Consider the following 57,220-nt stretch of genomic DNA (forward strand, 5'->3'; position numbering starts at 1 on the left):
TCGAATCTACAACAATACGGGGGCCAAGCTCATCCGCAGGGGTTCGGAGTTCATCCAGGAGGAACAGGTGGCCCATGCAGATTCAACGCTGTTTGATTTGTTTACCCTCCCGGTAATAGCCGGACAGGGGTCCCATGCCCTGAATGCGCCGAACACCGTGGTGATCTCCGAATCTGCCGCCAGTCGGTATTTCGGGAGTCCCCAGGCAGCCGTGGGCCAGGTGCTGGAAACCAATGACCCGGGCGATGGAAATTACCAGGTTACGGCCGTATTCGAGGATATTCCTGAACAATCTCATTTCCATTTTGACTTTTTCTTTTCCATGCAGAACGTCTCCTACAATTGGGGGAATTACGGGAGCCACAATTTTCATACTTACCTGCTGCTGGCCGAAGGGGCCGACCCGGCAGACTTTCCGGAGAAATTTGAACAAATCATTGTGGAATACCTCTCCCCGCTTCTAAGGGACTTTATGGATACGGACCTGGAATCTTTCCGCCAAAGCGGGAACCGGATTGAGTATTCCCTGATGCCGCTTACGGACATCCATCTGCAATCTGACCGGAGTTTCGAATTGGAGCCGAATGGCAACATCCAGAACGTCTATATCTTTGGCTTGGCTGCCCTGTTTGTGCTGGTCATCGCCTGCGTAAATTTTATGAACCTCTCCACGGCGCGATCTGCAGGTCGGGCCCGGGAAGTCGGAATCCGCAAAACACTCGGCTCCCGCAAACCCGCCCTGGTGGGCCAGTTCCTCACGGAATCCACGCTGCTGGCCGCCCTCGCGCTGGCACTGGCCCTGGGCCTCTGCGCCCTGGCAATGCCCTGGTTCAACGACCTGTCCGGTAAATCCCTGGTAATTTCCGACCTGTGGCGCCCCGGATACCTGCTTTTCTTGCTCCTTTTGCCATTTGTGGTGGGTATCCTGGCCGGGCTGTATCCTGCATTTTTCCTGGCGGCTTTCAACCCGGTGCGCGTATTAAAAGGCGGTGGGGCAACCGGAAACGCAGAATCCCGGTTCCGGAATGCCCTGGTAGTCTTCCAGTTTGCGGTTTCCATCATCCTGATAATCGGAACATTGGTAATCTATAACCAGCTGGAATTTATCCGAAATATGCGAATCGGCTTTGACAAAGAACAGGTGGTGGTCGTGGAAACGGACGGGATTCCCGGATCCAGCCGGGAGACTTTCAAAAACGAGGCGGCTGAACTCGCCGGGGTGCATGCTGCCACTTTCGGGGGATACCTGCCTGTGGCCAATTCTTCCCGGGGGGACACCACCTTCTCCATGGATCCGGTGATGACGGAGGACAACGTTTTCAATATGCAGATTTGGCGGTCGGATTTTGACTACATCCCCACCCTGGGGATGGAGCTGCTCCAGGGCCGGAATTTCTCGCGTGAATTCGGGACGGATTCCACGGCGCTGATCATCAACGAGCGGGCAGCTAAAATCCTTGGTGTGGATAACCCGGTGGGGGAACAACTCTATACACAATCCCCGGATATGTCGGAGCCTTTGATATTTACAATAATCGGCGTAGTCCGGGATTTCAATTTCGAATCGCTGCGGCAGAATGTCGGCCCCCTGGCTATCCGCCTTGGCAGGAACGATTGGGTAACTGCCTTCCGTGTCGATCCGCAGGGCCTGGAATCAACCCTGGCGCAAATCGAAGCGAGGTACCGGGAAGTGGCCCCCGGCATGCCGTTCACCTACACCTTCCTTGACGAATCTTTTGACCAGATGTACCGACAGGAGCAGCGAATGGGACAGGTAGCCCTGAGCTTTGCCGTACTGGCCATCCTGATTGCATGCCTGGGCCTGTTTGGGCTGGTCACTTACGTGGCGGAGCAGCGGACCCGGGAAATCGGTATCCGCAAAGTGCTGGGCGCATCCCTCGGGAATATCCTGGGGTTGCTCTCCCGCGATTTCCTCAAACTCGTACTGATCGCATTTGTTATCGGCAGCCCGGTTGCCTGGTGGGCAATGCATTCCTGGCTGGAAGACTTTGCGTATCGCGTCCCCATTGGGGCCTGGATCTTTCTCGCAACCGGCGGGGCGGCCCTGGGGATTGCCCTGCTCACCGTGGCATTCAAAGCCGTCCGTGCGGCCCTGGCAAATCCCGTAAAAAGTTTGCGCACTGAATAAAAAATGCCCTGAAGCGAAGCGTCAGGCCCTAAGTATACACTCCAACATGTTGCTACAACTCGAAAATATCTATAAGTGGGTCCAGCAGGCGGGAAACCGGATCTACTTGCTCAAACACCTGAACCTGGAAGTAGCTGAAGGGGAATTCCTTTCGGTTATGGGGCCATCCGGCTCGGGGAAATCCACCCTGCTCAATGTCATCGGGTTGCTCGACAATTTCGATGAGGGTGCCTATTACTTCCAGGGCCAGGCAGTACACGAGATGCGGGACAAGCAGCGGGCCCGCTTGCAGAAGGACCACATAAGTTTTGTCTTCCAGGCCTACCACCTGATCGACGAGCTGACGGTTTACGAGAACATCGAGACCCCGCTTCTGTATCAAAAGGTACCGTCCCCTGAGCGGAAAGCGCTGGTTGGCGACATCCTCGACCGCTTCAACATAGTGGGTAAAAAAGACCTGTTCCCCAGCCAGCTCAGCGGGGGCCAGCAGCAGCTCGTCGGTGTGGCCAGGGCCCTGATCTCAAAACCGAAACTGTTGCTCGCGGACGAACCGACCGGCAACCTGAATTCCCGCCAGAGCAAGGAAATCATGGACCTGTTCCGGGAACTCAACCAGGACGGTACCACCATCCTCCAGGCCACCCATTCCGAATTCAACGCCTCCTACGGCAGCCGCATCCTGCACCTGCTCGATGGAAGCTGGACCGATAATCCCGAATTATGATACATGTACGCTTAAGCATTCTGCCTGTTATTTTCTTGCTTATTGCCGAATCCCGGGTTTCTGCCCAGGAGTCTGCGGTGATTACCCTGGAAGACTGCATCGCCATGGCGCTAGAGAACAACCCCGGCCTGGAGGGCAGCCGTTTGGATGCAGAAACCGCCCGCGTCAACTTCCGCCTGGCAGCCGGGGATATGATGCCCGGGATCAACAGCAGTTTCGACCTCGGGATTAACGAGGGGCGAAGCATCGACCCGTTTACAAACGACTATATCAATGAGAAGCTGACCTTTTCGAACATTGGCCTGAACCTGAACGCCCTGGTGTTCAATGGATTTAGCCAGTACAACGCGATGCGCCGGCAACGGTTGAACCTGAAAGCGGCCGACCTGGAATACGAGGCGGCCCGGCAGGCGCTCTCCCTGGATGTTACCCTGGCGTTTCTCCAGGCCGTGAATGCCCGGGAACTCGTCCGCCTAACCGAAGGCCGTATTGGCTCTACCCAGGTACAGGTAGACCGGTTGAAAACCCTCTTTGACCAGGAAACAGGGAACCCGGCTGCCTTCCGCGACCTGCAGGGTCAGTATGCCTCTGACCGGGCCACCCTGGCCCAGGCCCGCAACGCCCTTACGGCTGCTGTGCTGGAGCTGGAACGACTGATCAACGCACCTTCCCCCATCGACCCGGCCCGGCTCGGCATCCTGATGGATTTTGAGCCCTATGCGCTGTCGGCCGAGGAGGTGTACGGCCAGGCCCTGGCGAAACTGGATGCCATCGAGGCACGCCGCCTGCGCCTGGAGGCAGCACGGAAAGGGGTTGCCTCCGCCCGGGGGCAGTTCACGCCGGAAATTTCGTTTTTTGCAGGGCTGCGGTCCAATTATTCCAGCCTTGCCAATATGTTTACCCAAACCGGGACCGAGGTTGTCGATACGGGCGATTTTGTTACGGTTGGCGGACAAAACTATCCTGTACAAAGCGAAAATTCGATTTTCCAGGCAGATCGGATCGAGTTTCAGGACCAGTTAGACAACAACCTGAACACCTTTTACGGGGTAAGCGCGCGCATCCCGCTATTTAATGGCTTGCAGGCGCATAACAACCTCAAACAACAGAAGATTGAACGCAGCCGGGCGGAGGTCGAACTCTCGCAGGCAGAACTGCGATTCCGGCAGGCCATCCGGGGAGCCCATGCGGATATGGAAACCGCATTGGAACGGGTTCGGGTGCTCGAGGAGCAGGTGACTGCCTATGAGGAGTCCTTCCGCATCAACGAAATCCGCTTTAACAACGGGGTTTCGAACAGTACGGAATACATCGTGAGTAAAAACAACCTGGACAATGCACGCGTGGCCCTTGCCAATGCGCAATACGAATACCTGCTCAGGGTGCGGGTACTGGAATATTACCGGGGGGAGGCGCTCTAACCGAATTGCTTAGGGATGCTGCCCCATACGCAGGAACCGGTAGCGGCCGTTCCAGGTCATCTCCAGGGTATCGCCAACTACTGAAAACCGGACGTTTTCCCCTTTTTCCACATCGACGAATTTCAGGGAATCCATGGGGCTCAACAGGTTCTCCTCCCCGTTATTGGGGTCTTTAACGAATAAGTTTCCGTCCCGGGGCTCCACGAAAATCCGGTATTCCCCAATTCCGGGAACCGGAAAATCCAGGACATAATTCCCCGCTAATACGGCCAGGGAATCTGCCGCCATCTCGATGAGTTGGACCGTTCTCGGTTTGCTGAAGCCCCAGCCGTAATAGTCGGATACCGCGCGGATGGCCTCCCCCATCAGGTTGCCCCCCTGGTCCGCATTGGTCATCACAATTACCGCCCGGCCCTGATGGGCAGTTGCCAGCATATTATTCGTAAAGCCCGCATTTTTACCCCCGTGGCCAAAGAGCAGGGAATCTCCCTCCTTCTGCAGGGCCGGCCCGAGTCCCCAGTCCCCGAGGTGTTTGGTAAGCATTGCCTGCGCCGTTTGCTGCGAAATGGGGCCATTTCGTTCACCCGAAAGGATCTCCTGGATGGCAATACAATAGGCCGCCAGGTCGGACGGGGTGGTCCAGAGGCCTGCGGCTGCCTGTTCCGGGTAGTTGTTCCAAAGCCCATCGATAAGTTCGCCATCACGGTCATAGGCGGCACTCGCATTGTCGGTGAACGGGGAGCCCAAGGGTTGTTGGTAGGTGCTATGATGCATCCCGAGTTGCGGGAGGATGTTTTTATCCATATACGTTTCCAAAGGCATCCCGCTTACGTCTTCAACGACCTTTTCCATGACGGTATACCCGCCGCCCGAGTATCTCCAGAGGCTGCCGGGCACCGTATCCACAACTATCGGGTCCGTGTTGCCGCGTCCCTCCAGCACTGTCACGATATCCGGAAAACGGTCTGTTTGTTTGTAGCCGGGGAACCCATGGACGGTCATCCCGGCTGAGTGGGTGAGCAGGAGCCTCAGGGTGACCCGGGCACTGTCCGTGTAGGCAGACTGCGGTACTTTCCAATCCTTGAGATAGGTGTTGACATCCGCATCGAGGTCCACCTTGCCTTCCTCCCAGAGTTGCAGGGCGGCCAGGGCAGCTATGGGCTTGCTGATCGACCCTGCCTGAAATAAGGTTGCCGTATCCACGGGCTGCCCCGTCTGGGTATTGGCCACACCATAGGCCCGGGCCCAGCGGAGTTTTCCATCTGATACCACGGCAATACCTGCCCCGGGGACGTTGTATTTTTCCATCCGTTCTTCCATAGAATAACGGGGGATGGATTCCCCTTCCACGAGGATCCCGGGGAGCAGACCGTTTTCGACCGTATGGATTTCAGCTGCCCGATCGTCCCCGGTTTCCGAGGCACAGGAAATAAAGAAAAACAGGATGGTCAGGACGTACAAATAGCGCATGGGATCGGGAATTTTCAGTTGATACTAAGATAATCGTTCTCCCGGATAGGACTGGCTGGCAGGGTAAAAGGTTACGGTTATTTTCTCCTGAACCTAGGGGCTATGCGCATATCAGATCCGGTTGGCGACGAGCCGCAAACCGGGCTCTTCCACCGTGAGGCTGCCCACGGATTCGCCCTCCAGCTGGAAGGTTACAGTTACCGAAGGGGTGCCATTGTAGACGAAAGCGTGGTTCCCGCGGTAGTACAAGCCCCCGCCAAACGCACCCAAACGCCCCAGTGAAAGCATTTTACGCATGTTCAGGCGGACGCTGAAACCGTCGGCCTCCCCGGGGCCGTATTTGTAGTCCCCCAGGTATTTCTCCTTTTCTGCTTCGCCCATAGGCGCATCCGGCCAGCCGGGGTCGGCATCCCCCAATGCTTCCAGGTAGTCGATTAAGCGCTGTTGCCGGGTAGTATCCACCGGTACGCCTTCAACCTCCCGCATGCCTGCTTTGGCATGGGAAAGCAGGGAGATGCCGTGGGGGCCATAAACCCTCTGAATCCCCGGGGTTGCTTCGATCATTGCGCGCACCGCTTCCAGAGCCCCGAGCATAGCGTAGGTGAAGATATTGGGGCGGGCACCCTTCCCCATCAGGTAGGCGGCGATATCCCGGCGGCCCACGTGGGAAGCAGCTCCCAGGGCAGTTTCAAAATCTCCGAAAGCCCAGTCCCAGCAGGCCCTGGCCAATTCGGGCCGAGGTTCCACCAATTCCCGGACGCGATCCAGGTTCGAATGGCTGGCGCCTACTACAGAGCGAACCGACTCGTCAGGCAGGGAAGGAAAGTTCTCCGGGATGTCTGGCGTCGGAAGGCCTGTAGGCTGCCGGTAAATTGCGGCGTTCGCATATTGAATGTTCGGGAGGCTAACGGCCAGCAGGCCAAAAACGGAGGAATTCAGGAAGGTGCGGCGGGAAGGCGTGAATGGCATGCTGTTGGGAATTGATTCAATCTTCAAGGTACTGATTATCAGTATTCCTATTTGTGAAATCCATGTTAATTGGGATTTTTCCTGATACGGTTCCCATCCTCGTGGTAGCGGTCCACCACCTGCTTAAGAAGTGCGGCTTTCGGGGAGGGCACCGGCCCGTTAAAATCCAGGTCGGCAGCTTTTTCCCCCGTCAATAGGAAATAGAACTCACAAGCGTTCAAAAAGGAGCCTGCCGGGCTCGGGTGGAAGGCGTCGTCGAATAATCCAACCTCCGCATGCAGGTTGCGCATTTCCAGGAACAGGTCCCCGTGATTGGACTTTTCAACGCCATTGTCTGCAGCCAGTTTGGCGTATCCCGAATTGATGGCCCCGGTATGCCGCGCCAGGTTGTCCAGGGTCTCCGAACAATACGGCCTGCTGCGCAGGGACGGGTGGATTATGGCGCCCGGTTGACAAAATTGCAAGGGATAGGTGGTATCGGAAGCCCATGTATTGAACAGGATGATGCGCGCGGGGCCTCCCAGGTAGGATTTCGTCCTGGCGATGGCCGGGGAAACCGAGAGGTTGCGCGATTCAGGAATCAGCGCCTCCACGGTACCGGTTTGCAGGATGACGACGTTCCAGTTGCGCTCCAGCAATTTGTTTTCCGTGCCCGTTAGTTCTCCGGCCATTTTCCCGCGGGTAAAGGCCGTCGAATCCGTCAGTGCGGTAATCATTTGGGTAAAATGCCCCCTGAGCGACATGCCCGGCACCGTGCTCTGATGGATGCGCACCGGGTGTCCTTTTTCCGAAAGCATGGCCTGGAGCATCCCGGGCATATCGTGGTAATAGGTCAGGCTGTTGCCCACGAACAATACATGCGTGGTGTCCTGCTGGCCATTAAGACCGAATGAAATCAAGAAAAAGCACAGAAGGAGATGTCTCAACGAAATCGGGGTTGCGGGCCGTTACCCGGGTTTCATTAAAGGTAGTGAAAAGCCCGGTACCCGGTGCCGGTTCCGTATACCCGCATCCTGCAGGATACCCGTCCGCCCGCGGGTAATTCCCCCCAGGAATACTTGCATCTAGCGCCTGCGGCCCCGGTTTTGGCGCCCCTGTCCTCCGCCGCCCCTCTTCCGGGAGGCGAAATACTCCTGCTTGCGACGCTGCTTCTCCTTTTCGAATTCCTGCTTCTCGGCAGCCGTCATCGGGCGCTCCGTCTGCGGGAATGGGTGGTCCTCCACCCGTTCGATTTTCAGGTCGATCAGTTTTTCAATATCGCGGATATAGGCGTTTTCCTCCGGTTCGCAGAGGGAGATGGAGACCCCTTCCTCCCCGGCGCGCCCGGAGCGCCCAATTCGGTGGACGTAGGTCTCTGCCACATTCGGGATGTCGAAATTCACCACATAGCGCAGCTGGTCGATGTCGATGCCCCGGGCGGCAATATCCGTAGCCACCAATACGCGGACCTTCCCGTCCTTGAACTGGCCAAGCGCTTTCTGGCGCTGGTTCTGGGATTTGTTCCCGTGGATGGCCGCGGCTGAAATTTTCTTCTTGCCCAGGTTTTTTACGATGCGGTCCGCCCCGTGCTTGGTCCGGGCGAATAGCAGTACCTGGTCCATGTCCGGGTCCTTTAGGATATGCAGCAGCAAATCGTTCTTGTCGGATTTATTGGTATAGTAGAGGTATTGGCGGATGGTTTCCGCCGTTGAGGAAACCGGGCTAACGGCTACCTTCACCGGGTCGCTCAGGATTTTCCGGGAAAGGGAAACGATGTCATCCGGCATGGTTGCGGAAAAAAACAGGGATTGCCGTTCCGCGGGCAGTCGGGCGATGATCTTCCGGATATCGTGGATAAAGCCCATGTCCAGCATGCGGTCCGCTTCGTCCAGCACAAAGTACTCCACCTTGCTCAGGGAAATGATCCCCTGGTCCATCAGGTCCAGCAGACGTCCCGGGGTAGCCACCAGTATATCGACCCCCCTGCGGAGGGCTTCTACCTGTTTGCCCTGTTTCACCCCGCCAAAGATGACGGTGTTGCGAATGCCGGTATAATGGCCGTAAGCCGTAAGGCTTTCCCCGATCTGGATGGCGAGTTCCCGGGTGGGCGTGACGATCAGCGCATTGACTACGCCGCGTTTACCGCCGTAACGTCGGTCGCGTTCCAGATGCTGCAGGATGGGGATGGCAAAGGCCGCCGTTTTTCCGGTCCCGGTCTGGGCGCTTCCCATTACGTCACGCCGGTTGAGGACGTGGGGGATTGCCTGGGCCTGGATATCGGTGGGGCGGGAATAATTTTCTTTTTTCAGGGCCCGGAGAATGGGCTCTGCTAGTTCGAGTTGTTCAAATGTCATAGGGATGTATCGGTGAGATCCCCTGAGTTTTCAAACACCGGAACCTCGGATTAAGGGCGCGAAGGTACTGTTATATTCCGGTATTTTTCACGGAATTGGGAAATAATTGGGGAAGGGCAGCCCAGGCAGCCTGTTTTGATAAGGTGCCCAAATCCCTTACATTACGGAGAGGCATACTGCCTTATCAGGATACCAACCCCGGGGCTTATGAAGAAAGATAAAATCAGATTTTTTGCGGGCCTGTTGCTCGTATTCTTTGTCATCCTGGCCACCTACCGCATCGACCAGGCGAATTTTGACAAGGTGGAAGATTCCATCATCACTATCTATGAAGACCGGTTGGTGGTGAAGGACCTGATTTTCAAAATCGCAGACCTCCTGGACGAAAAACGCATGGCCCTGGCCACCTCGGATACCGCCTTCTTCCAGCGGCGCAACGCGGTGGTCGATGCCCAGATCGGGCAGTTGTTGCGGTTGTTCCGGGAAACCCGGTTAACCGAGAACGAAGAGCGGACGCTAACCGACTTCGGGGAACAAATCGAGCAGCTGCAGGCTGCGGAGGCCGAAATGGCGAACCCCGCAACGCATCCGGACCGGGACGAACTGTCCACGAGGCTGGAAGTTCTGAAGGGGCAGGCCCGGACGCTTTCGGACATCCAGCTCAGCGAGGGGAAACGCCAACTCCTGATCGGTTCCCGGGCCATCCGGTCCAGCAAGCTCCTGATGCAGGTAGAATTGATTGTCCTGATTGTGCTTGCCCTGGGCATCCAGTTCCTGGTTTTGCAGAAGCCCCGGAGAAAAACAAAAGAGCCGAAAGAGCCGGAAGAAAAAACCTTCAAGGGGAAGATTACCTGAGTCCTTTTACGACTGAGTCCTTTTACGACGCTTAATCGGGGAATCGTTGTTTAACCAGTGCAATCTGCCCCATGTGTGCTGACGCGTGTTCGAGGACATGAAACCATACCCAATGGTTGTTGACTCCTTCCTCAATTTCAGACGCCAGCCAGGCATCGTCCCGGGATTTGAGGCCTCCCAGGGTTTTCTCCCGTACGGTATCCCAGATATCCAGGTAATGGGCAATCGGTTTGCCGGTGAAGGTTTCCCGCGACGCCTCCCCAAGGTCCGAGGCTGCCCCCCAAAAGGCCATGTCTTCTGCAGACCAGGCATTCCCTTCCAGGGTCTCGATCTGGTAATAGGCCTCGGTAGCCGCCAGGTGCATAATCAGGGCGCCGATGCTGTTGGCCCGATCATCGAACCTAAAATCAGTTTCAGCCAGGCTCAGGTCCCGGACATCGGCTTCAATCCGGTCTTTGATTTCCTCCAACATGTCCACCACTATCCCGATTTGGGGCGTAAATCCTTCAACCGGTTCAACTGCGTATTGGGCTTTTGCAGGGGCATTTAACCCGACGATACCCATTAAGAGCACGAGCCTGATAATATTCTTCATTGAGTTCAGATATAAAATAGCGAATCGGTAGGGAAACGAGTTAAATATAAGGCAGATCCCTATGGAGGCTGTTTCTAGCGGGCCTTCTTAACACACCTTTAAGAAATCCCCGGACCCCTTTTCGTATTTTTAGGCCGCTAACTAATTCCCTTATGAAAAAACGACTTCTCGCAGCCCTGCTGCTGGCGGCAGCCCCCCTGTTTTCCCAACAATTCAACATGCAACTCGCAGGCGACCTGAAACCCCGGAATATCGGCCCGGGCGGAATGAGCGGCCGGGTAACGGCGATCGACGTGGTAACGGAGGATCCCGAGGTGATGTACGTCGGGACAGCTTCCGGCGGCCTGTGGAAAAGCACCTCCGGGGGAATCAAATGGGAACCGGTCTTCGACGACCAGGTTACCGCGAGTATTGGGGCGGTGGCCATCCAGCAGAGCAACCCCTCGGTGATCTGGGTGGGGACCGGCGAAGGCAACCCCAGGAACAGCCTCAATGGCGGATACGGGGTATTCCGCTCCCTGGATGCCGGGAAATCCTGGCAGCGGATGGGGCTGGAACAAACACGCCATATCCACCGGATTATCATCGACCCCACCGACCCCGAAACGGTGTATGTCGGGGCCATTGGCTCCCCCTGGGGGGAACACCCGGAACGGGGGGTATTCAAGACCACCGACGGGGGCGAAACCTGGGAGAAAATCCTGTTTGTCAACAACAAAACCGGCGTGGGGGACATGGTCATGGACCCCTCCAACCCGAACAAACTGATCGTGGGGATGTGGGAGCACCGTCGCTGGCCGTGGTTCTTTGAATCCGGAGGGCCAGGAAGCAGGCTGTACATGACCCACGACGGGGGTAAGTCCTGGAAACAACTCACCGATGCGGACGGCCTGCCCAAGGGGAACCTGGGGCGGATTGGCCTGGCCATAGCCACGAATAAGCCCAACCGGGTCTACGCCCTGGTGGAATCCAAAAAGAATGCGCTCTACCGCAGCGATGACGGTGGGTTTTCCTGGAAAAAAATCAATGACGGGGACGATATCGGGAACCGTCCGTTCTATTACTCGGACCTGTATGTGGACCCGGAAAACGAAAACCGCGTGTATTCGGTATTTACCTATGTGAATGTCTCCGAGGACGGCGGCAAGTCCTTTACGGAACTCATGCCGGCATACGGTGTGGACAATGGCGTCCACCCGGACCACCACGCCTGGTGGATCCACCCGGAAAACGGGCAGTTTATGATGGACGGGAACGACGGGGGCCTGAACCTGACCATGGACGGGGGCAAGTCCTGGCGCTTTGTCGGTAACCTGCCGGTGGCCCAGTTCTACCATATTTCCGTGGACAACGAGTTTCCCTACAACGTATACGGGGGGATGCAGGACAACGGCTCCTGGCGGGGGCCGGCCTATGTCTGGAAAGCCCAGGGCATAAGGAATTCCTACTGGCAGGAAATCGCCTTCGGGGACGGCTTTGACGTAGTCCCGGACCCGGATGATTCCCGTTATGGATATGCGATGAGCCAGCAGGGATACGTGGGGCGCTACGATTATGTTACCGGGAATGATTACCTGGTCCGGCCCACGCCCCCCGATGACACCACGCGCCTCCGGTTTAACTGGAATGCCGCTATTGCGCAGGATCCGTACGACAACAGCACGGTGTATTTCGGCAGCCAGTTTGTGCACAAAAGCACGGACAAAGGACTCACCTGGTCGGTGATTTCGCCCGACCTGACCACCAACGACCCGGAAAAACAAAAGCAAAGCGAAAGCGGGGGGCTCACCCTGGATGCCACCGGGGCGGAAAACCACTGTACGATCCTGGTTATCGAACCCTCCCCGGCCGAGCGCAACCTGCTTTGGGTGGGTACGGACGACGGGCGCTTGCACATTACCCGTGACGGGGGCGGCACCTGGACCGAGGTGGGCACCAACATCAAAGGGCTGCCCAAAGGGAGCTGGATCCCGCAGATCAAGGCCTCTCCGGACAACCCGGGAGAAGCCCTGCTGGTAGCCAACGACTACCGGCGGTTCAACTATACGCCATACGCCTACCGGACCCGGGATTTCGGGCGGAGTTGGGAACGGATTGTGGACGCTGACGACGTGGCCTCCTATACGCTGTCGATCATCCAGGACCCTGAAAATCCAAACCTGCTTTTCCTGGGTACGGACGATGGGTTGTACTACAGTATGGACGGGGCATCCAGTTGGTCCAAATGGGACCACGGCTACCCGACAGTTTCCACTAAAGACCTGGCCATACATCCGCGGGAGCAGGACCTGGTCATCGGCACCTTCGGACGGGCGGCCTGGGTCCTGGACGATATCCGTCCCCTGAGGGCCATTGCCGGGAACCCGGCGGTCCTCGAGAAGGATATTGCCCTCTTCCCCACCCCCACTGCCTACCAGGCGGCCTACCAGCAACCCACCGGCAGCCGGTTTGGGGGGGACGCCATTTTCAACGGAGAGAATCGTCGGCGCGGGGCGATGATTACCTATTACCTGAAGTCCGGCAAAAAGGAAATGGATGCAGAAAAGAAAGGAGCCGGCAACAGCGGGGCAAATGAGAAGGAGTCGGCCCCGGGGGAAGACAACGAGGGGGAAGACAACGAGAAAATGACCCGGGACTCCGTTGTTTTCAAATTTTACGACGGGGAACGCCTGATCCGCACCCTCAAATACAAAACCCCCGATTCGGCGGGCCTGCACCGGATTTACTGGGGGCTGGATGAGGCGGGTGCAGACCGGCCTTCCCGATCCATCCGCAAACGCAACCGGGAACCCGGCGGCCCGGACGTGCTACCCGGCACCTATAAGGTGGTTGCCCATTTTGGCGAGTCCGCAGACAGCACAACCGTGAAGGTTGCAAGCGACCCGCGCCTGGACATCCCGCAGAAGGCTCTTACCGATGCCTACGAGACCTCCCGGAAATTGGAAGGGTGGCAGCAAACGGCTGCCGATGCCGTGCGGCAGCTCATCGAAAGCAAGAACATCGCGGAGGAATACCGGAAGGAACTCAAGAAAAAGGACGAGGAGGCCTTTAAGGACCCGATTGCCGCTTCCGGGGAGATCGTTAAGCAGATCGATTCCCTGGTGGCCCTGTACATCGGGAAGGAAGACAAACGCCAGGGCATCGTGCGCAACCCGGAAATGACCGTGATGCAGCGCCTGAGCAATGCATACGGCTATTCCAGCAGCCGCCCCGGCGGCCTCACCGCTACGGAGCGACAATTGATCCGGTTTGCCGAGGCAGACCTGCAGGCCGCCCTGGAAAAAACAAATGCATTTTTTACGGACCGTTGGGAAGCCTACCGGGACGAGATGGAAGCGCTGGAGGTAACTCCTTTTGAGGAAACTGAAACCTTCCGGCTGGAATAGGCGTCCTATTCCGGGAGACGACGAACCCACTTAAAAAACAAAGCCATGAAACGATTACTTTTTTTATCGCTCCTGGCCGTGGCTTTTGGCTGCAAGGAGGAGGCAGAACTGGAGAGTGAAACCCAATAAACGATCAGAGATTTTATGCGATTGATTAAAGACATCCAACAAGCGGGCCGGAGATCCGGCCTGCTATTGCTTTTAATACTGGGCGCAAATACCCTGCAAGCTCAGGTGAACGGGGAGGAAAAACTGGGGGCCTGGTACATGTACTTCGGGATGAACCAGGTGGCCGAACGCTGGAGCATCCACACCGAAGCGCAGTTCCGCTTCTATGAAACCACTGACAGCTTCAACCAGATGCTTTTGCGCACCGGGGCAAACTACCACATTTCCGATGAGGCCATCGCCACTTTCGGGTATGCGTACATCGATACGGACCCGACATTTGAAGGGGATGAGGCCCTGTTGAATAAAATCACCGAACACCGTATCTTCCAACAGTTTATCCTGAAAAACACCGTAAGCCGTTTCGCTTTTGAACACCGCTACCGGTTGGAGCAGCGGTTCCTGAATTTCGACGGCCCGACGGAAACCCAGCACCGGGCGCGATACAGGTTGCAGGTAACCTATCCGCTCGGGGACACGTTTTTCTTGAACTGGTACGACGAGGTCTTCCTGAACCTTCAGGGCAACATTTTTGGCCAGAACCGGCTCTACCTGGCACTCGGGGCCAAACTGAGCCCGACCCTGAGCGTTCAGGCGGGATACCTGAAAAACCATTTCTCAACCGCCCATTACGACCGGTTGCAACTCGGGGTTTTCTTTAATCCGGACCTGAGGCGGAAACAGGCAACCCCCTAACCCTCCAGGCGGTGGGAAGCACGTGCTGAACCGTTAAAACATTTGCCATGAAATCTGAAAGCATCCGATTTACCGGCGCCGGGAACCTGCAATTGGCGGGCAAGCTCGAATTGCCGGCCGATAGGAAACCCGCCGCTTTTGCACTGTTCGCCCACTGCTTTACCTGTTCCAAGGATTTGCGGGCGGTACGCGAAGTAGCCAGGTCGTTGACTATGAGCGGTTTTGGCGTTTTGCGCTTTGATTTTACCGGCCTGGGCGGCAGCGATGGCGAATTCGCATCCACGGATTTTTCGAGGAATATCGGGGATCTGGTGGCCGCTTCGGATTTCCTGAAATCCCATTTTGAGGCCCCGCAACTGCTCGTAGGCCATTCCCTGGGGGGTACCGCCTGTCTGGCTGCGGCTTTTGAGCTTCCCGATGTACGGGCGGTGGCAACCATCGGCAGCCCGGCCAACCCAAAGCATGTAACCGGCTTGTTGGGGGAATCCCTTGAAACCATCGAGACAACGGGCAGCGCCGAGGTCCGAATCGGCGGCCGGCCTTTCAGGATCCGGAAAGAATTCCTGGACGACCTGGAGGATCATCCCCTGGAAGAACGCCTGGGCTCCCTGGGGAAAGCCCTGTTGCTGTTGCATTCCCCCCAGGATACCATCGTGGGCATCGACCAGGCCGAACGGCTTTACAGGGCGGCCCGGCACCCCAAGAGTTTCATCACCCTGGACGGGGCCGACCACCTGCTCAGCCTGCCGTCCGATGCCCGGTACGCCGGTTCGGTGATTGCTTCCTGGGCAGCCCGGTATACGGTGCAACCAGACCAACCGCCCCTGAAAACGGAGCAGCAGGTGGTAGCCAGCCTGGAAGCGGACGCCGGGTTTACCACAAAAATGCTCGTGGGCAACCACCGCATGCTGGCGGACGAACCGGAGAGTTTCGGCGGCCGGGACCTGGGCCCGTCCCCTTACGAACTGGTGGCAGCAGGCCTTTCGGCCTGTACGGCCATGACGCTTCAGATGTACGCCAAACGAAAAAAATGGGACTTGCAGCACGTGGAAGTCCACACCTCCCACGGCAAAGAACACGCCCTTGATTGCGACCAGTGCGAATCCGGGGAGGCACGGATCGATACCTTTCGAAGGGAAATCCGCATAACCGGAGACCTGGATGAAAAGCAGGTGCAAAAACTGCTCGAAATCGCCGATAAGTGCCCGGTCCACAGAACCCTGCACGGACCCGTCCAAATCCTGACGCGCCTTTCGCCATGATCCGGAGCCCAGAGTTTGAAACCACCCTGCAGGATACCCATGCCCTGGCCCTACCGGATGCGGTAGTCCGTCCGTTCGTTGAAAAAGACATGCGCCGGGTGGTGGTTTGCGCCAGATTCGAAGGAAAATCCGTCCGTTATCACGCTGCACTCCAGAAGCGCCATGGGGCCTTTTATATAATGTTCAACCGGAAAAACCAGAAATCCCTGGGCGTCTTCCCCAATGATTATTTTACCGTGCGTCTCGAAGAAGACCAGACGGAGTTCGGGGTGGACTTGCCGCCCGAGCTCGAGGAAGTCTTCCGCCAGGACACAGATGCCCTTGAAATGTTTCGCCAATTAACCCCGGGGGCCTGCCGCTCTGTGATCTATTGGGTCCGGGGGGTGGCCTCCCCCCAAAGGCGTATCGAACGCTCCCTGACGGTCAGCCGCCGGCTGCACCAGGGGGCGAAAACAGCTAGTGATCTGGTTAAAGGAAAGCCGGATTGAGGTTGCCATCCATTGGAATATTCCCTATTTTTAGCCGAATCCAAAAACAGTAAAATGAAAAAGACCACCATAAGCGTAATCGCACTTCTTTTTGCAATCAGCTTCAGCTGCAAAGAAACCAAGAAAGAGGCCGACGCCGCCGCGGATGAAATGGAAGAAAATATGGAAACTGTCACTGAGGAAGTCAGTGAGGAAATCGTCAAGTTCACCATGGAGCCCAAGAGCGACAGCGGGGTGCAGGGAGACGTCAGTTTTACCGAGAAAGATGGAACAGTGATGATGGAGGCATCCTTCACAGGCCTCAGCGCAGGGGAACACGCCATCCACATCCACCAAAACGCCGATTGCTCGGCAGCTGACGGGACTTCTGCAGGCGGGCACTGGAACCCGACCGGGGAGCCCCATGGACAGTGGGGGGACGAAGCCGGATACCACAAAGGCGATATCGGGAATTTCACGGCCGCCGAAGATGGCACCGCCACTGTGGAATTCGAGACCGACCAATGGTGCCTGGGCTGTGAAGACCCGAACAAGAATATTATCGGCAAGGCCGTTATCGTACACCAGGGCGCGGACGACTTTACTTCCCAGCCCAGCGGGGCGGCCGGCGCGCGCGTAAGCTGCACCGGTATAATCCAATAATCCGCACAGGTTCCGATACCGAGCAAAACCCAGACCCTACCCTATTGGAACAGGACCTCCTGATTGAACAATTTAAGGCCGGCCGTTTAGCCGCCTTTAAAGAATTGCATACCCGGTATGCCCCGAATATCTGTGGGGTGATCCACACGATTTTAAGAAACCGGGAACGGGCCGAGGAGCTCACCCAGGACGTCTTTGTTAAAATCTGGGACTACCGGGCCAGTTACGACGCCTCCAAAGGCCGCTTCTTTACCTGGGTCCTGAATATTGCCCGCAATGCGGCAATCGACGAATTGCGCTCTAAATCGCACAAAGAGCAGCAATTGAACCTTCATACGACCTTTTTCGTAGATATGGCAGAAGAGCAGGAGGAGCAAACCTTCGGCGTGGACATGAATCGCGTCAAGGGGTTGATCCGCGGCCTTGGGAAAAAATGCCACCAGATCATCGAATTGCTGTATTTTAAAGGCCTGACGCAGAAAGAGTCTTCGGACTATTTGGACATCCCCCTGGGGACTGTTAAAACGCGGGTCCGCAACTGCATCTCCCGTCTTCGTAAAAATTTAGTCGACTGATGGATGTTCAAGCCTACATAGAATCCGGGATCCTCGAGCTGTACGTAGCCGGGGCACTTGGCGAAGACGAAAGCCGCGAGGTGACCCGCCTGGCTTCCGAACACCCGGAAATCCTGGCAGAAATACAGGCGATTGAATCGGCCTTTAACCGGTTGGGCAGCAGTCTGGCCCCGTCGGGTGCCCGGTTCGATTTTGAGTCAGTCCGGCAGCGGATCCAGGCGGATCCTTCGGAAGGACGGGCCGGGACCCCCGGCGTCAGGACCCTGGAACCCCGGAGGAAACCCTGGGCAACCTGGGCCGGCTGGGCGGCAGCCCTGGTACTCGGGGCCGGGCTTATATGGATGGCGAGCGAACGGCAGCGCCTGCAGGCCGATGTCCAGGTACTCCAGCAGGACAACCAGTTCCTGGAGCAACAGGTGGAGGCGACCCGGGAGGCCCTTGCCGACACCGATTCTATAATGCGGGAACTCCGGGACAAGAATATTTCCGTCGTGCCGCTCGACGGCCAACAGGTGGCCCCTGAGGCCTACGCCCGCGTGTACTGGAACCGGGATTCCGGGCAGTTGCTGATCGATGCGATCGGCCTGCCGGAGCCACCCCCGGGAATGGTCTATCAGGTATGGTCCCTGAAGCTGGATCCGCTGACCCCCACAAGTCTGGGCCTCCTGGAGGATTTTGCCTCCGAGGATGACCGGATCTTTGCCTTACCCAACCCGAATGAATCCGAGGCCTTTGGAATTACCCTGGAACCGGCAGGTGGAAGCGAGACACCCACCCTGGAGCAACTCTACACCCTCGGGGAGGTAAAAAAAGCTACTTAGTATCTTAGAATCACAAGCAGAACCGGATGCGATCCTATGGATTGGGGCGGAATAATTTCCCGTAGAGACGCTTGAGGGTGTCCGGTTTGCATCCGCAGTAAAAGAGTATCAAAAGGAAAAGGTTACTGAGGTTTACCCGCAGATAGGAATTCCGCTTATACTTCCGGGCGGAAACCACCATGTCATTATGGACGATTCGATAGGGGGTGCGGGCCCGTTTCATCCGACGAAAAAACTCAAAGTCTTCCATCAGGACCTGATCCGGGTCAAATCCGCCCAGGGCTTCAAACGTTTGTTTTTCAATAAACAGGCATTGATCCCCGCCTCCCGTAAAAAGCCCGTCCTTCCGGGTAAAATACCCATTGATCCGGAGCAGGAGCGTCGGGTTGTCGAAGCGATAGGAAAAAAAGCCCGCCTGGTAGTCTTCGGATAAGGTCCGGGAGATATCCCGGAAGAATTCGTCCGGCGGCCACACATCGGCATGTAAAAAGACGAGGGTTGTACCCCGGGCGCGCCTTGCACCTGCATTCATCTGGCTGGCCCGGCTTGTAGCCTCACATCTAACGGGTTCCAACCCCAGTTCCCTCAGGACCTCCGCAGAACCATCCCGGGTGGCACCGGACAGGACCGGCAGCAATTCCACGGGATGATCGCCCCGAATGCGCTGCAGGTGGGGGATTAACCGGCTCAGGTTGTTCCGTTCGTTATGGATGGGGATGACCACACTGATCATGGGCGGGAACTCGTAATTTGAAAAAATAAGGATGTTTTCGGAAATACGAGGTGACCCTCCGGGAGAAAAGTCCAGAAATTCCGGTTGGAGCCGCCAATAAGGTTCCTGGAGCGTATCAGTGCTTCATACGCAGCTGTCGTTCGGCTTTCTTGGTTTTTTGCAGGGAATGATGGGCCTGGTATACCATCACGGCAGAAAGTGCCATTGCGGTAATACCAAGGGAAAATAACAGGATTTCCATAACATATAGGTTTTAAGTTCCGGGCCTTTCGAAGGGGCGTCCGGCAGGCAGTTTGGGTTCTGGACTGGGCAATATATAGATTCGCGTCCATAATGAACAATAAAAATTCACAGTTTTCGATGAAAAGCCCTGATTCCCAAAAGGATCAGGGCTTATGTGTAGCAAAATCAATTTGAATCCTAAAAACCTCCGTTTCGAAAATGCTACATCTTCAATGTCCGCAACCGGGACAGGGATTCCGGTCCAAGCTCGTATACGGCCTCCTCGAGTTCGGCAGCCAGTTGGGCGGCCCGGCCCTGCATTCCTGAAGCCTTGTAGATCTCAGCCGCGTACAGGAGCGTTTGGGGTTCAAAGGTCTTGCCGTCCACTTGTTCGCGGATGAGCTCGAGGGCCCTGGAGGTATCGCCGTTTCGAAAGTAGGCATAGGCCAGCAGGCCATGGGTTTCCGGGGTTGGCCGATTGTTGACCTCGCGCCGTGCCAGGTCCAGGGCCTTGCCAACCTGCCCGGTCGATTCCAGGTAAAGCGAGGCGGCATGGGCGTTATACATATCTCCGTATCCCGGATCACTGAGCAGGCTGGCAAAGCGGTCCAGATAGACCGACTGGGCCTGCAAATTTCCCTGGGAGGCGGCAATATCCGCCTGTAACAATGCGATATCGGGGCTCTGGTAATAAGTAGACACGGTATCCAGAATACGCAGTGCCTCTCCAGGTTGTTTTTCGTGCGAATAGACGATCCAGGCGATGCCCTTTTTGGCATAGGCATTGGAGGGATCCAGCTGCAAGGCTTTCAGGTAGTGCTTATAGGATTTTTTAATTTCCCCTGCGTGGCCGTAGTAATCGGCCAGGTTCGTGTAGCACCATTGCAACAAAACGGGGTTCTTGCTTCGCCCGGCTGTTTCGGTTGCCAGTTCCAGTGTAGATATGGCCTTCGGGAGGTTCCCCCGGTGGTCGCTCCACTTGGCCAGGCGAATCAGGTAATCCATCCGGACCATGTCGGCAATTGCTTTCAGGTGCGTCTCGGCTTCTTCATATTCGCCCAACTCCATCAGGATATCGAATTGCAGGGCGTGGTTGGCCCGCATCCCGCTACCCATTGCCATGGCAGAGTCCGCCAGGGCGGCCGCTTCCCGGAATCGGTGTTGTGAAATGTAGTTTCGCGCCAGGGCCCGGTAAAAATCGGCTTTGCCGATGGCGGCAATTTCCACCCCGCGCTGCAGGGCCTGTTCCGCTTTTTTCAGGTAGTCGATGTTCCCGGTATTGTCAAACGCCCGGGCGTATTCGCCTGCGACAATTCCAAAACTCGTCAGCTGCAGGCTGTCCGGCCGTATCTTGTCGTTCCAGATCCGGAAATACTTGGATTCCGGGCCGGAAGGGGTCGCGGCTAGATAGGCGTCGTAGTCATTCGGATTCGTTATGCGTTCTTCGGCCTGATGCTGGCAACTGCTGAGCAGGACAACCGGCAACAGGAATAGATACAAAGTATATTTCATGATTGAGGATTTCTGAGGTTCAACATGTGATGGGTGTGCCACCGCGAATAAAGAAGGGGAGGGCCGTCCGGGGACGGGGTCCCTCCCCTGCTCTTTTTCACAGCAATTGCTTCTTATTCAGGCGCTCCCACATAGGGGAAGTCGGCGCTGAGGGTAGCGGTGAGGGCTACGCCGTCCGAGGTGAGCCTGGGCAGGTCCTGCATCCCGTCGCCATCCACATCCTGACCGCTGAAGCGGTCGCCTTCCATCCCGCCGAAGAGCAGGATCAGGCTGATATCGATTACGTCGTCCTGCAGGGTCCGCCCGGTCAGGCCGATTTCATCTCCGTCCGGCACCAGGATCCGACCGTCATTGTCGTTATCCGTACCCGGGTCGAAGTAGGTGGTGCGGGCATCCGGCGCCACTTCAAGCACGTCCGCCGCCAGGTAAGTGGTCAGCGTGGTGGCATCCAGCCCCAGGATATTCGTTTCGTAATCCACATCGGCCGGGTCCAGGCCAAGCAGGTTGGCATATACGTCGTGATACGCTTCAAGGCGCGCCTCGAATCCCGCCTGGAATGCCGCGGTCATCTCTGAGGGTATCGTGACGTTGTGGGCGTCTTTAACGCTCGCTTCGCCTTCCATGTCCGCGCTGAGGACCGTGTTGATCCCGGGCCGGCCCATGTGGTCCTGTTGCACGTAGGTACCGCTGAAGTCGGGTTCCATCCCTTCCATACAGGGGGTGCAGCTGCCGCCGCAGTCAATTCCGGTTTCATCGCCGTTCATGACGCCATCCGTACAGGTGGGGTTCATAACCATTTCCATTTCCTGCGGGTCGTCGTCGCTGCAGGACAGGGTGAGGCTCAACATTCCGATGAGGCCCAGGCCTGCTAAATATCTATATACTTTCATCATTGTAAATTTTTAGGGGTTTATGATTTGCGGTTGGTGGTTACCCAGGTTTTGTACACAGGTACGCCCAGGGCGTTTTGTCCGGTAGGGGTACCCAACATGCTGTTGGGGATTTCAATCACAATTGACATGGTGTTGGCACCGTCAAAGGTATCGGTGGCCTCTTCCGGGGGAAGGAAGCCCTCGGGCGCCATACCGCCTATTACCGCATTGAACTGGAAGAAATCAAAATAGAACGGATCCTGTCGGGGACCGGCAAATAAACGGACGCCGTCTGAGGTCGTTTCTACCGTGGCGGATGGCCCGGAAATCGCTACGCTTCCAATCGGGTTGTCCGTGTAGATTCCGCTGCTCGTCCCGGTGGTCGGTGTATCGCTCATGAAAAAATACATCATCCCGCTCCTCGGGATTGCCTGGATCACCCGGTCTTCCACCAGGTCGCCGTCCAGGTCGATGTTGATTTCCGTCACGACATCTTCGTCAAAACTGCCGTACGCCAGGTCCGGCAACACATTGGATTGCAGGTCTACCACGAATACCGTGTTGTCCGACCCCTCGTTGGGCTCAAATGCAAAAAAATCTGCGATATCCGCTGTCGTACCAGCCGCGGAAGGGGCGTCGATGTGGTCGGCAGCCACAATCAGTGCGGCCAGGCCAACCAGGCCAAGCACGCCGCCGTAAATGTTACTCTTTCTCATCTTTTAGTTTTTAGAGGTGATTCGCCAACACTTACGGAGGAAAGCTGCCGGGGTTCGGTTTAAAATGTTAAAATAACGTTAAAGCTATCTGCCGGGCACTTTAAATCAGCGGTCGCATACACCGGACATGGAAATAAAAATTAATTTGGCCCTTTAAATCTGACGGGTCGTGAATCCCTCTTCCTCGGGCTGGATTGAAAAATTCGGGCATCTGGCGTCCAGGCACGCCGAACCTTTTGACGATTTCGGGCAGCTATACCAGGCGCTCCGCAAATTGGGATTCTCCTATGGAATGAATATCGGCATCCCCTCCTTTATAGATCCCGCCCACAAGCTGACCCAGGACGAATACGCCAAGCTCAACCTTTTATACGGACTGTACGCCACCTATCAACTGCGCAACCGCACGGTGCGCTTCAACTATTTCCTGGAATCCGTTTTTAATTTTTACAAGGATCTGGAAGTAGGGCGCATCAACTTCCTTCAAAAAATCCTCAGCGGGAAGAAAACGTCCAGTCAACTGGAAAAACTCCTGGATTCCCGGATCTACCTGGAAGCCAATATGCTTTCCAAGACCTTCAACAGCATTATTACCAATTCGCTGTTGTTCGTGGATGTCCTTACCTACAAACACTACCTGGACGGACACCAGCAATTGCGGCTGTACGCAAGGAACCTGGAATTTGTGACCATCAACATCACCTCCCAGGCGCTTGGGAGCAAGAAAAAGAACCCCACGGACGAGCGGCTCAGGGAGTTGTTCCGGTCATCCATCACCTATATGGAAGATCAGGAGGCCGAACCGGACCTGAGTTACCGCGCCATGCTCGAGGACTACCGGGGTACGGGGGCCGCCCGGTATTTCCTGGATGTGGCCTGTCTGACGGTTTGGGAAGACGGGAACCTGGAGTTCCGCGAATCCGATTTTGTCTTTCTCCTGGGGGAAGAACTCGGGCTGGACCGCGAATATGTCCGCCAGGCATTGGAAGATGTAACCCGGTTTTTCGGAAGCCACGCCGGGGAAATTTCGGTCCTCAACGACGGGCGGTTCTACGACGGCATGAGCCAGGTGGTCAACAAGCTGATCCGGCGGAACAGCAAACGGCTGCAAAACGAATTGTCCCAAAGCAGGGAACTCATGTACCTGCTCTCAAAATCCACTGTCCGGGAACTCACCGAGGAGGAGAAAAGAAAGGTACAGGAACAGCTCGTGGATATCTTTAAGAGCATCCCGTCGCTCGCTATTTTCCTGTTGCCAGGCGGGGCCGTTTTACTTCCGATGTTCATCAGTCTGATTCCCCGACTACTTCCCTCTTCGTTCGACGAAAACCGGGTGGATCCGGAGGAGGAATTGGAGAAATAAGCGGTATAAGAATATTCTATAGTGGATATTTAATAGTTGTTATTCAGGTTTTTGAACCTATTTACTCCAACCATAACTTAAAGTCCTTTACCCGTTCCCGGCTTACGATGATTTCGCGCTCATCATAACGGTTCAATTTGATTTTAAGGCGGGAATTCGCATACGCGATGATGTCTTTTATGTGGTCGACATTCACAAAGAATTTCCGGCTTACCCGGAAAAATTTCGACGGTTCCAGTTCGTCTTCCAATTGCTCAAGGGTCGTGTCGAGCAGGTAGGTACGCCCCTCTTTTGTGGCTGCGTAGGTACCCTTGTTTTCCGAGAGAAAACATTCAATTTCGTCCGCATGGAGAATTTTAAGGTGCTGCCCCACCCGTGCCGTAAACCGCTTTTTGTAATCCCGCTCCAGCGGGTTGACCAGGAGCTTTCGGATGTCCTCAAAATCGACTTGCAAGGGCGCATTGGCCGCTGTTCGTTCCCGGAACTTTTTCAGGGACGCTGCCAACTCGTCCTCGTCGATAGGCTTGAGCAGGTAGTCAATACTGTTTAGCTTGAAGGCCTGCAGGGCGTATTCGTCGTAGGCGGTGGTGAAGATGATGGGGGAGCGCACCTCCACAGCATCGAAAATCTCAAAGGAAAGACCGTCCGAAAGCTGGATGTCCAGGAATATCAGGTCCGGGTTGTCGTGCTTCCGGAACCATTCGATGGCCTCCTCTACCGAATGGAGCAGGACCGCGGCAGTAACCCCGTGCTTTTCCAGCATACGGGAAAGGCGCCGTGCCGCAGGCTTCTCGTCTTCAATAATAATGGCGTTCAAAAGCGGTTGGTTTTATTGATGGAATATTGCGATTTCCTGAATATCAGGTTACTTGAATTTTTCGGATTCCCTCCGGTCCTTCTCCATATACTTCCGGATTTGCTCGTCTTCCCATTTTTTGCCGAAGAATGGGAGCCAGCCAAATACCTTGGCCCCGTGGAAAGCCAATCCGATTCCCCAAAACAACGGGGTGTACAGGCTATACCATTGGAAGAGCGCCTGCCCGTCGTAGAAGATCCGGATGTTCTGCACAATCAGGAGCATTAAATTTATAAAAATAAATACGCTCAGGTGGATGTAGAACCCCTTGATCTCCTCCACGCGTTTTTTTGCCCTTTTAAGCTTTTCTTCTGGTGTTTCCATAACTACTTCTATCAATCGGCCGCTGTATGCAGCCGGGCCGGACCCTTAACGGGTCTATTCCCACCGTTTCGGATTGCGCTCCTCTTCTTCCATCAATTCCCGGATCTTGCGCTCTTCCCAGTCCCGTGAGAAAAACGGGTTCAGGTTAAAGGTATGGAGGGCGTGGAAAAAAAGCCCGATCCCCCATCCCAGGGCTGCCCAAAGGAACCATTTGTAGTCCCAGTACGTCAGGTAATTTATAATTCCCAACAGGGTAATGACGAAGATATAGGATGCGACATTCCCGTAGAACTTCTTGAGTTCCTCCACGCGCTCCCTGGCGCGGATGTATTTGCTTTCCTTTTTGAAATCTTCCATGGCGATTCGTTTTTTGGTTTTCAGGTTAAAATTCCTCCCGCGACATGTATTCGCGGATTTTGCGATCCTCCCATCCCCGGCCCAGGACCAGGTCGTAGCCAAATACCTTCAGGCCGTGCATCAACAGTCCGAACCCCCAGCCAATTGCGGGAAATAAAGCCCAGGGGAAACTGGTCGTCCGCCAGTTCAGCCAGATGAGGAAAGGGATAACAATCAGGTAGGTGATCAGGTTGCCGTAGAATCCGCGTATATCCTCGACGCGTTTCTTGGCGCGCAGGTAGCGGTCTGCATGTGAAAAGTCTTCCATTGTAGTTGTTTTTAGTTTCTGCATCAAATATGCAACGCAGGGCCCGCTAACTGAATTTATTCCGACCGAATTGTCGAAACCCGCTACCGAACCGCGGTGTACCTAAAAATCGTCCTTCTCCATCAATTCCCGGATCTTCCGCTCCTCCCAGCCCTTGCCCCAAAGCGGGTTGTATCCAAAGGCCTCCAACCCGTGCATCACCACCCCAAACCCCCAGCCGACGGCCGGGAATATGGCCCAGGGGAAGTCCGTACTCCGCAAATTCAACCAGGCCAGGAAAGGGATCACGATGCAGTATGCGGTCAGGTTCCCGTAAAAGTTCTTGATGGCTTCCACCCGTTCTTTCGCCTTTAAGTAGCGCTTATCTTCCAGGTACTCCTCCTGACGGCTCACACGTCTAACCTGTCGGGTCAACAGCGGCAGGGACACGCGGAACGTTTTGTCGTCCCGGGCAATTTCCACCTGTCGGTCCGTCAACAGGGCATAGCGCTGGCGGATGTTCCGAAGCCCCACCCCGCTCGATTTTTTTACCACGGCCTTCTCCTGCAGGTTGTTGGAGACCACTACCCTGCCGTCCAGTTCCCTGACGTGTATATGCAGGGGGCGGGAAGGGGTTACCACATTGTGTTTTACCGCGTTCTCCAGGAGCAATTGCAGCGAAAGCGGGACAATCCGGGCTTCCGGGTTGCTGCTGGCTTCGGGGATCTCGAAAACGATACTGTCTTCAAACCGCATCTTCAGGAGGCGGACGTAGGTGTGGGCAAAGGCGAATTCCTCGTCCACGGTGACAAGCTCCTTGTTTTTCTGCTCGAGGACGTATCGGTACACCTTGGAGAGGGAGGTTGTAAATCGCTGGGCCTGTTCGGGGTCTTCGTCAATCAGGCTCGTGAGTACATTCAGGCTGTTGAACAGGAAATGCGGGTCCAGCTGGTTCTTCAGGGCGTCGAATTGCGCAGCGGCCGTACCTGCTATAATTTTCTGTTGCTTTACGCGGGTTTCCTGCCGGTACTTGTTGTAATAAAAAAGGTAAAAGATCCCAGAGACCACCAGGGCAATCAGCAGGGAAATCGCATAATAGTCTGGGGTCTGCCGTTTCAGGAAGGACCCCACCGGTTCCCCCATCATCAGAACATAAACCGTAAAATTGGCCAGGGCAATGGCCAATAGGGAAACCAGGGCATTGCCCGCCAGGGAAAGGGCCAGGTTTTTCCATTTGAAAATCCGGTTCCCCCAGCGCCTGAGGGCAAAGAAGATAACATAGGCGTTGGCCAGGTAGATAAACAGCGTAAAGACCATGTGTTGTAAAAAATCCAGCAACTGGTCCATACTCCAGGTGAACTCCCGGCCCAGGAAATAATAGATTCCCAGGAAAACGATGTAAATGGCCACTCCCACGACGCTCGCGCGGCCCAATTCAATAAAAAATCGTTTCCAACCCATAGTGCGCTTTAAATGTAGCAAATGTTCGGGGAGCAACAGCCACCCCCTGCGAATGCCGGACAATTGCGACCCGGAGGCCGCGCATACGAAACCCGGAGGCATTCCCCACAGGTTCCAAAGAACCGGTATGCGCTCCGGGCCTGAAAATTTAACCCTCCGAATTGTCGGATCCGGCGGCTGAACTGTCTATTGGCTTACTTTTTCAGGAACCCTGCCAGCATTTCGTTGAGTTCCCTTGCATGGGTCAGGTGGAGTCCGTGCGGGGCTCCTTCCAGTACTTTGAGGGTAGCATCCGGGATGCCGCTGGCCGCCTGCCGGGCCGAAGTTTCTATGGGGACCGTCTGGTCGCCATCCCCGTGTACCACAAGGGCGGGCACCCGGACGTTGGCGAGTTCCGGCCTGAAATCCGTATGCATCCAGGCAAGGGCAGTCTGGATGGTGGCCCTGGGGGATGCGTGGGAGGCCACGATGAAGTCGTAATCGAGCTGTGCCTGGCTGATGCGGTCCTTTGCCGCGTTCTCGTCAAAATTGTAAAACCCTTTTGAAAATTCCTTCAGGAAGCCTACCCGGTCTTTCTGCAGTGCCTCCTTGATGGAGTCCAGTGTTTCCACTGGGACACCCCCGGGATTGTCATCGTGTTGCTTGACCAGGGGGATGATGGAGCTGACCAGGGCAATTTTGTCGATGCGGTTGTCTCCAAAATCCGTCAGGTAGCGGATAACTTCGCCCCCGCCCATCGAAAACCCAACCAGTACGCAATTGTCGAGTTTGAGTTGTTCGATGATCTCGTTCAAATCACCTGCCAGGTCGGAGTACCCGTAGCCGTCCCAGGGGGCAGAGCTGATCCCGAACCCCCGCCGGTCATAGGAAATGCACCGGTAGCCGGATTCGACGAGCTTCCAGACTTGCTGTTCCCACATCTTATTGCTCAGGGGCCACCCGTGAATCAGGATAACGGGCTGTCCTTTCCCATAGTCTTCATAATAAATACTGTGTTCTTCCTCTTTGCTGTGTGTAATAAATGGCATATTCTCTTTTATATTTAAACTACGGGGTTTCCCTGGAATCCCTTGCCGGAATGCCATGGAATCCGTGCTGTATGCAAAGTTTGGAGTGCGGTTGAATTTACCGGACATGCATGCCGGAATTGCACCATCCGGAATTGCACCATCCGGAATTGCGCCATCCGGAAACGGCCAAATTGCTACCTTTGGAATTCTGTCAGGCTTTTGCCGCAGGATAAAAAATATCAAGTGATACCACTCCATGTATATCCCGGATAAATACCGGATAGAAGATCCGCGGGTGATCCGGGAATTCCTGGAAGCACATTCCTTTGGCCTGCTTGTCTGCAACGGGCCGGCAACACCGATGGCCACCCATTTACCCCTTGAGCTCATACCCGGCAAGTACCCCCTGGAGCTATGCGGCCACGTTGCCCGGGCCAATCCGCAGTGGAAACATATCCGGGACGGACAGGAAGTCCTTTGTATTTTCCAGGGGCCCCACAGCTACGTATCCTCCTCATGGTACCGGGAGGAAGAGGTGCCCACCTGGAACTATATGGCGGCACACGTCCGGGGGGTCTACAACGTTCAGGATGCCGATCAGCTGCGGGCCTCCCTGGATCGACTGGTAGACAAATACGAAAGCGATTCCGTGGAGCCGGTATCCATGGAGGGGTTTTCGCCGGCCACACTCCGTCAAATCCGGGGCATTATCGGGTTTACGGTCCGCGTAACAGCCGTGGACGTTGCCTTTAAGCTATCGCAGGGCCGCGGGGAGGACCTCAACCGGATAATCGGCGAACTCAGCCAAAGAGGCGGGTTATCCGCAGCAGTGGCTGACGCGATGAAAAAGCATCTACTGTCTTGATTCTGAACGGTGAAATCGATACCTTGTAGGAAATTCAACCCACCATGTTACACAACAAATTCTGGCAGGGCTTCTTTGCCCTTGCACCGGTTGCGGGGCTCGTGTTGCTCTTTGCCGGCTATGCCGTATTCATGTTTACCCTCTTTGGAAATATCGAGCGGTTCGAAGGCCAGGAGGCCCCGCCGGCCAGCTTTTTTGGCGGGTTGGGCGTGTTTATTGCCATGATCCTGCTATTGGTCCTCGTCAGCCTGGGGAGCCTGGTGTTTTATATTGTTCACGCCGTTAAAAATCCGAACCTCCAGCACAACAACCTGCTGCTGGTGTGGATCCTGCTATTCATTTTTGCCAACGGTATCGGGCAGGTAATTTACTGGGTAGTCGAAATCCTGGGGAACCGTAAGTCGGCCCCCCTTCAGGATGGCTGACACATTTCCCGAGGCCCCGGATAGCATGCACCCGGGAAACGATGTGCGAATCGTGCCCTATACCCCCGCGTACCGGGAGGCCTTTTTTAGGCTGAACCAGGCGTGGATTGAACGATATTTCGAGATGGAACCCAGGGACTATCAGGTGTTAGGCAACCCGCAGGAAACGATCCTGGATCCCGGGGGCCATATTCTGGTTGCCCTTGCCGGGGGGCAGCCGGTTGGGGTCTGCGCCCTGCTCGCCTCCGCACGGCCGGGATACGATTTTGAACTGGCCAAAATGGGGGTGGACCCTGCCTCCCAGGGGCGTGGGATCGGGCGTGCACTGGCCCGGGCCATCCTGGAAGTAGCCCGGAATTCCGGAGCCCGGAAAATCTTCCTGGAAAGCAGCACCCGCCTGCCGGCAGCCCTGTCGCTCTATCGGAAACTGGGCTTCCGGGAAATTGCCGGGGGCCCCTCCCCCTACAAACGCTCGGATATCCGGATGGGCCTTTCCCTTTGATTACCCCTAAATTACCTGAGTAACTTGCCCCGAGTAATCTCTCAGGCCGGCACCTCTCACGGTTCGGGGGCCGAAATCCCCAATTCAGCAAGTTTGTTTTTTATGCCGCAAATGGGTTTTGCAGATTTGGGCCAGGTTCAACACAAAAAACGCAACCCATGAAAACACGCATCTTATTTACACTGGCATTACTTCTTTCCCTCGGCCTCGGCGCCCAGGATTTTAAAGGGGCTACCGTTACCGTTACCCTGGAAAACGTCCTGAATGATCAGGGCGATATCCTGGCCGCCCTGCACACGGACCAGACGTTTATGAAAGGGGCCGGGATCAAAAACTTTAAGGCCGGCGCATCTCCGGGGTCCCTGACATTCACCTTTGAAAACGTCACCCCCGGCACATACGCCGTTTCCGTCCTGCACGACCTGAATAGCAACGAGCGGATGGATTTTGAGAGCAACGGCATGCCCTCCGAACCTTATGGGATGAGCGGCAACGACATGGCGATGGGGCCGCCCACTTTTGGCGGGGCCGCCTTTGAGGTGGGCTGGGACGACGTGGAATTGCATATCCGCTTCTGACCCTGGACCCTATTCATCCTGCCGGGACCTTACCCCGGAACAACGCATAAACAAAGCCATCCCGCGGGATGGCTTTTGCCTTGCAATCTGTGGGGTTATTAAACTTGTTCCGCCAACCAGGCCCTTATCATAAAGACAATTATCCACCGTCGCTAATTCAAGAGCGATTTAAAGGTGTCGGAGACTAAGTTATCTGAAAGTTTTATAATAATAGTAGGGTTAAATACGTTCTGGTTGTTATTGGATACCAAATCTTTAAAATTCAAAAATTATGAAATCGTTAAAATTTGCCTTTTTACTTTCCGCCTTGGTACTGTTTATATCCTGTAGTAAGGATGATGACTCTTTTGCAAGGGTAAGTGTTAACGGCACCCAACTTACCGCCAGCCCTTCGGATTTTACCGTGGGCGACACCTCGGATTTCAACGGGGATGTGGATGCGAGCTTCACCGGGAATGGCGGGACTACTATCCGAATGTTCAGCTGGAACAACAACCTGAGTACCGCTGATTATAACGCGGATGTAACGCTTGCGGTTGAAGGAAGTTTCCGAATCATCGTAGAAGATGCCGATGGGATGCCCGTATTGGACCGGACCATCCAGGGCGGATCCGAGCCAGATTCCATCAGCGGGGTAACCGATTCAGGGGCTTCGGGCATCTGGACTGTGACCATTGAGGTCAAGAACTTCAATGGAGACGGCAGCTTTTCTCTGAGCGAAGGCAACTAAAATACATTCTCTTATATCGTTAAGCCCTGCGGAGTTCCCGCAGGGCTTTTTTAATTCCGACTATCCTTCGGGTTCTCTCATTGGTTTCAATTCCCATTTCAGTCAGTTTTCAGTCCGGAGTATTGAATCTCCCTATGATAATTCGCTATTACTATCCTTACATTTTATACTTTTAAATCGCCAAACAGACTCAAATGACTATTACACAACTGCAATATGTCCTCGCCGTGGCGGAACACCGGAATTTTACCGTTGCAGCCGAGAAATGTTTTGTCACCCAGCCTACCCTGAGCATGCAGGTACAGAAACTGGAAGACGAACTCGACCTCCTGATATTCGACCGGAGCAAAAAACCCATCAGCATCACGGAAGCAGGTCAGAAGATCGTAGACCAGGCCCGGAATATCGTCAATGAGGCAGCGCGAATCCGGGACATTGTAGATCAGGAAAAGGGTTTTATAGGCGGCACGTTCACCCTCGGGATAATCCCCACAATCATGCCCACGCTGCTGCCCATGTTCCTCAAGCCCTTTATCAACCGGTATCCGAAGGTTCGGCTCATCATCAAGGAGCTGAGCACGGAAAGGCTGATTGCCAATCTTTTGGAGGGCCACCTGGATGCGGGGATTGCAGCGACCCCGCTCCGGAATGAGCAACTCACCGAGCGGCCGCTTTATTACGAGCCTTTTGTGGGTTATGTCCCGGACGGGCACAGGCTGGCGGGGCTTGGAAAGATCCGACCCGAGGACCTGGACCTGGAAGACATCCTCTTACTTCAGGACGGTCATTGCTTCCGGGACGGGGTGGTCAACCTTTGCAAGGGCGGGTTCCGCCTGGACTCGGACCGTTTCCAACTGGAAAGCGGCAGTTTTGAAACCCTGGTAAAACTAGCGGATGAAGGGCTTGGCATGACCCTCCTCCCCTACCTGCACACGCTGGACCTGGGGAATGGCAACCGGGATAACCTGCGGTTTTTCCAGGAACCTCCGCCGGCGCGGGAGGTGAGCCTGATCTACCACAAGAAGGAACTGAAATTCCAGATAACGGAATCCCTCAAGGAGGTTATCGCCTCCGTAGTTCGCGGCGCAATTGCATTTCAGGATGTTAAAATTATCAGCCCGACACTGCAGGGGAACCGCAAACAACCCAGATAAAAAAACCCCGCTATTGCGGGGGGTGTATCAGACGGGCAGGTATTGCAGCGTTTTTTGCAATTCCGGTTTGTCGGTGGTGAAGAGCAGCAACCAGTTGCGCAACTCTTCCAGTTCATTCGGTAGTAGTCTTTTGATCGCTTTTTGGAGTTCCCTGCTGAATAATCGCGCATCGAAACTCACCTTCTGGAGCACGGTTTTTGTGTACTCCAACATCGAACCAGCCATTTTTTGAGTTTGTTTAGTTAGACGTGTCTCATCAAAAGTAACCAAAAATTGTTGCGGATTATTGCTCCCAAGTCGTTAAAAATTTGATATTTTCATCAACAAATAGTTAAAATAGTCCGATGCCCGGATACCTGTTGAGATTCGCCATTCCATATTCTGTTTTGGGAGCCCTGGCAATCCTGGTATTCCTCTCGGGTTGTTCGCCGGTTCGAAAAGTAAACCGGCATCTGAACAATCAATTCCAAAACGAAGCGCACTCCAACCAGTTCACCGGCATCCTCCTGGTGGATGCGACCAGCCGGGACACCCTCTTCTCCCTGAATGCCGAAAAGTATTTTACACCCGCCAGCAACGTGAAGCTATTTACGCTTTACGCCGCCCTGAAAACCCTGCCAGACAGGGTACCCGCCCTCAAATACGCCCGGCACCGCGACAGCGTCTACGTTGTGGGGACGGGCGATCCGTCGGCGCTCCACCCGGATCTGATGGACAGTACAGCCCTGAAGTTTATCCGGGGCTTCCCCCATGTTACGATGGTCAATTCCAACCTCACGGATCCCGCCTGGGGACCGGGTTGGTCCTGGGACGATTTCGACGCGTATTACATGCCGGGCCGGAGCGCCTTCCCGGTTCACGGCAATATCCTGCGCCTGATTGGTTATCCGGACAGTTTGCACGTCTCCCCGTCCATCTTCAGGGACAGTCTTTCCCCCCGCAGAGGCGGACGGGCACGCTCGCAACTGCGGAATGTGTTCCTTCGAACCCCTTCTCCCGGGGATACCCTGGATATCCCGTTGCGGATTTCCGGACAATTGGAGCGGGATCTTTGGGCCGCTTTTTCGGGCCGGGTGATTGTGCGCGGAGATACCCTGCCTCCGACCCCCCTGGAAACCCTTCCCGGCATGGCCTCGGACAGTCTGTACGCCAAAATGATGAAGGAGAGCGACAATTTTATCGCGGAACAACTGATGCTCCTGGTGTCCGGCACACAATCGGATACACTGAGTTTTGAGGCTGCCCGCGACCGGGTACTGGAAGAGTTCCTGCCCGGGATGCCGCAGGTCCCCCGATGGGTGGATGGCTCGGGCCTCAGCCGGTATAATCTCTTTACCCCGGAATCCGTGGTCTTCCTGCTGGACAAACTATACCGGGAGTTCCCGGAACCCCGCTTATTTGCCTTGCTGGCACAGGGCGGACAGGATGGGACCCTGGCGGAATGGTACCGGGACAGCGCGTCGCCGTACGTATTTGGAAAAACGGGGAGCCTGAGCAACAACCACAACCTCAGCGGGTACCTGGTTACCCTCTCAGGCAAACGGGTCTGCTTTTCGATGATGAACAACCACTTTACACAGCCCTCGGATGTCATAAAGGAAAACATGCAGGAACTCCTGCAATGGGTGCGTGAAAATTACTGAATTTCCCGGGCTACTGGACGCAACGGGCCAAAAAGCGCAGCGTACTGGATCAGGATGAGCGTTTTGGCATCCCGGATCTCCCCGTTTCGTACCTTCTCCAGGATTTCTTCGAACCCGAACTCCAGCAATTCGATGTCCTCGGTTTCCTCGGGAACGCCACCGCCTTCCGCCTCCTTTTGCCCGGGGTGGTAAGCGGCCAGATAATAGTGCAGGATTTCGGTAACGGCGCCCGGGGAACTATACGCCTCCAGGATTTTTTCCAGTTGCTCCACCCGGTACCCCGTTTCCTCCAGGATCTCCTTCCGGATAGCAGCCTCAGGGTCCGCCCCGTCGAGCAGGCCGGCACAAACCTCGGTGAGCAGGCCGTCCGGGTTGTGGTTTACAAAAGTAGGCATCCGGAATTGCCGTGTCAGGAGTACTTTCCGCCGGGATGCATCGTACAGTAAAACGGCTGCGCCGTTGCCCCTATCGTACACTTCCCGCTGCCGGGACTCCCATCTGCCATCCGAACGCCGGTACTCAAAATCGTATCGGTACAGGGTATACCAGGCACTTGAGAGCGTCTCTTTCCGGATATTTCTCAGTCTGTCGTTTTCGGGCATCTTGTCAGGGTTTAAACTCAAAGGTAGGGCTTCTGCAGCTCATCCCCACCCACGCACCACAGCCCCCCGGGAACGGCTGGCCTATAAAATTTAATTGATACTTTTAATGCGCGGGCGGCAACTAGCTGCCTGCTGCCAAACCTCTTTAAAATCCTTACACAGATCCGTTGCCCATGAATCCAACTCGTTACACCCTGTTTTTACTGCTTATTACATTACTGGCCTCCTGCGGCCAAAACAACCGCTCCGGGAATGAGCCGGGAACCGACCTGCCCCGGATTGCCATTGCAGGACTCGGCATTGAATCGAGCACTTTTTCGCCGGCGCGGACCGAAGAAGCCGCCTTCCACCCCCGCACAGGCGATTCCGTTTTTACCCGATACCCCTTCCTCCATACGGATTCCGTTAACCGGAAACGCGCCGAATGGGTCCCCACCCTGGTGGGGAAGGCCCTTCCCGGCGGGACGGTTACCCGCAAGGCCTACGAATCGCTGGTTGGGCAAACCCTCAAACGACTCGAGGCCCAAAAACCCTTTGACGGGCTTTTCTTTGACATCCACGGTGCCATGAGCGTCGAAGGGATGGATGATCCCGAAGGCGACTTGATATACCGCATCCGGGAGGTGGTGGGCCCTGAAGTCCTGATATCCACCTCGATGGACCTGCACGGAAACGTCTCCCGACGGCTCGCCAGGCATACGGACCTGATTACCTGTTACCGCATGGCGCCGCACGAAGACGCCCTGGAGTCCAAGAAACGCGCTGTGGAAAACTTGCTGGACCGGTTGGAAAGCGGCAAGGGGAAACCCGCTTACAAGGCCTGGGTTCCCGTGCCCATCCTGCTACCCGGGGAGAAGACCAGCACCCGGGTGGAACCCGGAAAGAGCCTGTATGCCAGGGTACCCGGCGTAGCGGCCCGCGACGGGGTGGTGGATGCCGCCATCTGGATCGGCTATGCGTGGGCAGACGAACCCCGGAACCACGCGGTGGTTATGGTAACCGGGGATGACCGGGAACAAGTGGTTTCCGGGGCGGAGTACCTGGCCGGGGAGTTCTGGAAGGTACGTGACGAATTTGAATTTGTGGCCCCCACTACGGACTTTGAAAGCGCATTACAACTGGCCCTTTCCAGCGAAGAACAGCCATTTATTATTAGCGATATGGGAGATAACCCAACCGCCGGGGGCGCCGGGGATGTCACCTGGACGCTTACCGAATTGCTGAAACGCCGGGAATTTACCACTCCGGGAGGGCCGACCCTTATCTACGCTTCCATCCCCGGCCCCGAACTGATTCGGGAAGCCGTTCGCACCGGGGTGGGCGGTACCGTCAGTGCCCTGGTAGGGGCAGCCGTCGATGACCGGTATGCACCTCCCCTCTTGCTGGAGGGAACCGTCACCGCCCTGCGCAAGGGCGACCAGCACGCCGGGACCGAGGCGGTGGTAAAAACCGGGAATGCCCATGTTATCGTTACTGAGAAGCGCAAACCCTACCACCGGGAAGAAGACTTTACCCGACTGGGGCTCAACCCCCGGGAAACGGATATCGTTGTCGTGAAAATTGGTTATCTCGTGCCGGAATTATACGACATGCGAGGCGGCTGGGTAATGGCACTCACGCCTGGTGGGGTGGATCAGGACCTGGCCCGGCTGGGTCATCAACGGATCATCCGGCCCATGTTCCCCCTGGACGCGGATATGGCCGACCCGGATCTGAGCGCCCGGATGATCCCCGCTTCGGACAATGCGGTTCCCGAATAGGCAGGGGTATTCCAGCCAAATTGCCGGCAGCCGGCTGTCCCGACCTGGTGCAGGAAGGATCGGGGCCTGGTGCATCGGGGCCTGGTGCATCGGGGCCAACCGGCATCAGAACCGGTTGTCGCCGTCGAGCAGGTCGCCGAGACCGCCGAGGATGCTGCCCTCCCCTTTGTCCTTACCGCCGCCTTTGGGGGCTGCTGCCAGGACCCGTCCGGCCAGGCGGCTGAATGGCAGGGATTGGATATAGACAGTGCCCGGCCCCCTCAGGGTGGCAAAGAAAAGGCCTTCGCCCCCGAACAGCGTATTTTTGATCCCGCCCACAAATTCGATATCGTAGTCAACGGTTTGGGAAAAGCCTACGATACAACCGGTGTCGACGCGTAGTACCTCCCCTGCCTGGAGGGTGCGGCGCGCCAGGGTTCCTCCTGCATGAACGAAAGCCATGCCGTCCCCTTCGAGTTTTTGCATGATAAAACCCTCGCCCCCAAACAATCCCCGACCCAACCTGCGGGAGAATTCGATACCCACGGAAACGCCCTTGGCGGCGCAGAGGAATGCATCTTTCTGGCAGATAAACCTGCCGCCTTTTTCCTTCAGGTCTATGGGGACGATCTTTCCCGGGTAGGGAGAGGCAAAACTCACTTTCTTTTTGCCCTGCCCGCCATTGTAGAAGGCCGTCATAAACAGGCCCTCACCGGTAAGTACGCGTTTGCCGGCGGAAAATATCTTGCCCAGTACGCCCGTATCTTTCTTACTGCCGTCGCCAAAAATGGTTTCCATTCGGATGTCCGGGTCCATCATCATAAAACTGCCGGCTTCGGCAATGACCCCTTCGTTCGGGTCCAGTTCCACCGACACATACTGCATCTCCTCCCCGAATATTTCATAATCTACTACGTGGTTTCCGGTATTCATAGGTTGCATTCCTTTGAGTTACTATTCAGACTATCTGTTGGTAGCAGGCCAACTTAAAATGTTACAAATATCCTGAGGATTTCGCCTTGGACCCATTGGCCGGCAACGGGGGGGACTTATTGGGATCTATCCGAGCAGCCATTTTTTGGCCGGTCTTTTTTTCAGAAATAATTTCATCTCGTAACCCAGGTTGTTCAGGGCCGTTTCCGTAAATAGCTGTTCACTGAACCGGTCGGGGTCCGGGATAACCACCGCCAGTTTGAGGTTTGGGGTCCAACCGATGGAAGAAGCCCCTTTGGCGAGTTTGAATTTGGTCTCCATCCCGTAACTCCCGTTAAAAGACATGACAACAAGCACTTTATCCCGATTGTTTTCCCGGCATATCCGTGCAATCGCCTCCCACCGCTCCATGGCTTCCTTCAGCTCCTGCCCCGGGGCGATTTTGACGGATAGTTCTGCTGTTACATAATCGGGTCGGACCTGAAAACTGAGATCATAAGGCATATTATTGTTAATTGGCAATGGTTGATTGATGATATGCAGTAGAGAAAAAAGATACTAAAAAAATAAACTACTCAGGATTTAACCTTCAGCGTCCATTCAAAATTAAAGGTGCTCACCGTGACCCCGTCGGCGTTCACTCCCACCGATTGCATCCAGACTGTTTGCCCCTTCCCGGTCGTAACGGCCTGGTCGATGGCATGGCGGACCTTATCGCCGTCCGGGCATTCGAACCGGATGCGGCCCGTTGCCTTTTTGGAAAAGTTTGCCCGGTTGTTGAGTACCAGCATGGAAATCGGAAGCCCGCTTTTCCGGATGTGATACATAACCAGGGCCCCTGTAGACAATTCGGCAGCCATTCCCTGTACCGCCCAGAACATGGAGCGGAATGGGTTCTGGTTGATCCACCGGTGGGTAACGGCAGCTTCCCCCCGATTCCCATCCAGTGCCGTTAGCCGGACGCCGCACCACCAGGCCGCGGGTAATTTGAAGAACATGAATCTGTTGAAACTGCGAACCGATAAGGCCATCTGATGGGATTTACACCTATAAATGTATCAAAAATATCCCCGTTTACATTTGTTAAATATATGTTAATTTATAGTACTATGTTTTGCATAATACCTTTCTTCGTATATATATTTGCATAAGAAACAACTAGGCCATGACAGAATCACTATCAAAACACGAGCGCAACCTGTCTGCGTTAATCCACGGATCCACCCTGTCCCGGTTCTTTATTCCCTTCGGACAGTTCCTGGTTCCCCTGGTGCTCTGGCTCTCCAATCGCAACCAGCACGAATTTGTCGATTACAACGGCAAACAGGCATTGAATTTCCAGATCAGTATGTTCCTCTATTCCTTCCTGGTAGGGGCTATCAGCATCCCGTTCTTTGTGGCCTCAATTCCGGGGCTGTTTGAACACGGCATCCTCTCCTGGGACGACCATCACAATTTTGAATCCTTCCACTTTGACTTCGGGACCGGATTTTTTGACTTCCCGTTTTTCTGGTGGCCTGTCGGCATCGGCGGCTTGCTGGCCATGGGCCTGTTTGTCGTCAATATCGTTTATACGATCCTGGCTACGATCCGCACCAATGAAGGACAGTATTTCAGGTATCCCCTGACCATTAAATTCATTCGCTAATGAAAACGCAGACCATCTACCGCACCCTCCCTGCCCTGAAAACCCGGCACATCCTTTTGATCCTGGCCATTTTGGTCGGGGCGCTGGCGGATGCCTTCGGACAGGTCCCCGAAGATTCCGACCTGTACCGGACCATCCTGGACCTGGACCAGGCGTATTTCACCGCCTATAACGAATGCGATATGGCTACCCAGGAGAAACTCCTCAGCGACAGCCTCGAATTCTATCACGACCAGGGCGGGCTGAGCACATCCAAGTCCGGGATCCTGGAGAGTATTGAAGACAATATCTGTGGGCAAGTGTCCCGCAGCCTGGTGCCCGGAAGCGTTGAAGTACATGAAATTAAGGGCTTTGGGGCGGTTGAGATCGGATTACATAAATTTTACAACAACCGGGAACCGAACGCCATATCAAAACCCAGTCGTTTTGTGACCGTGTGGAAACAGGAAAACGACGGCTGGAAAATGCACCGGATCATCAGCCTGCATTAGACCACAAGGAGTTTATTCATCAATCAAACCATCATGAGAACAAGAAACGAACAGTTAACACCGACCCAACAGGGGGCACCTTGTGAAATGTCGGATTAAGACCCGAAATTATGAATGTAGAAAATACAAAAGCACAAATGCGGAAAGGGGTCCTGGAGTATTGTATCCTCTCCATCCTTAGCGGGGAGGACAAATACGCCTCCGAAATTCTGGATACCCTGAAAGACGCAAAGATGCTGGTGGTGGAAGGGACCATTTACCCCCTGCTCACCCGACTGAAAAATGCGGGGTTGCTTTCCTACCGTTGGGAGGAATCCACCTCGGGCCCGCCCCGGAAATACTACGGTCTCACGGAGACCGGCACCATTTTCCTCAAGGAGCTGAACACCACCTGGGACGAGCTCCGAACCGCCGTCAATGTGGTCACCAACGCAAAAAACAAGTAAGATGAACAAGACTGTAAATATCAATCTGGCCAATATGCTTTTTCATATAGATGAAAACGCATATCAAAAGCTCCTCCGGTACCTGGAAGCTGTCAAGCGTTCCTTTGCCGGCACGGCGGGAAGCGACGAGATCATCGCCGACATCGAGGCGCGGATCGCCGAGCTTTTTTACGAAAAAATGGAAAATGAACGGCAGGTGATCACCCAAAAGGAAGTGGACGCCGTCATCGCCATCATGGGACAACCCGAAGACTACCAGGTGGATGAGGATATTTTTGAGGATGTCCCGCCGGGTACGGGATCCGCCAAAAGCCGCACTACCCGTTCCGCCAAGAAACTCTACCGGGATATCGACCACAAATACATCGGCGGCGTCTGCGCCGGGCTCGAGCACTACCTGGGCCTGGACGCCCTGTGGATCCGCCTGATCTTTATCATCCTGGCCGTCTTTACCGGCTTTGGCTTCATCGCCTATATCCTGCTCTGGATCCTGGTGCCCGAAGCTGCAACTACCGCGCAGAAACTGGATATGACCGGGGAACCCGTGAATATCAGCAATATCGAGCGGAAGGTAAAGGAGGGCTTCGATGACGTTGCAGAACGGGTCCGCAGCGTGGATTACGAAAAAGTGGGTTCCAGGGTGAAAAGCAGTGGAAAGACCTTTTTCGACACGCTGGGCGACGTCATCATGTTTTTCTTTAAGGTAATCGGCAAATTTATCGGGATCCTGCTGATCATTATCGGGGCTGCCACCCTGATCGGGCTGTTTATCGCCCTTTTCACCGTTGGGGTGGTGGATGCGGTCCAGATTCCGGGCGTCGACCTGATCGGGTTGCTCAACTCCACGGAAACGCCCGTGTGGATTGTCTCCCTCCTGGTATTCCTGACAGTGGGAATTCCCTTCTTTTTCCTGTTGTACCTCGGCTTGAAAATCCTGGTGAACAATCTGAAATCCATTGGGAACATCGCCAAGTTTTCCCTGTTGGGCCTCTGGCTGATCGCCGTTATCAGCCTGGCCGTACTGAGCGTAAAACAGGTAGCTGCACACGCCTACACGGAAAGCGTCACCACCACCGATACGCTTGCGCTGGCCTCACCGGCCACCGATACGCTCCGTATCCGGTTTCGCGGAGGCGATTTCGACAGGCATTCCGGCCCGGTTGTGGCAGGCATGCGCATCCGGTATGACGATGACGACCAGCCCCTGCTCTATTCGGACGACGTGTTGCTCGACATCCGCAAATCCGAGGATTCGGTGGCTACCCTGCGCCTGCGTCGGGATGCCGACGGCCGTTCTTATGAAGATGCGCGCCAACGGGCCGGGTCCATCCGGTACGATTACGCCCTGGCCGGTTCGGCCATTCACCTCGACAACTTTTTCACCACCGACGTGGATAACAAAGTCCGCAACCAGGAAATCCGCCTGACCCTTTTTGTGCCGGAAGGCACCCACCTGATCTTTGAACCTTCTGCCCGGAATTACCTGGGAAGACGCACCCAGAACGACCGCGGGATGTATTACCGGGATATCGTCCGCCACCAATGGGTTATGGGTCCTAACGGCATGTTGGTATGCCAGGATTGCCCGGAGGATACCGGCTCCGGACAATGGGAAGACGACAGTCGGGAAAACCGGATTATCATCGACGAGAACGGGGTGGACATTGACCTGAAGGACGAACAGGACAGTTTTAAGATGAAAATCGACGAGAACGGGGTGGAGATCAAAGCCCAGGAGGACGGGCTCTGACAATTCATCCGGCTGAAACGACAGTTCGGTCGGCACAATTGGGGCAGCCCCTTGGGAAAGCGCAATTTTGAAAAGTACAAAGCAACAACCAGAACCTAAATGTAAACCGGGGAACCAACCCCACAATCAAAAATCGAATACCATGGCAACACTAGCGCGAATTACAATCGGAATTATACTGGCCCTGCTGGCCTCTTCCTGCATGCTCGACATGAATTGGGGTGCCGGGAAAAGGGGCAACGGCGTTGTGGTCGAAGAAGCCCGCTCCGTTACGGGCGATTTTACTGCCGTATCGGCCTCCGAAGGCCTGGATGTATACGTCACTCAGGGTGACGTCTACGATATCCGGGTGGAGGCGGACGAGAACGTCATCGACCTTATCGGCACGGATATCCGGGACGGGAAGTTGAAAATACACGCTATAGAGAATATCGGGCGTGCTACCAAGAATGTTTATGTAACCCTGCCGGAAATAACGGCTCTGAGCGCCTCGAGCGGCAGCGACCTGGAAACCCGGGGTACGATAGCGTCCCGGAACATCCGCCTGGATGCCAGTAGCGGTGCCGACCTGAAAGCGGCAGTAGAGGCCGACGAGGTGGAAGCCGATTGCAGCAGCGGTGCGGATATCCGGGTCAGCGGCCGGACCAACTTGTTTTACGCAGATGCCAGCAGCGGTTCGGACATCAAGGCCGGGGACCTGCAGGCAAAAATATGCCATGCCAACGCGAGCAGCGGTGCGGATATCCGGGTATATGCCACCGAATCCCTTACAGCCGATGCCAGCAGCGGCGCGGATATCCACTACAGCGGCGAGGCCAGCGTCCAAACCAAAAAATCTGCCTCCGGCAGCGTTCACAAGTACTAATCTTTTCGCCGGCCATTCATCAATCAGGACCCGAACGGTCTGCTGAAAACCCTTGTCCCCGGACAGGGGTTTTTTGCTGCGATTTACTACTTTCGGGATTCAAACCGATTCGATGTGAAACTGACCCTGCATGCCCACCAACTTGAACTGGCCCATACCTTCGGAATATCCCGGGAGCGATACGACCGCCAGCCCACGCTTATCGCCTGCCTGGAATCCGGCGGAAAAAAGGGCTACGGGGAAGCAACCTCCAACCCCTATTACGGGGTAACCGTCGAGGGCCTGATAAAGGAAATTGAAAAGGCCCGCAGCGCGGTGGAAGCATTCCCCAATACCGACCCGGAGGCGTTTTACGAACTGCTCGAAAACCTGGAACTCACCCCATTTGCCCGCTGCGCCCTGGACCTGGCCTGTAATGACCTCCATGGGAAACTCCTGGGGAAACCCCTTTATGCAATCTGGGGGACCGCCGCCCGGGACTTGCCCGTTACAAACTTCACCATCGGCCTGGATACCCCTGAAAAAATGGTTGCCAAAATGCAGGAGCGACCCTGGCCCGTCTACAAAATCAAGCTCGGGACGGACCGGGATGTGGCACTGGTTCGGGAACTGAGGCAGCATACGGATGCCGTATTCCGGGTGGATGCCAATTGCGCCTGGACAGCCGGGGAAACCCTGGACAACGCGCGGGCCCTGAAAGAACTGGGCGTGGAATTCATCGAGCAGCCATTGCCCGCAGATGACTGGGAGGGGATGGAGCAGGTAGCCCATGGCAGCGTCCTCCCGATAATCGCAGATGAGAGCTGTATCGTGGAATCGGACGTGGATCGCTGCGGCCTCCACTTTAACGGCATCAACATCAAGCTGACCAAGTGCGGGGGATTGACCCCGGCGCGGAGGATGATTCGAAGGGGCCGTGAACTCGGGCTGAAGATCATGGTTGGCTGCATGACCGAATCCACTGTCGGGATATCCGCCATTGCCCAGCTGCTCCCCCAACTGGACTACGTGGACATGGACGGAGCGCTGTTGCTTCGCAGCGACATCGCCCGGGGTGTGGTGATCACCGACGATGCCGAGGTGATCCTGCCGGAAACAGGGGGTAGCGGCGTGGTGCTGACAGCCGACTTGTAAACCGGGCTGCGAACCACGGACCATGGGCCAGAAATTCAATTATGCAAAATAAACCACAGCACGTTGCAGGAATTCCGGGAACGGAAATCCGGTTAGAAGGCGCCACCTGGGGGTACTTCGCGGGCACCTCCTACCTGGGGTTGCAGACGCTGCCCGCCTTCACTGACCTGGTTGCCGATGCCACCCGCCGCCTGGGCACCCATTGGGGGGCTTCCAGGGAAGGGCCTGTTGCACCGGCCATCTACGAAGAAGCCGAAAAGCAAATCGCGCGCTGGACCGGGAGTGAAGCGGCCTGTAGTGTGTCGTCCGGCTTCCTGGCCGGCCGGCTCCTGGCCGATGCCTTCGCCGGTACGGCTTTCCAGTGCGTCTATCACCCCGCCTGCCACGCCGCCCTTATGCCTGCAGGCGCCGAAAGGGCGCGCGATTTGAAGCACATGGTCCGGCAACTGGACGAAGCCCGGAACAATGGCGAGGCCCAACCCGTTTTGTTCACCGACACCATCGATTTTTCCAGGGGTCCTGAACTGGTTTTCAGGCAGTTGGAAGGAATCGACCTGTCCGGGGTCATCCTGGTTGCCGACGACTCCCACGGATTTGGGGTCCTCGGGCCTGACGGGGCCGGGGCTTGCAGCGATCTTGCCAGCCTGGATGCAGCCGAATTGATTGTTTGCGGGTCCCTGGGCAAGGCACTGGGTATCACGGCCGGAATTATCCTGGGCCGCTCCGAACGCATTCGGCAGTTGCGGAGACTGCCTGCCTTTGCCGGGGCCAGCCCGGCTCCGCCTGCCGGGCTGGCGGCCTTGTGTACCTCCCTGGAATCCGGGCTAATCCGGGCGCAGCGAAGCAAGTTACTCCTGAATATCCGGGACTTCCAGGGCCAGCTGGGCCACCTGCCCTTTCTTTCCGGCCTGGACGATTTCCCCGTATACCTTTTTGCCGGTTCGGGCCTGGCTTCCTTCCTGGCATCCCAACAGATCCTTGTCTCGCATTTTCGCTATTCGGCAGAAAGCTCCGGAGCTCCCGGAAGGATTGTGCTTACTGCTGCCCACACCCCTGTCCAGCTTGAGAGGTTGGCAAAGCACCTCAGTCAATTTCCGGATACACAATAATTTAGCAATATAATTTGCGAACCGGTAGGAATTACACGGTATTTCTATGGCTTTATCAAAAAAATATGTATCTTTTTAACACTTTATTAGCACTTCAACATATTAGAGCCATGAAAAAAGTTCTCGGAATCGTTTTTTTGTTCGCTGTTTTTCTATCCGCTGTATCCATGAGTACCGCCCCCCCGGAAAGCCTGCACAGCCTGGAGGGGACCTGGGAACTCCAAAGTTTCTGCAATTATGCAGATAACGAGCCGGACACAATCAGCCTGGAAGAGGGGTACAGGCAGGTAAAAATGTATTACAATGGCAAGGTCATGTGGTCCCGAACGGACCCCAGTGATACGATTGGCCGTTTCGGGTTTGGTTCCTATAAGATCACCTCAAACGAATTGATAGAAGACATCGAATACGGGGACCATTACTTTATGGCCAACCTCGGGCCCATGCAATTCCGGTTCCGGTTGGTCCTTGACGACAATTCCTATAGCCAGATTACCCTGGATGAAGAAGGCAACCCGACGTTTTCCGAAAACTACAAACGCATTGATTGATCAGCAGATCAGGTATATTTGAATTAGCTGATGGGAATCCCGGAGCGCCGACGGTGCTTCGGGATTTCAATTTACAGCAGGCCCGGGAAGCCGGCTATTGCTGTTCCACTTCCTCCCCTTCGCCCGCTTCAACCTCGGAGAGATAGCGCTCAGCATCCAGGGCAGCCATACACCCCGTCCCGGCCGCAGTTACGGCCTGGCGGTATTCTTTGTCCTGTACATCCCCGCTGGCAAAGACACCCGGCTTGTTGGTCCGGGTAGATTTGCCATGGGTGACGATGTATCCGGTAGCGTCCATATCGAGCTGTCCCTTGAAAATATCTGTATTCGGTTTGTGCCCGATCGCTATAAACAGCCCGGTAATGGCAACTTCTTCTTTTTCCCCTGTCTGGTTGTTGACCATGCGCAGGCCTTCCACCACCTGATCCCCGAGTACCTCGTCAACTTCCGTATTGAAGCGTATATCGATGTTTTCCAGGCTCATCACCCGGTTTTGCATGGCCTTGGATGCCCGGAAATGGTCTTTCCGGACCAGCATGGTGACCTTGTTGCAAATTTTGGCCAGATAGGACGCCTCCTCAGCTGCGGTATCCCCGCCCCCGACAATTGCCACATCCTGACCTTTGTAAAAGAAGCCGTCACACACGGCGCAGGCCGAGACGCCGCCACCCCGCAAGCGCTGTTCACTCGGGATATTCAGGTATTTGGCCGATGCACCGGTAGAAATTATCACCGTTTCAGCTTCAACAACCTTGTCGTCGTCGATGGTTACCCGGTGGATTCCCCCGGGTTCGTCGCTGAATTCCACGGCCGTTGCTATGCCGATACGCACATCTGTCCCGAATCGCTCAGCCTGTTGTTGTAATTGCACCATCATGGTAGGCCCGTCCACCCCATCCGGGTAGCCCGGGAAATTCTCTACTTCCGTGGTGGTGGTAAGCTGTCCCCCGGGCTCCATCCCCGTATATACCACGGGCTTCAGGTCTGCCCGCGCGGCGTAAATGGCTGCGGTATACCCGGCGGGCCCGCTGCCCAGTATCAGCGTTTTGATGCGTTCGATGCTTTCAGACATATCTCGGCGTGTATTTAAAATGCTTAAATTGTTTGCAATGCAAAAGTAGGTTTTTAAGGCCGTTCCTTACAGGGCAAGTTATCAAAAGTTTATCAACGCACGGCAAAAGCCGCGCAGTGCCATCGCTTCGCTGCGTGCCGTCAGGCCATTGCATCCCGACGGGCCGCCCCGACGGGCCGCCCCGACGGGCCGCGACGCCTCGGCAGGGGCGCTGAGTTACAGCGTATCGCGCACCTCCCCGCAGGTGAGCATTGCGTCTCCAAAGTACGGGTTTCGGATCGATTCCTGTTTACTGAGCCAGTAAGCCCCCCGGTTCTCGTCGGCCATCGGGCAGAACTGGACAAATAACGTGCCGGGCAGGTCGGACACCCCGCTGGCCAGGGCCACCATCCGTTCAGACAACCCGATAAACCGCTCCCGCTTGCCGTCCACATCCGTTGCGGCACCCAGCTCCCGGAAATCGCCCCGGAGGCCCGAAAGGCCTTCGCCAGCACTTTTCAACAAGCCGGCTGCATGGGCCGCGGCCCGTGCCGCCTTATCGTTATCCGAGGCAACCAGGGCGTCTTTGAGCTCCAGATAAGCGGAAAGCACCTCCCGGAACACGGCCTGGTCTGCCTGCGGCAGTTTCGGACCGGGTTGGCCGGTGCCGGAACTCACATTGGCCGCCATACCATCCTCGGACCCCATATCCCCGTGGTCATGCATTTTACCCATCGGCTCGCTTTCCGGGTTCATCATGGATTTCTTACCCTGTAGTTGCGCCGCGGCATCCAGGGTGAAAGTCCCGTTAACCACTACTACCTCGCCGGGTAGCAGGCCGTCAAGGACCCGGTATCCCCCCGGGAGGGCGGTCCCAAGGTGCACTTCCCGCATTTCGAAAACGGGTCGGGAGGCATCCGGTTTTACGTAGACAATGGACCGTTCCCCGGTCCAGAGAACCGCAGATTGCGGGACCACCAGGCCTTCCCCGGCGGCTTCGCCCGAGACTTCCAGTTCCGCCCGGACAAACATTCCGGGTTTCAGCTCACCCCCGGAGTTGTCGATCGTAGCGCGCACCACAGCCGTACGGGTGGTACTGTTGAGGATTGGGCTGATGAATTGGATCGGGGCCCGGAATTCGCGCCCTTCAAGGGCCCCGGCACGGATAGTCAGCTCCTGGCCGGTTTTCAGAGCGGCGAGCTGGTTCTCGTAGGCGTCAAACTCCACCCATACCGTCCCCAGGTCGGCAATCCGGAACAGGGGCTCCCCTTTCCGAACGTAGTCCCCGGCTGCAACGTCAATTTGAGAAACTGTTCCCGAGACATCCGAAAATACCGGAAAATACTCCTGTACCTCCCCGGATTCCTCAATTTGCCGGATACGCTCCCCGGAGAGCTTCCAGAGCTCCAGTTTTTTGCGTACGGCCTGGTATAATTGGGGCTGGGTCTCCTTCAGGCGGGCGGCGGTGAGGAGTTCCTGTTGGGCCGCGACCAGGTCCGGGGCATACAGGGTGGCCAGGCGCTGCCCCTTGCGAACCGGTTCGCCTTCGTAGTTGATGGAAAGCGTTTCGATCCGGCCGTCGAAATAAGCCGATTGCGTTGCGATTTTCTTTTCGTTGGCCTCAATGGTACCCGACAGCGTCAGGACCCGGTTTCCGGATTCGGTGTCGCCCAGGCGGATCGTCTGTACATCGGCAAGGGCCAGGGCATTTTCGGTCAACCTAAGCTGTCCGGGAGCCAGGCCATCTGCTCCGGAGTCGGCCGGAATCAGGTCCATACCGCAAATGGGGCAACTCCCGGGTTCCGGCTGCAGGATTTGCGGGTGCATGGAGCAGGTCCACATTTGGTCCGCATCGGCCTGGGTATGGTTGTGCTCCCCGGTTGCATTCATCGCGTCGCCCGGTCCGGAGAATATAAAATACCCGAGCAGGAGTCCTGCCGCAAGGGCCAATCCAATCCATAAATATGACTTTTTCATGATGTGCGTTTTTTCTTGATTAAGTTGCGCTGGATCCGCCGCACGGTTGGCGAACTGATAAACCAGAGCGTAAACCCACTGAGTACCGTGATCAGGCCGAAAAGGGAAAAAGCCCGCAGCAGGGTCGTATTAAAATTATCCCGGGTCTGGTAGTCCATCGTATGGGTCATCCAGAGAAAATCGAACCAGCGCCAGTTTCGGTGGCGAACGGTCTGGAAGGCCCCGTTGGCAACGGCCACATACGCCTTCAGGTTTTCCGGAGACCGGTAGGCAACCTCATAGGCCGGTAGCGGGCGCCCCCTGTACTCGTGGTGGGGGCCCACGCTGTCGATGCGGCGGACCCCCGCCACCTCCAGGCCGGGAAGCATCTCCCGTTCGGCAACCAGGAGTGCTTCCTCCCGGGATATCCCGGGCTTTGCCTCCCCGGTCCGGGCATGGTACAGGGATTGATTATTGACCCAGTAAAAGGGCTCACCCCCGATATCCAGCAGCCGGAGGGTTGCAATGGGTTCCCCGATGCCCAGCTGGTCGGAAGCGAGCAACCCCGTGAAGGCCGTTTGTTTCGGTTCCATATTCCTGAAGTGGTCCCCGTGGATCTCGTCCAGGTCCGTCCAGGAAAAGTACATGCCGCTGATAGTCCACATCAGGAATTGTACCCCCAGCAGGATCCCGAGGTACCGGTGGGCCAGCCTGAATTTTCTCGCTGTTTTTCTGTTAACCATAGAATCAATTTATACGCGCAGCCCGAAGCCGCAATGCATTTGCAATTACCGAAACCGAGCTGAAACTCATGGCGGCAGCGGCTATCATCGGGGATAAGAGGATGCCGAAAAACGGAAACAGGACACCGGCCGCCACCGGGACGCCTATCGTGTTGTACACCAGGGCAAAAAATAGGTTCTCCCGGATATTCCGCATGACTTTTTTACTGAGCTTCCGGGCTTTAACAATGCCGCTCAGGTCTCCATCCACCAGGGTGACCCCGGCGCTTTCAATTGCCACGTCCGTGCCTGTGCCCATGGCGATGCCCACATCGGCTTTTGCCAGGGCCGGGGCATCGTTGATCCCATCCCCGGCCATGGCCACTACTTTTCCATCCCGCTTGAGTCGCTCCACTTCGGATAGTTTGTCTTCGGGGAGCATGCCGGCGCGGAATTCCGCAATACCCAGTTCAGCCGCTACAGCCCGCGCTGTCCGCTCGTTGTCCCCAGTGAGCATATGCACGGCCATCCCCCCCTGGCGGAGCTGGTCGAGGGCTGTACGGGTTTCATCCTTAATCCGGTCGCCCAGGGCCACGAGGCCGATGACCTCCCCATCTGCAGAGAGGAAGGATACGGTTTTGCCCTGGTCCTGGTATTCCCGGGCCTTCTCCTCGAGGACGGCGGGAATCCCGGCTCCCCGCTCCTCCATCAGGCTGGCATTGCCCAGGGCGAGGGACTGCTTGCCGACCATGCCGGTGACCCCTTTCCCGGTAACCGACTCGAATTGCTCCGGCTCCTGGATCGGAACGCCTTTTTGCTCCGCGTGTGCTACCATGGCGCGGGCCAGGGGGTGTTCGCTTTGCTGGTTCAGGGATGCGACCAATTCCAATACTTTCTCCCCGGGAACCCCGTCCGGGACCCCTTCCACCCCCTCAACGGAAGGCCGGCCCTCGGTTAACGTCCCGGTCTTGTCCACAATCAGCGTATCCACCCTGGCAAGGGTTTCCAGGGCGGCTGCCTCACGGATCAATACCCCGTTCTGGGCCCCTTTTCCGACCCCGACCATTACAGACATCGGGGTAGCCAGGCCAAGGGCACAAGGGCAGGCTATGATCAGGACCGCTATGCCATTGACAAGCCCATACACATAGGCTGGCTCCGGGCCCCAAATTGCCCAGACCACAAAGGTAATGACGGCGATCACCACCACGGCCGGGACAAAATATGCCGAAACCCGGTCTGCCACGTTCTGGATGGGGGCGCGGCTGCGACTGGCCTCATTGACCAGGCGGATGATCTGGGACAGGAGCGTATCGGAACCTATTTTTTCGGCCTCCATCAGGAAGGATCGGTTTCCGTTCAAAGTACCGCTTCGCAAGGAATCGCCTGCGGATTTATCCACCGGGATGGGTTCCCCGGTGATCATGGACTCGTCCACGGTGGTTTCCCCTTTAGTGAGCGTGCCATCTACCGGAATCTTCTCCCCGGGTTTTACCCTCAGGATATCCCCTATTTCGATTTCCTCTACCGGGATTTCTTCTTCTTTTCCATCCCGAACACGTACGGCTTTCCCGGGGGCGAGCTTTAATAGCTCCCTGACGGCGGAATTCGTTTTGCGGTGGGCGCGTGCTTCGAGCACCTGACCGAGGAGTACCAGGGTCAGGATGACGGTGGCAGCCTCAAAATATACATGGACCTCTCCGGAATCCGTCTTGAACTGCTCCGGGAAGAACCCGGGAAAAAGCAACCCGAAAACGCTGAATAGCCAGGCGATCCCCGCCCCGATACCAATCAGGGTAAACATATTCAGGTTCCAGTATCGGACCGACCGGTACGCCCGGGTAAAGAACATCCAGGTAGCGTAGAAAACCACGGGGATTGAGAGGACCATCTGCAACCAATTCCAGTATTTCCGGTCCATCCAGTTATAGATTGGGTTTCCGGGCACCATCTCCGACATGGCGATCAGGAATATCGGCAGGGTGAAACCCAGTGCCACCCAAAATTTCCGCAACAACCGCTGATACACCTTTTCCTCCGCACTGGCCTCAGGTTCCACGGGAACGAGTTCCATGCCGCAAATCGGACAACTCCCCGGCGTATCCTGACGGATTTCCGGATGCATCGGACAGGTATATCCGCTAGCCTGCCGGCTTGCCGAACCGGGTTGCTCCACAAGGTCCATACCGCAAACCGGACAATCCCCCGGGGCATCGTAGGTCTTATCCCCCTCGCATTGCATCGGGCAGTAATAGGTGCCATTCCCCGAATCCCGGTTGCTGCCGGTACCGGTTGAAGCCTCCCGTCCTGCGGTGCCCGGTTTTTCCCCGGGCAGGTGGATGCTGTACCTGCTTCCGGCCAGGGCCTCCCGGAATTCCCCGATGTCGATATGCGAATCCATCTCGACCTCCGCAACTCCGGCATCCAGGTCTACGGTAACCCCGCGGACGCCGGCTACCGACTCCAGGGCTTCCCGGACGTGGTTCTGGCATCCGGTGCAACTCATCCCGTGTATGTGATACGTGTGTTTCATAGTTTTTGACTTACTGATTTACGACACAAATATCGCAAGCGGTCTGTCCGGGGGTTTTCATCCTGATGGATCATTTTTATACAATTTTGTCCCATTCACTCCGGGGCGGATCCAACAACTTCCTGTAGGACCCCATGGACATGCCCGTAACCGACTTGAACTGGCGAGCCAGATGGCTGCTGCTCGAATAATCCAGTGCATAGGCAATCTGCGTAAAATCCATCTGCCCCATCTGAATCAGTTCCTTGACTTTCTCAATCCTGAGGCGAATCCAGTACTTTTCGACAGTGATTCCCTCACGACGGCTGAAAACCTTACTTATCATAGAATAGTCCCGCCCCGTGCGGGAAGCGATAAAGGAAGACAGCGACCCAAGCGGCACCAGGGTTTCATGCAGAGCCGTTACGAGCAAGGCTTTAACCTCTTCCACCAATACCGCCCCGGCCTCCCCGATCCGTTGGAACCCGTGCGTTTCCAGTATCCGGTCGATGCGATCAAAATCGGCCTCGTAGCCGGGGGGAAATTCAAGTTCCCCCAACCGAATGGAAATCAAGGGGATGCCCGCTTTTTCCAGCGTATCTGCCAGCACCGATTTACACCGGTCGCATACCATGTTCTTAACCCGGATCTTCACCTGTCTCCCTTTAGTACCTTTCAGGATACCCTACAGGGCAACCAGTTTGTCCTCCACCTTCCCGCATTTGAGCATCCTGTCACCAAAATAGGGATTGCGGATTTCCTCTTTGTCGGAAAACCAAAAGCCTCCCTCGTCGTTGAAGGCCATCGGGCAGAATTGTTTATAGACCGCACCCTCGCTGATATGGTCCCGCAGAATGGGTTCCAGCTTCTCATTAAGCTTTAAAAAGCTGGCCCGTTGCCCGTCAATTCCATCGGCAGACAAAAAGGCTTCAATTTCGGCGGTGACGATCTCGTTCTCAAACCCGGGTACCCGGCCCATGTCCGCAGCAGCGGCTTTGGCCGCATCCGGGTTGCCGGCTACCAAAGCATCCTTTAACTTCAGGTAGGAGGCAAATACCTGCTGGGTAGCGTCTTCCTCAAACGCGATACGGGCTGTTTCCTTTACCTCAGTTTTTGCGGTTCCGGACCCTGTTGTTTCCGGGGAAGGATTCGCCTCTTTTTCACCTTTACAGGATAACATTAAAGAGATGACTGCCAGCGGCATCAGGGTTTTCTCCAATCGTTTAAATGGGTTCCTTTTCATGTTTCGAATTTTAGAATTAATTAATTTACTATGTGATTTTCCTATTATAATCCCGGTTGTGCCACCAGGTAATTGACCAGGGCGCCCTGCGATAAATACGATGCAAAGGCCTCGGTACGTTCGAGTTCCAATTTTAGTTCCATCTCCTGCATTTCGAGCAAATCCCCGAAATCCGCCTGCTGCGTCTGGTAATTCTTTAACAGGATCTCGATTGCCTGGCGGGTATTCTGGCTGTTTTCGGTCAGGGTGGCAAATCGGACCCTGGCGGATCGCTGCCCCTGCCAGGCCTGTTGCAACATGCCTTCCAGTCGGTTGCGCCGCGCATTTTCCTCGGCTTCCAGTGCCGCCTGGCGGAACTCGTTTTGACGGGTGCGCGATTTATACGGTGAGCGAAACAAGGGAAAGGAGAAGGATACCATAGGCATCACAATGTCCTTCCCGCTGTCCGGAATGACCATATCCGTGCGTTCCGCCACGGGGATGTAATCCAGCCCCAGGCCAATTTTCGGGGCTGCGGATTTGCGGTTCAGGACTTCTTCCCGTGCGACAGAGGCAAAGAGCCGGTCGTATTTCTCCAATTCCGGGTGGGGGCCCAACACGGGGGGATCGGGCTCTGGAAGCTCCCCGGGCAGCTCGGTCACCATAAAGCCGATTGCTGTTTCCGTGGCGTTGATCAGCCTGAAAAATGCAAACGCCCCGGATTCATACTGGTTTTCCAGGACCTGGGAACGGGCAGTTACGTCGTTTTTCCGAATCTCCAGCCGAAGGACGTCGACAGCAGACGCCTTTCCGGCCTCCACGGCTGCCAGGGCCACTTCCCGGTAGGAATCCAGCAGCACGGCCTGTTGTTCCAGTATGCCGATTTGTTGCCGTAGCGCCTGTAACCGATAGTATGCCTGGGCCACCTCCAGCCGCAGTTGGCGGCGGGCAATCACCCAATCCAGGTACTCGACCTCAGCCATGCTGGAGGCGAAATTTTCGCGGGCGGTGATTTGCCCGAACCAGGGAAGCATCTGGCGCACGGAAAACCGGACAACCTGGGCACCCGTCCGGGTTTCGGGTTCGCTGACAAAGACCCCTGCCCCAATTTCTGTATCCGGCAGGGCCCGGGCCTCGTTGACTTTCTCCCCGGCCAGGTCGTGACGCAGGCGGAGCGCCCGCAACTCGGGGTTGTTCGTTTCTGCCAATTCAAAGAAGTACCTGATTTCCTGGGCACCCATACCGGATACCACTCCCAGGACAAAAAGCACATTCAGGGTTATCTTTTTTACATTCATGACGCAGTGCTTTTGGCCGTTGGTGTCCCCAGGGGACGCGTACGGCGATTCAGTCGGTATTCTTCCCGCCAGCTGTAGAGCACGGGCACCACAAACAACGTGATGAGTGCAATGAGCATCCCCCCGAAACTCGGGATGGCCATCGGGATCATGATGTCGCTGCCCCGTCCCGTGGAGGTGAGCACCGGCAGCAGGGCCAGGACGGTGGTGGCCGTGGTCATCAGGCAGGGTCGGATGCGTTTCTCTCCCGCCTCTACCACGGCATCCCGGACCTCCTGCAACGTATTGGGCTGGTTGCGACGGAAACTCTGGGTCAGGTAGGTGGCCATTACCACCCCATCGTCGGTGGCGATGCCGAACAGGGCAATGAATCCCACCCACACCGCAACGCTCAGGTTGATTGTGCGCAACTGGAACAGGTCGCGGAGGTTCTCGCCGAAGAACGAAAAGTCCAGGAACCAGGTCTGCCCGTAGAGCCACATGGTGATAAAGCCGCCTGCAAAGGCCACGGCAATGCCGCTGAATACCATCAGCGAGGTCGTAACGGAACGAAATTGGAAATAAAGGATCATGAAAATGATCAGGAGAACCAGGGGCACCACCACGGAGAGTGTCCGTTCGGCCCGGACCTGGTTCTCGTAAGAGCCCGTGAACCGATAACTAATACCTGGCGGCACTACGAGTTCCCCGGAATCGATTTTCTCCCGGATCATTTGCTGGGCGTTCTCCACCACGGTCACCTCGGCATATCCGTCCATCTTGTCGAACAGCACATAGCCCACCAGGAAGGTATCTTCGCTCTTGATCACCTGGGGCCCCCGTTCATACCGGATCTCCACCAGTTCGCTCAGCGGAACCGGGTTGCCCCCGGGAACCGGCACATAGACAGACCGGATGTCCTCAGGACTGTCGCGGAGTTCACGCGGGTAACGCACCCGGACGCCATAGCGTTCCCGGCCTTCCACCGTCTGGGTGAGCGCCATACCGCCCAGGGCTACCTCGAGCACCTTTTGTACATCCTCCAACAGCAGACCGTAACGGGCTAGCTGGTCCCGGTCGATATCGATCAGCAAATAGGGTTTTCCCACGATCCGGTCTGCAAACACCGCCTCGTCCTTCACCCCATCGGCCTCTTTGATAATGCCTTCCAGCTCCCGGCCAAACGCTTCAATCTGCCGGAGGTCCTGCCCCTTGACCTTGATCCCCATAGGGGCGCGCATACCGGTTTGCAACATAACCAGCCGGGTTTCGATCGGCTGCAGCTTGGGGGCGGATGTGACCCCCGGCAGGCGGGTATTCGAAACGATTTCCTCCCAAATATCATCCGGGGATGCAATCCCGGGACGCCAGTTCCTGAAGTACTCCCCATCGGGGTCGGGTACCAGCATCCTGTGGGTGACGTCCGCAAAATAAACCGGGGTGACAGTATCGGCACGCATGTTCGGGTTGGCGACGGTCCCGCCCTGTTTCAGGATAAAAAGTCCGTCTCCGTCCGTTCGATAGCGCAGCCGCTCCCCGTCGGGACCCTGGAGGTATTCGGATTTATACTGGATGATATTCTCATACATGGACAAGGGCGCCGGATCCAGGGCGGATTCCGTCCTGCCTGCCTTGCCCACTACGGTCTCCACTTCCGGGATAGCCGCAACAGCCATGTCCAGTTGCTGCAGAACCCGTTTATTCTCCGCTACTCCGGCATGCGGCATGGAGGTGGGCATCAGCAGGAACGAGCCTTCATTCAGGGAGGGCATAAACTCCTTCCCGGTACCGCGCAGGATGAAGAAACCGGAAATGACCAGGGCCACCGGAAGGGACAGAAAAAGGAGCTTGTTCCGGAGCGTCCAGCGCAATATCTGCGTATAGCGGCTACGGAACAGCGCAAAGCCCCCCAGCAGCCCCGCGCAGATTAGTGAAACGAACAGGAAGTTCAAAAACAGGTTTTGTTCCAATCCAAGCGGCCGCCAGTAGACGGAAAGCAGGGCCACAATCGTCAGGGCCGCAATCCCCACGTTTAATTCGGTTTGCCGGTTGTCCCATTGCGCCATGCGTTCCGGCAGGTATCCGGACACGCGTGGATCCGTCAGCAGCCCGGCCAGGGCAAACGCCACCAGGGCGAGCCCCAGCGGATAGCCCATCAAGAGCGTCACCAGGCCCACTGCCGCCAGCAGGGCCTGGACTGTGAAACGCAAATTCCTCCGATGCTTGCGCTTGCGGAAGAAATATGCGGCAAAGGGCGGGATCAGGAACAGAGACACGACCAGGGCGGCAGCCAACGCAAAAGTCTTTGTAAATGCCAGGGGGCGGAACAGCTTCCCTTCGGCCCCGATCAGCGTAAAGACGGGGATAAAGCTGATAATGGTAGTCAACACAGCTGTCAGGATGGCGCCGGAGACTTCCGCGGAAGCCTTGTAAACGGTTTCGTCCACAGGCTCCGAATCGCCGGATTCCTCCAGGTGCCGGATGATATTCTCGCTGAGGATCACCCCGATATCCACCATGGTCCCGATCGCAATGGCAATACCGGAAAGGGCCACGATATTTGCATCCACCCCTCCGTAACGCATGGCGATAAACACCATCAGCACCGCAACCGGCAGGAGGCCGGAGATCAGGACGGAAGCCCTCAGGTTAAAGACCATAACCACGATCACCAGGATGGTGATCAGTATTTCGAGTGTCAGCGCTTCCTCCAGGGTGCCCAGGGTTTCCTGTATGAGTTCGGTCCGGTCGTAAAAGGGAACAATGGTCAGTTGGGAAGTCCGGCCGTCGCTGAGTTGCCTGGAAGGCAACCCGTCGCTGAGTTCGGCGATTTGCTCCTTGACATTGTTAATTACCTCCAGGGGGTTGGCCCCATACCGGGCTACCACCACCCCGCCGACCACCTCGGCTCCTTCCTTGTCCAGGATCCCGCGTCGCACGGCAGGGCCCAGCGAAATATTCGCCACATCCCCGAGCCGCAGGGCCGTGTATTCCTCCGAGGCAATAACCGCCTTTCGCAGGTCGTCCAGGGAGTCGATATAACCCAATC

57 protein-coding genes (2 of these 57 cut by a window edge) are annotated in these 57,220 nt (G+C 56.0%); 28 read left to right on the forward strand and 29 right to left on the reverse strand.

Going from position 1 to position 57,220, the window contains the following annotated elements:
• The 3 genes in view from RB2501_RS12975 to RB2501_RS12985 are tightly spaced (at most 46 nt apart) and all read left to right on the forward strand, a layout consistent with a single transcriptional unit that may run on beyond the window.
• Positions 1–2,149, forward strand: the 3' portion of a protein-coding gene (locus tag RB2501_RS12975; RefSeq protein WP_015755304.1) for an ABC transporter permease. Its footprint begins 284 nt before the window's first position; only the last 2,149 of its 2,433 coding nucleotides appear in the window; its start codon lies beyond the left edge, outside the window; the stop codon is at positions 2,147–2,149.
• A gap of 46 nt (positions 2,150–2,195) precedes the next feature.
• A complete protein-coding gene (locus RB2501_RS12980; protein WP_015755305.1) occupies positions 2,196–2,873 on the forward strand; it encodes an ABC transporter ATP-binding protein in 678 nt (225 codons plus the stop codon).
• Positions 2,870–4,294, forward strand: coding sequence for a TolC family protein (locus RB2501_RS12985; protein ID WP_148214376.1), 1,425 nt, complete (start codon positions 2,870–2,872; stop codon positions 4,292–4,294). The genes RB2501_RS12980 and RB2501_RS12985 overlap by 4 nt, the downstream gene beginning before the upstream one ends.
• A gap of 9 nt (positions 4,295–4,303) precedes the next feature.
• Here RB2501_RS12985 and RB2501_RS12990 read toward each other — a convergent pair whose 3' ends face one another.
• The 4 genes from RB2501_RS12990 to RB2501_RS13005 form a co-directional block, all read right to left on the reverse strand.
• Positions 4,304–5,764 carry a serine hydrolase domain-containing protein gene (locus tag RB2501_RS12990; protein WP_015755307.1) on the reverse strand — a complete coding sequence of 487 codons (1,461 nt, stop codon included), beginning with the start codon at positions 5,762–5,764 and terminating at the stop codon, positions 4,304–4,306.
• A 111-nt stretch (positions 5,765–5,875) separates the two neighbouring features.
• Positions 5,876–6,733, reverse strand: a complete 858-nt coding sequence (locus RB2501_RS16335) for a hypothetical protein (protein WP_202944099.1) — start codon at positions 6,731–6,733, stop codon at positions 5,876–5,878.
• Positions 6,734–6,798: 65 nt separating this feature from the next.
• Complete coding sequence (locus RB2501_RS13000; RefSeq protein WP_148214377.1) at positions 6,799–7,659, reverse strand: DUF4886 domain-containing protein; 861 nt, start codon at positions 7,657–7,659, stop codon at positions 6,799–6,801.
• Positions 7,660–7,797: 138 nt separating this feature from the next.
• Positions 7,798–9,066, reverse strand: coding sequence for a DEAD/DEAH box helicase (locus RB2501_RS13005; protein WP_015755310.1), 1,269 nt, complete (start codon positions 9,064–9,066; stop codon positions 7,798–7,800).
• A 207-nt stretch (positions 9,067–9,273) separates the two neighbouring features.
• On the opposite strand from RB2501_RS13005, the gene RB2501_RS13010 reads away from it, so the two are divergent.
• Positions 9,274–9,921, forward strand: coding sequence for an MCP four helix bundle domain-containing protein (locus tag RB2501_RS13010; protein ID WP_015755311.1), 648 nt, complete (start codon positions 9,274–9,276; stop codon positions 9,919–9,921).
• Between the two features lie 31 nt (positions 9,922–9,952).
• Here the strand turns inward: RB2501_RS13010 and RB2501_RS13015 are convergent, their stop codons facing one another.
• Positions 9,953–10,516, reverse strand: a complete 564-nt coding sequence (locus tag RB2501_RS13015) for a mycothiol transferase (RefSeq protein ID WP_015755312.1) — start codon at positions 10,514–10,516, stop codon at positions 9,953–9,955.
• Between the two features lie 152 nt (positions 10,517–10,668).
• Here RB2501_RS13015 and RB2501_RS13020 point away from each other — a divergent pair, with 152 nt between their 5' ends.
• From RB2501_RS13020 to RB2501_RS13050, 7 genes are all read left to right on the forward strand, one after another.
• On the forward strand, positions 10,669–13,902 hold the full coding sequence (locus tag RB2501_RS13020) for a VPS10 domain-containing protein (protein ID WP_015755313.1): 3,234 nt from the start codon (positions 10,669–10,671) through the stop codon (positions 13,900–13,902).
• Between the two features lie 144 nt (positions 13,903–14,046).
• Positions 14,047–14,766, forward strand: a complete 720-nt coding sequence (locus tag RB2501_RS13025) for a DUF2490 domain-containing protein (RefSeq protein WP_049764868.1) — start codon at positions 14,047–14,049, stop codon at positions 14,764–14,766.
• A gap of 47 nt (positions 14,767–14,813) precedes the next feature.
• The gene (locus RB2501_RS13030; protein WP_015755315.1) at positions 14,814–16,028 is read left to right on the forward strand and encodes a bifunctional alpha/beta hydrolase/OsmC family protein; all 1,215 of its coding nucleotides are present in this window, start codon (positions 14,814–14,816) and stop codon (positions 16,026–16,028) included.
• Entirely contained in the window at positions 16,025–16,516 is a 492-nt protein-coding gene (locus RB2501_RS13035) for a YdeI/OmpD-associated family protein (RefSeq protein WP_015755316.1), read from the forward strand. The genes RB2501_RS13030 and RB2501_RS13035 overlap by 4 nt, the downstream gene beginning before the upstream one ends.
• 54 nt (positions 16,517–16,570) lie before the next feature.
• Positions 16,571–17,158, forward strand: a complete 588-nt coding sequence (locus tag RB2501_RS13040; RefSeq protein ID WP_015755317.1) for a superoxide dismutase family protein — start codon at positions 16,571–16,573, stop codon at positions 17,156–17,158.
• 44 nt (positions 17,159–17,202) lie between these two features.
• Positions 17,203–17,733, forward strand: a complete 531-nt coding sequence (locus RB2501_RS13045; RefSeq protein ID WP_015755318.1) for an RNA polymerase sigma factor — start codon at positions 17,203–17,205, stop codon at positions 17,731–17,733.
• Positions 17,733–18,554: an anti-sigma factor gene (locus RB2501_RS13050; protein ID WP_015755319.1), complete on the forward strand. Its 822-nt coding sequence runs from the start codon at positions 17,733–17,735 to the stop codon at positions 18,552–18,554. Before RB2501_RS13045 ends, RB2501_RS13050 begins: the two co-directional genes overlap by 1 nt.
• 34 nt (positions 18,555–18,588) lie before the next feature.
• On the opposite strand, the gene RB2501_RS13055 is transcribed toward RB2501_RS13050, so the two are convergent.
• From RB2501_RS13055 to RB2501_RS13070, 5 genes are all read right to left on the reverse strand, one after another.
• Entirely contained in the window at positions 18,589–19,287 is a 699-nt protein-coding gene (locus tag RB2501_RS13055; protein WP_015755320.1) for a TIGR04283 family arsenosugar biosynthesis glycosyltransferase, read from the reverse strand.
• Between the two features lie 115 nt (positions 19,288–19,402).
• Complete coding sequence (locus RB2501_RS16450) at positions 19,403–19,528, reverse strand: hypothetical protein (protein WP_015755321.1); 126 nt, start codon at positions 19,526–19,528, stop codon at positions 19,403–19,405.
• A gap of 203 nt (positions 19,529–19,731) precedes the next feature.
• On the reverse strand, positions 19,732–21,021 hold the full coding sequence (locus tag RB2501_RS13060; RefSeq protein WP_015755322.1) for a tetratricopeptide repeat protein: 1,290 nt from the start codon (positions 21,019–21,021) through the stop codon (positions 19,732–19,734).
• Between the two features lie 113 nt (positions 21,022–21,134).
• Entirely contained in the window at positions 21,135–21,911 is a 777-nt protein-coding gene (locus RB2501_RS13065; protein ID WP_041327255.1) for a DUF4331 family protein, read from the reverse strand.
• A gap of 20 nt (positions 21,912–21,931) precedes the next feature.
• Entirely contained in the window at positions 21,932–22,609 is a 678-nt protein-coding gene (locus tag RB2501_RS13070; protein ID WP_015755324.1) for a DUF4331 family protein, read from the reverse strand.
• Between the two features lie 169 nt (positions 22,610–22,778).
• Between RB2501_RS13070 and RB2501_RS13075 the strand changes: the two genes are divergently transcribed.
• Positions 22,779–23,972: an LETM1-related biofilm-associated protein gene (locus RB2501_RS13075; RefSeq protein ID WP_015755325.1), complete on the forward strand. Its 1,194-nt coding sequence runs from the start codon at positions 22,779–22,781 to the stop codon at positions 23,970–23,972.
• A gap of 61 nt (positions 23,973–24,033) precedes the next feature.
• Here RB2501_RS13075 and RB2501_RS13080 read toward each other — a convergent pair whose 3' ends face one another.
• The 6 genes from RB2501_RS13080 to RB2501_RS13105 all read right to left on the reverse strand — a co-directional run bounded on the left by RB2501_RS13080 (position 24,034) and on the right by RB2501_RS13105 (position 28,284).
• The gene (locus RB2501_RS13080; protein WP_015755326.1) at positions 24,034–24,789 is read right to left on the reverse strand and encodes a LytR/AlgR family response regulator transcription factor; all 756 of its coding nucleotides are present in this window, start codon (positions 24,787–24,789) and stop codon (positions 24,034–24,036) included.
• Positions 24,790–24,837: 48 nt separating this feature from the next.
• Positions 24,838–25,152, reverse strand: coding sequence for a 2TM domain-containing protein (locus RB2501_RS13085; protein ID WP_015755327.1), 315 nt, complete (start codon positions 25,150–25,152; stop codon positions 24,838–24,840).
• 54 nt (positions 25,153–25,206) lie between these two features.
• Positions 25,207–25,509 (reverse strand): 2TM domain-containing protein, encoded by a 303-nt coding sequence (locus RB2501_RS13090; protein ID WP_015755328.1) that lies wholly within the window; start codon positions 25,507–25,509, stop codon positions 25,207–25,209.
• 25 nt (positions 25,510–25,534) lie between these two features.
• Positions 25,535–25,816 carry a 2TM domain-containing protein gene (locus RB2501_RS13095; RefSeq protein WP_015755329.1) on the reverse strand — a complete coding sequence of 94 codons (282 nt, stop codon included), beginning with the start codon at positions 25,814–25,816 and terminating at the stop codon, positions 25,535–25,537.
• A gap of 102 nt (positions 25,817–25,918) precedes the next feature.
• The gene (locus tag RB2501_RS13100) at positions 25,919–27,256 is read right to left on the reverse strand and encodes a 2TM domain-containing protein (protein ID WP_015755330.1); all 1,338 of its coding nucleotides are present in this window, start codon (positions 27,254–27,256) and stop codon (positions 25,919–25,921) included.
• 194 nt (positions 27,257–27,450) lie between these two features.
• Complete coding sequence (locus RB2501_RS13105; protein ID WP_041327850.1) at positions 27,451–28,284, reverse strand: alpha/beta fold hydrolase; 834 nt, start codon at positions 28,282–28,284, stop codon at positions 27,451–27,453.
• 238 nt (positions 28,285–28,522) lie between these two features.
• Between RB2501_RS13105 and RB2501_RS13110 the strand changes: the two genes are divergently transcribed.
• The 6 genes from RB2501_RS13110 (at position 28,523) to RB2501_RS13135 (ending at position 32,520) form a co-directional block, all read left to right on the forward strand.
• On the forward strand, positions 28,523–29,131 hold the full coding sequence (locus RB2501_RS13110; RefSeq protein WP_015755333.1) for an FMN-binding negative transcriptional regulator: 609 nt from the start codon (positions 28,523–28,525) through the stop codon (positions 29,129–29,131).
• Positions 29,132–29,175: 44 nt separating this feature from the next.
• Entirely contained in the window at positions 29,176–29,556 is a 381-nt protein-coding gene (locus RB2501_RS13115) for a hypothetical protein (RefSeq protein WP_015755334.1), read from the forward strand.
• A complete protein-coding gene (locus RB2501_RS13120; protein ID WP_015755335.1) occupies positions 29,549–30,058 on the forward strand; it encodes a GNAT family N-acetyltransferase in 510 nt (169 codons plus the stop codon). The genes RB2501_RS13115 and RB2501_RS13120 overlap by 8 nt, the downstream gene beginning before the upstream one ends.
• 158 nt (positions 30,059–30,216) lie before the next feature.
• The gene (locus RB2501_RS13125) at positions 30,217–30,636 is read left to right on the forward strand and encodes a DUF2141 domain-containing protein (RefSeq protein ID WP_015755336.1); all 420 of its coding nucleotides are present in this window, start codon (positions 30,217–30,219) and stop codon (positions 30,634–30,636) included.
• 271 nt (positions 30,637–30,907) lie between these two features.
• Complete coding sequence (locus tag RB2501_RS13130) at positions 30,908–31,366, forward strand: hypothetical protein (protein ID WP_015755337.1); 459 nt, start codon at positions 30,908–30,910, stop codon at positions 31,364–31,366.
• Between the two features lie 194 nt (positions 31,367–31,560).
• Positions 31,561–32,520 (forward strand): LysR family transcriptional regulator, encoded by a 960-nt coding sequence (locus tag RB2501_RS13135; RefSeq protein ID WP_015755338.1) that lies wholly within the window; start codon positions 31,561–31,563, stop codon positions 32,518–32,520.
• Between the two features lie 27 nt (positions 32,521–32,547).
• Here the strand turns inward: RB2501_RS13135 and RB2501_RS13140 are convergent, their stop codons facing one another.
• A complete protein-coding gene (locus RB2501_RS13140) occupies positions 32,548–32,745 on the reverse strand; it encodes a hypothetical protein (protein ID WP_015755339.1) in 198 nt (65 codons plus the stop codon).
• A 161-nt stretch (positions 32,746–32,906) separates the two neighbouring features.
• Between RB2501_RS13140 and RB2501_RS13145 the strand changes: the two genes are divergently transcribed.
• Positions 32,907–34,163 carry a D-alanyl-D-alanine carboxypeptidase/D-alanyl-D-alanine-endopeptidase gene (locus tag RB2501_RS13145; RefSeq protein ID WP_187289173.1) on the forward strand — a complete coding sequence of 419 codons (1,257 nt, stop codon included), beginning with the start codon at positions 32,907–32,909 and terminating at the stop codon, positions 34,161–34,163.
• Here RB2501_RS13145 and RB2501_RS13150 read toward each other — a convergent pair.
• Positions 34,157–34,765, reverse strand: a complete 609-nt coding sequence (locus RB2501_RS13150) for an NUDIX domain-containing protein (protein ID WP_015755341.1) — start codon at positions 34,763–34,765, stop codon at positions 34,157–34,159. The genes RB2501_RS13145 and RB2501_RS13150 overlap by 7 nt on opposite strands.
• Before the next feature lie 173 nt (positions 34,766–34,938).
• Between RB2501_RS13150 and RB2501_RS13155 the strand changes: the two genes are divergently transcribed.
• A complete protein-coding gene (locus RB2501_RS13155) occupies positions 34,939–36,525 on the forward strand; it encodes a M81 family metallopeptidase (protein WP_015755342.1) in 1,587 nt (528 codons plus the stop codon).
• A 105-nt stretch (positions 36,526–36,630) separates the two neighbouring features.
• Here the strand turns inward: RB2501_RS13155 and RB2501_RS13160 are convergent, their stop codons facing one another.
• The 3 genes from RB2501_RS13160 to RB2501_RS13170 all read right to left on the reverse strand — a co-directional run bounded on the left by RB2501_RS13160 (position 36,631) and on the right by RB2501_RS13170 (position 38,468).
• Entirely contained in the window at positions 36,631–37,446 is an 816-nt protein-coding gene (locus RB2501_RS13160; protein ID WP_015755343.1) for a TIGR00266 family protein, read from the reverse strand.
• A gap of 117 nt (positions 37,447–37,563) precedes the next feature.
• The gene (locus tag RB2501_RS13165) at positions 37,564–37,941 is read right to left on the reverse strand and encodes a hypothetical protein (RefSeq protein WP_015755344.1); all 378 of its coding nucleotides are present in this window, start codon (positions 37,939–37,941) and stop codon (positions 37,564–37,566) included.
• A gap of 71 nt (positions 37,942–38,012) precedes the next feature.
• On the reverse strand, positions 38,013–38,468 hold the full coding sequence (locus tag RB2501_RS13170; RefSeq protein WP_015755345.1) for a DUF4442 domain-containing protein: 456 nt from the start codon (positions 38,466–38,468) through the stop codon (positions 38,013–38,015).
• Between the two features lie 134 nt (positions 38,469–38,602).
• On the opposite strand from RB2501_RS13170, the gene RB2501_RS13175 reads away from it, so the two are divergent.
• The 8 genes from RB2501_RS13175 to RB2501_RS13210 all read left to right on the forward strand — a co-directional run bounded on the left by RB2501_RS13175 (position 38,603) and on the right by RB2501_RS13210 (position 45,431).
• On the forward strand, positions 38,603–39,085 hold the full coding sequence (locus tag RB2501_RS13175) for a DUF4870 domain-containing protein (protein WP_015755346.1): 483 nt from the start codon (positions 38,603–38,605) through the stop codon (positions 39,083–39,085).
• A complete protein-coding gene (locus RB2501_RS13180) occupies positions 39,085–39,576 on the forward strand; it encodes a nuclear transport factor 2 family protein (RefSeq protein ID WP_015755347.1) in 492 nt (163 codons plus the stop codon). The genes RB2501_RS13175 and RB2501_RS13180 overlap by 1 nt, the downstream gene beginning before the upstream one ends.
• Before the next feature lie 110 nt (positions 39,577–39,686).
• Entirely contained in the window at positions 39,687–40,022 is a 336-nt protein-coding gene (locus tag RB2501_RS13185; protein ID WP_041327259.1) for a PadR family transcriptional regulator, read from the forward strand.
• Position 40,023: 1 nt separating this feature from the next.
• Positions 40,024–41,772, forward strand: a complete 1,749-nt coding sequence (locus RB2501_RS13190) for a PspC domain-containing protein (protein WP_015755349.1) — start codon at positions 40,024–40,026, stop codon at positions 41,770–41,772.
• 142 nt (positions 41,773–41,914) lie between these two features.
• Entirely contained in the window at positions 41,915–42,637 is a 723-nt protein-coding gene (locus RB2501_RS13195) for a head GIN domain-containing protein (protein WP_041327261.1), read from the forward strand.
• A gap of 114 nt (positions 42,638–42,751) precedes the next feature.
• On the forward strand, positions 42,752–43,771 hold the full coding sequence (locus RB2501_RS13200) for a dipeptide epimerase (RefSeq protein ID WP_015755351.1): 1,020 nt from the start codon (positions 42,752–42,754) through the stop codon (positions 43,769–43,771).
• Between the two features lie 41 nt (positions 43,772–43,812).
• Entirely contained in the window at positions 43,813–44,880 is a 1,068-nt protein-coding gene (locus RB2501_RS13205; RefSeq protein WP_015755352.1) for an aminotransferase class I/II-fold pyridoxal phosphate-dependent enzyme, read from the forward strand.
• Between the two features lie 167 nt (positions 44,881–45,047).
• On the forward strand, positions 45,048–45,431 hold the full coding sequence (locus RB2501_RS13210; RefSeq protein ID WP_015755353.1) for a hypothetical protein: 384 nt from the start codon (positions 45,048–45,050) through the stop codon (positions 45,429–45,431).
• Between the two features lie 94 nt (positions 45,432–45,525).
• Here RB2501_RS13210 and trxB read toward each other — a convergent pair whose 3' ends face one another.
• The 8 genes from trxB to RB2501_RS13250 form a co-directional block, all read right to left on the reverse strand.
• On the reverse strand, positions 45,526–46,503 hold the full coding sequence (gene trxB, locus RB2501_RS13215) for a thioredoxin-disulfide reductase (protein ID WP_015755354.1): 978 nt from the start codon (positions 46,501–46,503) through the stop codon (positions 45,526–45,528).
• A gap of 216 nt (positions 46,504–46,719) precedes the next feature.
• Positions 46,720–48,459, reverse strand: a complete 1,740-nt coding sequence (locus RB2501_RS13220; RefSeq protein ID WP_041327263.1) for an efflux RND transporter periplasmic adaptor subunit — start codon at positions 48,457–48,459, stop codon at positions 46,720–46,722.
• Positions 48,456–49,181, reverse strand: a complete 726-nt coding sequence (locus RB2501_RS13225; RefSeq protein ID WP_015755356.1) for a membrane protein — start codon at positions 49,179–49,181, stop codon at positions 48,456–48,458. Before RB2501_RS13225 ends, RB2501_RS13220 begins: the two co-directional genes overlap by 4 nt.
• 4 nt (positions 49,182–49,185) lie before the next feature.
• Positions 49,186–51,693, reverse strand: a complete 2,508-nt coding sequence (locus tag RB2501_RS13230) for a heavy metal translocating P-type ATPase (protein ID WP_015755357.1) — start codon at positions 51,691–51,693, stop codon at positions 49,186–49,188.
• Between the two features lie 76 nt (positions 51,694–51,769).
• Positions 51,770–52,327 carry a helix-turn-helix domain-containing protein gene (locus tag RB2501_RS13235; protein ID WP_015755358.1) on the reverse strand — a complete coding sequence of 186 codons (558 nt, stop codon included), beginning with the start codon at positions 52,325–52,327 and terminating at the stop codon, positions 51,770–51,772.
• Positions 52,328–52,357: 30 nt separating this feature from the next.
• Positions 52,358–52,915 (reverse strand): DUF3347 domain-containing protein, encoded by a 558-nt coding sequence (locus tag RB2501_RS13240; RefSeq protein ID WP_015755359.1) that lies wholly within the window; start codon positions 52,913–52,915, stop codon positions 52,358–52,360.
• A 44-nt stretch (positions 52,916–52,959) separates the two neighbouring features.
• Positions 52,960–54,192 carry a TolC family protein gene (locus RB2501_RS13245; RefSeq protein WP_015755360.1) on the reverse strand — a complete coding sequence of 411 codons (1,233 nt, stop codon included), beginning with the start codon at positions 54,190–54,192 and terminating at the stop codon, positions 52,960–52,962.
• Positions 54,189–57,220: the 3' portion of an efflux RND transporter permease subunit gene (locus tag RB2501_RS13250; protein ID WP_015755361.1), read on the reverse strand. It continues 751 nt past the right edge of the window; the window shows 3,032 of its 3,783 coding nt (coding positions 752–3,783); its start codon lies beyond the right edge, outside the window — the gene reads right to left on this strand; its stop codon occupies positions 54,189–54,191. The genes RB2501_RS13245 and RB2501_RS13250 overlap by 4 nt, the downstream gene beginning before the upstream one ends.

This window comes from Robiginitalea biformata HTCC2501, assembly GCF_000024125.1.
Lineage (GTDB): Bacteria > Bacteroidota > Bacteroidia > Flavobacteriales > Flavobacteriaceae > Robiginitalea > Robiginitalea biformata.

Bases quoted from the DNA above. Each gene is read 5' to 3' on its own strand.
- RB2501_RS13205 (WP_015755352.1), top strand. From the start codon at position 43,813: ATGCAAAATAAACCACAGCACGTTGCAGGAATTCCGGGAACGGAAATC.
- RB2501_RS13120 (WP_015755335.1), top strand. From the start codon at position 29,549: ATGGCTGACACATTTCCCGAGGCCCCGGATAGCATGCACCCGGGAAAC.
- RB2501_RS13245 (WP_015755360.1), bottom strand. From the start codon at position 54,192: ATGAATGTAAAAAAGATAACCCTGAATGTGCTTTTTGTCCTGGGAGTG.
- RB2501_RS13115 (WP_015755334.1), top strand. From the start codon at position 29,176: ATGTTACACAACAAATTCTGGCAGGGCTTCTTTGCCCTTGCACCGGTT.
- RB2501_RS13100 (WP_015755330.1), bottom strand. From the start codon at position 27,256: ATGGGTTGGAAACGATTTTTTATTGAATTGGGCCGCGCGAGCGTCGTG.
- RB2501_RS13030 (WP_015755315.1), top strand. From the start codon at position 14,814: ATGAAATCTGAAAGCATCCGATTTACCGGCGCCGGGAACCTGCAATTG.
- trxB (WP_015755354.1), bottom strand. From the start codon at position 46,503: ATGTCTGAAAGCATCGAACGCATCAAAACGCTGATACTGGGCAGCGGG.
- RB2501_RS13170 (WP_015755345.1), bottom strand. From the start codon at position 38,468: ATGGCCTTATCGGTTCGCAGTTTCAACAGATTCATGTTCTTCAAATTA.
- RB2501_RS13125 (WP_015755336.1), top strand. From the start codon at position 30,217: ATGAAAACACGCATCTTATTTACACTGGCATTACTTCTTTCCCTCGGC.
- RB2501_RS13220 (WP_041327263.1), bottom strand. From the start codon at position 48,459: ATGAAAAAGTCATATTTATGGATTGGATTGGCCCTTGCGGCAGGACTC.
- RB2501_RS16450 (WP_015755321.1), bottom strand. From the start codon at position 19,528: ATGGAAATCCTGTTATTTTCCCTTGGTATTACCGCAATGGCACTTTCT.
- RB2501_RS13050 (WP_015755319.1), top strand. From the start codon at position 17,733: ATGGATGTTCAAGCCTACATAGAATCCGGGATCCTCGAGCTGTACGTA.
- RB2501_RS13180 (WP_015755347.1), top strand. From the start codon at position 39,085: ATGAAAACGCAGACCATCTACCGCACCCTCCCTGCCCTGAAAACCCGG.
- RB2501_RS13025 (WP_049764868.1), top strand. From the start codon at position 14,047: ATGCGATTGATTAAAGACATCCAACAAGCGGGCCGGAGATCCGGCCTG.
- RB2501_RS13065 (WP_041327255.1), bottom strand. From the start codon at position 21,911: ATGAAAGTATATAGATATTTAGCAGGCCTGGGCCTCATCGGAATGTTG.
- RB2501_RS13150 (WP_015755341.1), bottom strand. From the start codon at position 34,765: ATGCCCGAAAACGACAGACTGAGAAATATCCGGAAAGAGACGCTCTCA.
- RB2501_RS13040 (WP_015755317.1), top strand. From the start codon at position 16,571: ATGAAAAAGACCACCATAAGCGTAATCGCACTTCTTTTTGCAATCAGC.
- RB2501_RS13175 (WP_015755346.1), top strand. From the start codon at position 38,603: ATGACAGAATCACTATCAAAACACGAGCGCAACCTGTCTGCGTTAATC.
- RB2501_RS13130 (WP_015755337.1), top strand. From the start codon at position 30,908: ATGAAATCGTTAAAATTTGCCTTTTTACTTTCCGCCTTGGTACTGTTT.
- RB2501_RS13135 (WP_015755338.1), top strand. From the start codon at position 31,561: ATGACTATTACACAACTGCAATATGTCCTCGCCGTGGCGGAACACCGG.
- RB2501_RS13210 (WP_015755353.1), top strand. From the start codon at position 45,048: ATGAGTACCGCCCCCCCGGAAAGCCTGCACAGCCTGGAGGGGACCTGG.
- RB2501_RS13105 (WP_041327850.1), bottom strand. From the start codon at position 28,284: ATGCCATTTATTACACACAGCAAAGAGGAAGAACACAGTATTTATTAT.
- RB2501_RS13160 (WP_015755343.1), bottom strand. From the start codon at position 37,446: ATGCAACCTATGAATACCGGAAACCACGTAGTAGATTATGAAATATTC.
- RB2501_RS13005 (WP_015755310.1), bottom strand. From the start codon at position 9,066: ATGACATTTGAACAACTCGAACTAGCAGAGCCCATTCTCCGGGCCCTG.
- RB2501_RS13240 (WP_015755359.1), bottom strand. From the start codon at position 52,915: ATGAAAAGGAACCCATTTAAACGATTGGAGAAAACCCTGATGCCGCTG.
- RB2501_RS12990 (WP_015755307.1), bottom strand. From the start codon at position 5,764: ATGCGCTATTTGTACGTCCTGACCATCCTGTTTTTCTTTATTTCCTGT.
- RB2501_RS13190 (WP_015755349.1), top strand. From the start codon at position 40,024: ATGAACAAGACTGTAAATATCAATCTGGCCAATATGCTTTTTCATATA.
- RB2501_RS13195 (WP_041327261.1), top strand. From the start codon at position 41,915: ATGGCAACACTAGCGCGAATTACAATCGGAATTATACTGGCCCTGCTG.
- RB2501_RS13090 (WP_015755328.1), bottom strand. From the start codon at position 25,509: ATGGAAGATTTCAAAAAGGAAAGCAAATACATCCGCGCCAGGGAGCGC.
- RB2501_RS13155 (WP_015755342.1), top strand. From the start codon at position 34,939: ATGAATCCAACTCGTTACACCCTGTTTTTACTGCTTATTACATTACTG.
- RB2501_RS13095 (WP_015755329.1), bottom strand. From the start codon at position 25,816: ATGGAAGACTTTTCACATGCAGACCGCTACCTGCGCGCCAAGAAACGC.
- RB2501_RS13020 (WP_015755313.1), top strand. From the start codon at position 10,669: ATGAAAAAACGACTTCTCGCAGCCCTGCTGCTGGCGGCAGCCCCCCTG.
- RB2501_RS13015 (WP_015755312.1), bottom strand. From the start codon at position 10,516: ATGAAGAATATTATCAGGCTCGTGCTCTTAATGGGTATCGTCGGGTTA.
- RB2501_RS13085 (WP_015755327.1), bottom strand. From the start codon at position 25,152: ATGGAAACACCAGAAGAAAAGCTTAAAAGGGCAAAAAAACGCGTGGAG.
- RB2501_RS13070 (WP_015755324.1), bottom strand. From the start codon at position 22,609: ATGAGAAAGAGTAACATTTACGGCGGCGTGCTTGGCCTGGTTGGCCTG.
- RB2501_RS13060 (WP_015755322.1), bottom strand. From the start codon at position 21,021: ATGAAATATACTTTGTATCTATTCCTGTTGCCGGTTGTCCTGCTCAGC.
- RB2501_RS13185 (WP_041327259.1), top strand. From the start codon at position 39,687: ATGAATGTAGAAAATACAAAAGCACAAATGCGGAAAGGGGTCCTGGAG.
- RB2501_RS13035 (WP_015755316.1), top strand. From the start codon at position 16,025: ATGATCCGGAGCCCAGAGTTTGAAACCACCCTGCAGGATACCCATGCC.
- RB2501_RS13140 (WP_015755339.1), bottom strand. From the start codon at position 32,745: ATGGCTGGTTCGATGTTGGAGTACACAAAAACCGTGCTCCAGAAGGTG.
- RB2501_RS12980 (WP_015755305.1), top strand. From the start codon at position 2,196: ATGTTGCTACAACTCGAAAATATCTATAAGTGGGTCCAGCAGGCGGGA.
- RB2501_RS13225 (WP_015755356.1), bottom strand. From the start codon at position 49,181: ATGGTTAACAGAAAAACAGCGAGAAAATTCAGGCTGGCCCACCGGTAC.
- RB2501_RS12985 (WP_148214376.1), top strand. From the start codon at position 2,870: ATGATACATGTACGCTTAAGCATTCTGCCTGTTATTTTCTTGCTTATT.
- RB2501_RS13055 (WP_015755320.1), bottom strand. From the start codon at position 19,287: ATGATCAGTGTGGTCATCCCCATCCATAACGAACGGAACAACCTGAGC.
- RB2501_RS16335 (WP_202944099.1), bottom strand. From the start codon at position 6,733: ATGCCATTCACGCCTTCCCGCCGCACCTTCCTGAATTCCTCCGTTTTT.
- RB2501_RS13230 (WP_015755357.1), bottom strand. From the start codon at position 51,693: ATGAAACACACGTATCACATACACGGGATGAGTTGCACCGGATGCCAG.
- RB2501_RS13165 (WP_015755344.1), bottom strand. From the start codon at position 37,941: ATGCCTTATGATCTCAGTTTTCAGGTCCGACCCGATTATGTAACAGCA.
- RB2501_RS13010 (WP_015755311.1), top strand. From the start codon at position 9,274: ATGAAGAAAGATAAAATCAGATTTTTTGCGGGCCTGTTGCTCGTATTC.
- RB2501_RS13110 (WP_015755333.1), top strand. From the start codon at position 28,523: ATGTATATCCCGGATAAATACCGGATAGAAGATCCGCGGGTGATCCGG.